Annotated in this window: 57 protein-coding genes and 3 pseudogenes (1 of these 60 running past the window's edge); 29 read left to right on the forward strand and 31 right to left on the reverse strand. The window is 63.6% G+C overall.

Annotation, left to right across the window (positions count from 1 at the left end; all coding sequences use genetic code 11):
• Positions 1-322 precede the first annotated feature (322 nt).
• The 5 genes and pseudogenes from MESS4_RS10435 to MESS4_RS10455 form a co-directional block, all read right to left on the reverse strand.
• The gene (locus MESS4_RS10435; protein WP_036241041.1) at positions 323-784 is read right to left on the reverse strand and encodes a MaoC/PaaZ C-terminal domain-containing protein; all 462 of its coding nucleotides are present in this window, start codon (positions 782-784) and stop codon (positions 323-325) included.
• A complete protein-coding gene (locus tag MESS4_RS10440; RefSeq protein WP_006329756.1) occupies positions 781-1,857 on the reverse strand; it encodes a Gfo/Idh/MocA family oxidoreductase in 1,077 nt (358 codons plus the stop codon). Before MESS4_RS10440 ends, MESS4_RS10435 begins: the two co-directional genes overlap by 4 nt.
• Positions 1,850-2,179 (reverse strand): L-rhamnose mutarotase, encoded by a 330-nt coding sequence (locus MESS4_RS10445; protein WP_036241014.1) that lies wholly within the window; start codon positions 2,177-2,179, stop codon positions 1,850-1,852. Before MESS4_RS10445 ends, MESS4_RS10440 begins: the two co-directional genes overlap by 8 nt.
• Positions 2,180-2,189: 10 nt before the next feature.
• On the reverse strand, positions 2,190-3,302 hold the full coding sequence (locus MESS4_RS10450) for a mandelate racemase/muconate lactonizing enzyme family protein (protein ID WP_006329758.1): 1,113 nt from the start codon (positions 3,300-3,302) through the stop codon (positions 2,190-2,192).
• A gap of 21 nt (positions 3,303-3,323) precedes the next feature.
• A pseudogene (locus MESS4_RS10455) lies at positions 3,324-3,560 on the reverse strand (TOBE domain-containing protein); the annotation flags it as partial.
• A gap of 102 nt (positions 3,561-3,662) precedes the next feature.
• Between MESS4_RS10455 and MESS4_RS10460 the strand changes: the two are divergent.
• A complete protein-coding gene (locus MESS4_RS10460) occupies positions 3,663-4,448 on the forward strand; it encodes an IclR family transcriptional regulator (RefSeq protein WP_006329761.1) in 786 nt (261 codons plus the stop codon).
• A 63-nt stretch (positions 4,449-4,511) separates the two neighbouring features.
• Positions 4,512-5,351 carry an amidohydrolase gene (locus tag MESS4_RS10465; protein WP_006329762.1) on the forward strand — a complete coding sequence of 280 codons (840 nt, stop codon included), beginning with the start codon at positions 4,512-4,514 and terminating at the stop codon, positions 5,349-5,351.
• 22 nt (positions 5,352-5,373) lie between these two features.
• On the opposite strand, the gene MESS4_RS10470 is transcribed toward MESS4_RS10465, so the two are convergent.
• The 9 genes and pseudogenes from MESS4_RS10470 to MESS4_RS10505 form a co-directional block, all read right to left on the reverse strand.
• On the reverse strand, positions 5,374-6,102 hold the full coding sequence (locus MESS4_RS10470) for an ABC transporter permease (RefSeq protein ID WP_006329763.1): 729 nt from the start codon (positions 6,100-6,102) through the stop codon (positions 5,374-5,376).
• Positions 6,015-6,344 (reverse strand): hypothetical protein, encoded by a 330-nt coding sequence (locus MESS4_RS34480; RefSeq protein WP_006329769.1) that lies wholly within the window; start codon positions 6,342-6,344, stop codon positions 6,015-6,017. The genes MESS4_RS10470 and MESS4_RS34480 overlap by 88 nt, the downstream gene beginning before the upstream one ends.
• Positions 6,341-7,294, reverse strand: coding sequence for an ABC transporter permease (locus MESS4_RS10475; protein WP_006329770.1), 954 nt, complete (start codon positions 7,292-7,294; stop codon positions 6,341-6,343). Before MESS4_RS10475 ends, MESS4_RS34480 begins: the two co-directional genes overlap by 4 nt.
• A complete protein-coding gene (locus MESS4_RS10480) occupies positions 7,291-8,049 on the reverse strand; it encodes an ATP-binding cassette domain-containing protein (protein WP_006329771.1) in 759 nt (252 codons plus the stop codon). Before MESS4_RS10480 ends, MESS4_RS10475 begins: the two co-directional genes overlap by 4 nt.
• Positions 8,042-8,779: an ATP-binding cassette domain-containing protein gene (locus MESS4_RS10485; protein ID WP_006329772.1), complete on the reverse strand. Its 738-nt coding sequence runs from the start codon at positions 8,777-8,779 to the stop codon at positions 8,042-8,044. Before MESS4_RS10485 ends, MESS4_RS10480 begins: the two co-directional genes overlap by 8 nt.
• 72 nt (positions 8,780-8,851) lie before the next feature.
• On the reverse strand, positions 8,852-10,039 hold the full coding sequence (locus tag MESS4_RS10490) for an ABC transporter substrate-binding protein (RefSeq protein ID WP_006329773.1): 1,188 nt from the start codon (positions 10,037-10,039) through the stop codon (positions 8,852-8,854).
• A gap of 25 nt (positions 10,040-10,064) precedes the next feature.
• Complete coding sequence (locus MESS4_RS10495; protein ID WP_006329774.1) at positions 10,065-11,234, reverse strand: extracellular solute-binding protein; 1,170 nt, start codon at positions 11,232-11,234, stop codon at positions 10,065-10,067.
• Positions 11,231-12,391, reverse strand: coding sequence for a CaiB/BaiF CoA-transferase family protein (locus MESS4_RS10500; RefSeq protein ID WP_006329775.1), 1,161 nt, complete (start codon positions 12,389-12,391; stop codon positions 11,231-11,233). The genes MESS4_RS10495 and MESS4_RS10500 overlap by 4 nt, the downstream gene beginning before the upstream one ends.
• Positions 12,392-12,393: 2 nt before the next feature.
• Positions 12,394-12,944, reverse strand: a pseudogene (locus MESS4_RS10505) (MaoC family dehydratase).
• Positions 12,945-13,143: 199 nt separating this feature from the next.
• On the opposite strand from MESS4_RS10505, the gene MESS4_RS10510 reads away from it, so the two are divergent.
• Positions 13,144-14,241 carry a lactonase family protein gene (locus tag MESS4_RS10510; protein WP_006329778.1) on the forward strand — a complete coding sequence of 366 codons (1,098 nt, stop codon included), beginning with the start codon at positions 13,144-13,146 and terminating at the stop codon, positions 14,239-14,241.
• Positions 14,242-14,368: 127 nt separating this feature from the next.
• Here MESS4_RS10510 and MESS4_RS10515 read toward each other — a convergent pair whose 3' ends face one another.
• On the reverse strand, positions 14,369-15,049 hold the full coding sequence (locus tag MESS4_RS10515; RefSeq protein ID WP_006329779.1) for a GntR family transcriptional regulator: 681 nt from the start codon (positions 15,047-15,049) through the stop codon (positions 14,369-14,371).
• A gap of 221 nt (positions 15,050-15,270) precedes the next feature.
• Between MESS4_RS10515 and MESS4_RS10520 the strand changes: the two genes are divergently transcribed.
• The 17 genes and pseudogenes from MESS4_RS10520 (at position 15,271) to MESS4_RS31155 (ending at position 31,901) form a co-directional block, all read left to right on the forward strand.
• A complete protein-coding gene (locus tag MESS4_RS10520) occupies positions 15,271-16,398 on the forward strand; it encodes a sugar ABC transporter substrate-binding protein (protein ID WP_006329780.1) in 1,128 nt (375 codons plus the stop codon).
• Positions 16,399-16,479: 81 nt separating this feature from the next.
• Positions 16,480-18,012, forward strand: a complete 1,533-nt coding sequence (locus MESS4_RS10525) for a sugar ABC transporter ATP-binding protein (RefSeq protein WP_006329782.1) — start codon at positions 16,480-16,482, stop codon at positions 18,010-18,012.
• Entirely contained in the window at positions 18,009-20,090 is a 2,082-nt protein-coding gene (locus MESS4_RS10530; RefSeq protein WP_006329783.1) for an ABC transporter permease, read from the forward strand. Before MESS4_RS10525 ends, MESS4_RS10530 begins: the two co-directional genes overlap by 4 nt.
• A 13-nt stretch (positions 20,091-20,103) precedes the next feature.
• Entirely contained in the window at positions 20,104-20,910 is an 807-nt protein-coding gene (locus tag MESS4_RS10535; RefSeq protein ID WP_081609689.1) for an SDR family oxidoreductase, read from the forward strand.
• Positions 20,911-20,921: 11 nt separating this feature from the next.
• Entirely contained in the window at positions 20,922-21,869 is a 948-nt protein-coding gene (locus tag MESS4_RS10540; RefSeq protein WP_006329785.1) for a 3-hydroxyacyl-CoA dehydrogenase, read from the forward strand.
• Positions 21,866-22,828, forward strand: coding sequence for a 3-keto-5-aminohexanoate cleavage protein (locus tag MESS4_RS10545; RefSeq protein WP_006329786.1), 963 nt, complete (start codon positions 21,866-21,868; stop codon positions 22,826-22,828). Before MESS4_RS10540 ends, MESS4_RS10545 begins: the two co-directional genes overlap by 4 nt.
• 35 nt (positions 22,829-22,863) lie before the next feature.
• The gene (locus MESS4_RS10550; RefSeq protein ID WP_006329787.1) at positions 22,864-23,742 is read left to right on the forward strand and encodes an SMP-30/gluconolactonase/LRE family protein; all 879 of its coding nucleotides are present in this window, start codon (positions 22,864-22,866) and stop codon (positions 23,740-23,742) included.
• Between the two features lie 325 nt (positions 23,743-24,067).
• The gene (locus tag MESS4_RS10555; RefSeq protein WP_006329788.1) at positions 24,068-24,460 is read left to right on the forward strand and encodes a VOC family protein; all 393 of its coding nucleotides are present in this window, start codon (positions 24,068-24,070) and stop codon (positions 24,458-24,460) included.
• A 21-nt stretch (positions 24,461-24,481) separates the two neighbouring features.
• Complete coding sequence (locus MESS4_RS10560) at positions 24,482-24,805, forward strand: metalloregulator ArsR/SmtB family transcription factor (RefSeq protein ID WP_006329789.1); 324 nt, start codon at positions 24,482-24,484, stop codon at positions 24,803-24,805.
• On the forward strand, positions 24,802-25,215 hold the full coding sequence (locus tag MESS4_RS10565; protein ID WP_006329790.1) for an SRPBCC domain-containing protein: 414 nt from the start codon (positions 24,802-24,804) through the stop codon (positions 25,213-25,215). The genes MESS4_RS10560 and MESS4_RS10565 overlap by 4 nt, the downstream gene beginning before the upstream one ends.
• A gap of 68 nt (positions 25,216-25,283) precedes the next feature.
• Positions 25,284-25,511 (forward strand): annotated as a pseudogene (locus tag MESS4_RS10570) (hypothetical protein).
• Positions 25,512-25,548: 37 nt separating this feature from the next.
• On the forward strand, positions 25,549-26,016 hold the full coding sequence (locus MESS4_RS10575) for a DUF1801 domain-containing protein (RefSeq protein WP_006329793.1): 468 nt from the start codon (positions 25,549-25,551) through the stop codon (positions 26,014-26,016).
• Between the two features lie 21 nt (positions 26,017-26,037).
• Positions 26,038-26,493: a DUF1801 domain-containing protein gene (locus MESS4_RS10580; protein WP_036241016.1), complete on the forward strand. Its 456-nt coding sequence runs from the start codon at positions 26,038-26,040 to the stop codon at positions 26,491-26,493.
• 125 nt (positions 26,494-26,618) lie between these two features.
• Entirely contained in the window at positions 26,619-27,521 is a 903-nt protein-coding gene (locus MESS4_RS10585) for a sugar phosphate isomerase/epimerase family protein (protein ID WP_006329796.1), read from the forward strand.
• Positions 27,522-27,578: 57 nt separating this feature from the next.
• Complete coding sequence (locus MESS4_RS10590) at positions 27,579-28,061, forward strand: nucleoside deaminase (protein ID WP_006329797.1); 483 nt, start codon at positions 27,579-27,581, stop codon at positions 28,059-28,061.
• A gap of 260 nt (positions 28,062-28,321) precedes the next feature.
• Positions 28,322-31,000, forward strand: a complete 2,679-nt coding sequence (locus tag MESS4_RS10595) for a LuxR family transcriptional regulator (RefSeq protein ID WP_006329798.1) — start codon at positions 28,322-28,324, stop codon at positions 30,998-31,000.
• A gap of 331 nt (positions 31,001-31,331) precedes the next feature.
• Positions 31,332-31,901, forward strand: coding sequence for a LysE family transporter (locus MESS4_RS31155; protein WP_244441111.1), 570 nt, complete (start codon positions 31,332-31,334; stop codon positions 31,899-31,901).
• A gap of 141 nt (positions 31,902-32,042) precedes the next feature.
• On the opposite strand, the gene MESS4_RS10605 is transcribed toward MESS4_RS31155, so the two are convergent.
• The 6 genes from MESS4_RS10605 to MESS4_RS10630 all read right to left on the reverse strand — a co-directional run bounded on the left by MESS4_RS10605 (position 32,043) and on the right by MESS4_RS10630 (position 38,662).
• On the reverse strand, positions 32,043-32,975 hold the full coding sequence (locus MESS4_RS10605; protein ID WP_081609685.1) for a nucleoside hydrolase: 933 nt from the start codon (positions 32,973-32,975) through the stop codon (positions 32,043-32,045).
• 11 nt (positions 32,976-32,986) lie between these two features.
• Complete coding sequence (locus MESS4_RS10610) at positions 32,987-34,000, reverse strand: nucleoside hydrolase (RefSeq protein WP_081609690.1); 1,014 nt, start codon at positions 33,998-34,000, stop codon at positions 32,987-32,989.
• Positions 34,001-34,011: 11 nt separating this feature from the next.
• Positions 34,012-34,998, reverse strand: coding sequence for an ABC transporter permease (locus tag MESS4_RS10615; protein ID WP_006329803.1), 987 nt, complete (start codon positions 34,996-34,998; stop codon positions 34,012-34,014).
• Positions 34,986-36,029: an ABC transporter permease gene (locus MESS4_RS10620; RefSeq protein ID WP_006329805.1), complete on the reverse strand. Its 1,044-nt coding sequence runs from the start codon at positions 36,027-36,029 to the stop codon at positions 34,986-34,988. The genes MESS4_RS10615 and MESS4_RS10620 overlap by 13 nt, the downstream gene beginning before the upstream one ends.
• The gene (locus tag MESS4_RS10625; protein ID WP_006329807.1) at positions 36,026-37,597 is read right to left on the reverse strand and encodes an ABC transporter ATP-binding protein; all 1,572 of its coding nucleotides are present in this window, start codon (positions 37,595-37,597) and stop codon (positions 36,026-36,028) included. The genes MESS4_RS10620 and MESS4_RS10625 overlap by 4 nt, the downstream gene beginning before the upstream one ends.
• A gap of 87 nt (positions 37,598-37,684) precedes the next feature.
• Positions 37,685-38,662 (reverse strand): BMP family ABC transporter substrate-binding protein, encoded by a 978-nt coding sequence (locus MESS4_RS10630; RefSeq protein WP_006329809.1) that lies wholly within the window; start codon positions 38,660-38,662, stop codon positions 37,685-37,687.
• A gap of 280 nt (positions 38,663-38,942) precedes the next feature.
• Between MESS4_RS10630 and MESS4_RS10635 the strand changes: the two genes are divergently transcribed.
• Both MESS4_RS10635 and MESS4_RS10640 read left to right on the forward strand, forming a co-directional pair.
• Complete coding sequence (locus tag MESS4_RS10635) at positions 38,943-39,527, forward strand: amino acid synthesis family protein (RefSeq protein ID WP_006329811.1); 585 nt, start codon at positions 38,943-38,945, stop codon at positions 39,525-39,527.
• Complete coding sequence (locus MESS4_RS10640) at positions 39,524-40,108, forward strand: amino acid synthesis family protein (RefSeq protein WP_006329812.1); 585 nt, start codon at positions 39,524-39,526, stop codon at positions 40,106-40,108. Before MESS4_RS10635 ends, MESS4_RS10640 begins: the two co-directional genes overlap by 4 nt.
• A 23-nt stretch (positions 40,109-40,131) precedes the next feature.
• Here the strand turns inward: MESS4_RS10640 and MESS4_RS10645 are convergent, their stop codons facing one another.
• From MESS4_RS10645 to MESS4_RS10655, 3 genes are read right to left on the reverse strand one after another with little or no spacing between them, the layout of a single operon-like run.
• Positions 40,132-41,319, reverse strand: coding sequence for an amidohydrolase family protein (locus tag MESS4_RS10645; protein ID WP_006329813.1), 1,188 nt, complete (start codon positions 41,317-41,319; stop codon positions 40,132-40,134).
• A gap of 42 nt (positions 41,320-41,361) precedes the next feature.
• On the reverse strand, positions 41,362-41,919 hold the full coding sequence (locus MESS4_RS10650) for a MarR family winged helix-turn-helix transcriptional regulator (protein ID WP_006329814.1): 558 nt from the start codon (positions 41,917-41,919) through the stop codon (positions 41,362-41,364).
• Between the two features lie 49 nt (positions 41,920-41,968).
• Positions 41,969-42,814, reverse strand: coding sequence for an isochorismatase family cysteine hydrolase (locus tag MESS4_RS10655; protein WP_244441112.1), 846 nt, complete (start codon positions 42,812-42,814; stop codon positions 41,969-41,971).
• A 31-nt stretch (positions 42,815-42,845) separates the two neighbouring features.
• Between MESS4_RS10655 and MESS4_RS10660 the strand changes: the two genes are divergently transcribed.
• Complete coding sequence (locus tag MESS4_RS10660; RefSeq protein ID WP_006329816.1) at positions 42,846-43,700, forward strand: NAD(P)-dependent oxidoreductase; 855 nt, start codon at positions 42,846-42,848, stop codon at positions 43,698-43,700.
• Positions 43,697-44,503: an SDR family NAD(P)-dependent oxidoreductase gene (locus tag MESS4_RS10665; protein WP_006329817.1), complete on the forward strand. Its 807-nt coding sequence runs from the start codon at positions 43,697-43,699 to the stop codon at positions 44,501-44,503. The genes MESS4_RS10660 and MESS4_RS10665 overlap by 4 nt, the downstream gene beginning before the upstream one ends.
• A gap of 32 nt (positions 44,504-44,535) precedes the next feature.
• On the opposite strand, the gene MESS4_RS10670 is transcribed toward MESS4_RS10665, so the two are convergent.
• The 7 genes from MESS4_RS10670 to MESS4_RS10700 all read right to left on the reverse strand — a co-directional run bounded on the left by MESS4_RS10670 (position 44,536) and on the right by MESS4_RS10700 (position 50,782).
• The gene (locus MESS4_RS10670; protein ID WP_006329818.1) at positions 44,536-45,606 is read right to left on the reverse strand and encodes a Gfo/Idh/MocA family oxidoreductase; all 1,071 of its coding nucleotides are present in this window, start codon (positions 45,604-45,606) and stop codon (positions 44,536-44,538) included.
• A gap of 1 nt (position 45,607) precedes the next feature.
• The gene (locus MESS4_RS10675; protein WP_006329819.1) at positions 45,608-46,501 is read right to left on the reverse strand and encodes a carbohydrate ABC transporter permease; all 894 of its coding nucleotides are present in this window, start codon (positions 46,499-46,501) and stop codon (positions 45,608-45,610) included.
• Positions 46,501-47,430 carry a sugar ABC transporter permease gene (locus MESS4_RS10680; RefSeq protein WP_006329820.1) on the reverse strand — a complete coding sequence of 310 codons (930 nt, stop codon included), beginning with the start codon at positions 47,428-47,430 and terminating at the stop codon, positions 46,501-46,503. The genes MESS4_RS10675 and MESS4_RS10680 overlap by 1 nt, the downstream gene beginning before the upstream one ends.
• On the reverse strand, positions 47,427-48,371 hold the full coding sequence (locus MESS4_RS10685) for a sugar phosphate isomerase/epimerase (protein WP_006329821.1): 945 nt from the start codon (positions 48,369-48,371) through the stop codon (positions 47,427-47,429). The genes MESS4_RS10680 and MESS4_RS10685 overlap by 4 nt, the downstream gene beginning before the upstream one ends.
• 103 nt (positions 48,372-48,474) lie before the next feature.
• Positions 48,475-49,821 carry an extracellular solute-binding protein gene (locus tag MESS4_RS10690; RefSeq protein ID WP_006329822.1) on the reverse strand — a complete coding sequence of 449 codons (1,347 nt, stop codon included), beginning with the start codon at positions 49,819-49,821 and terminating at the stop codon, positions 48,475-48,477.
• Between the two features lie 333 nt (positions 49,822-50,154).
• Positions 50,155-50,562 (reverse strand): PIN domain-containing protein, encoded by a 408-nt coding sequence (locus MESS4_RS10695; RefSeq protein ID WP_036241021.1) that lies wholly within the window; start codon positions 50,560-50,562, stop codon positions 50,155-50,157.
• Positions 50,552-50,782 (reverse strand): AbrB/MazE/SpoVT family DNA-binding domain-containing protein, encoded by a 231-nt coding sequence (locus tag MESS4_RS10700; RefSeq protein ID WP_006329824.1) that lies wholly within the window; start codon positions 50,780-50,782, stop codon positions 50,552-50,554. Before MESS4_RS10700 ends, MESS4_RS10695 begins: the two co-directional genes overlap by 11 nt.
• Positions 50,783-51,020: 238 nt before the next feature.
• Here MESS4_RS10700 and MESS4_RS10705 point away from each other — a divergent pair, with 238 nt between their 5' ends.
• From MESS4_RS10705 to MESS4_RS10725, 5 genes are all read left to right on the forward strand, one after another.
• Positions 51,021-52,049: a proline racemase family protein gene (locus MESS4_RS10705; protein ID WP_006329825.1), complete on the forward strand. Its 1,029-nt coding sequence runs from the start codon at positions 51,021-51,023 to the stop codon at positions 52,047-52,049.
• A 94-nt stretch (positions 52,050-52,143) separates the two neighbouring features.
• The gene (locus MESS4_RS10710) at positions 52,144-52,725 is read left to right on the forward strand and encodes a DUF1349 domain-containing protein (protein WP_006329832.1); all 582 of its coding nucleotides are present in this window, start codon (positions 52,144-52,146) and stop codon (positions 52,723-52,725) included.
• Entirely contained in the window at positions 52,718-53,800 is a 1,083-nt protein-coding gene (locus MESS4_RS10715; protein ID WP_006329834.1) for a Gfo/Idh/MocA family oxidoreductase, read from the forward strand. Before MESS4_RS10710 ends, MESS4_RS10715 begins: the two co-directional genes overlap by 8 nt.
• Positions 53,801-53,909: 109 nt before the next feature.
• Positions 53,910-54,821, forward strand: a complete 912-nt coding sequence (locus MESS4_RS10720) for a dihydrodipicolinate synthase family protein (RefSeq protein ID WP_006329836.1) — start codon at positions 53,910-53,912, stop codon at positions 54,819-54,821.
• 94 nt (positions 54,822-54,915) lie between these two features.
• Positions 54,916-55,102 carry the beginning of an aldehyde dehydrogenase family protein gene (locus MESS4_RS10725; protein WP_006329838.1) on the forward strand. Its footprint extends 1,313 nt past the window's final position, so only the first 187 of its 1,500 coding nucleotides appear in the window; the start codon lies at positions 54,916-54,918; its stop codon lies beyond the right edge, outside the window.

A 55,102-nucleotide genomic window follows, 5' to 3' on the forward strand; every position in this document is an offset into this window, starting at 1 on the left:
CCAAAACCGCTGCTCACTTTTGGGCGACATGCATTGGGTCGCACGGGTTGCGCAACGCGCTCATCAGCTGACAAGCAAAGATAAACAAGCAAACGCCGCAACAGCGGACGGGCGCGACCAAGAGTGTATCCGCAAGGCCGTGTCATAGGCCGGCCAATCAAGGGGAAATCATAGTGAACTTCGGATTCGTCATCGCCACTCTATAAGGTACCAAAGTTCACACCGCGGCTTGCATGACCGGCTGCATATCGCGTAGCCGGATCGAACCTGTCCCGCGTAGCGGCTTACCATTCCCGACTGAAGCATGCATGGAGCAGCGCATTCAAGTCTGCTTCGACTTGTCACGACGTTCGACGACGTAGATATGGTCAGCCGCCAGGACGACATCGCCATGCTGGTTGATCACCTCGCAGCGCTCGATCACCCGTCCTGAACCTGGTCGCCTCGGGTCGTCCTCCTTCGCCGAGATAGTGGTGCGCGTGCGGATCGTGTCGCCGATGAACACCGGCTTGATGAAGCGCAGCCGGTCGTAGCCATAGGAAAAGGCGACCGGGTTGACGACGCTTGCCGTCAGTCCGACGCCGACCGAGAACACCAGCGTGCCGTGGGCGATGCGCTGGCCGAACGGCGTCGTCTTCATGAACTCGGCGTCCATGTGGTGCGGGAAGAAATCGCCTGTGTGGCCGGCATGGACGACGAAGTCCGTCTCGGTAATGGTGCGGCCGCTGGTCAGGCGCGACGAACCGATCTCATAGTCCTCGAAATACCGGATCTGTTCCATCAGGGTCTTTCCGCGATAGGCGTCGCCGGCGCCGCGCTCGACTGATAGGCCGCCTCGACCAGCGCCATAGTGCTCCAGGCATCCTCGACCGAACTGATCAGCGTTGCCTCTTCTCCGGTCGCAAAACGCTGGACATTGGCCATGCGGCCGACGAAGGCGTCGGGAAACCACTCGCCGGCCAATGGCACGGCGACCCAGTCCGTCCCGCCTTTCGGATGGATCTCCAGCACATCCGGCTCGCCGCGCGGATAGTCGAGATTGAGGCCGAGCTTGAGATAGGCAGCGCCCTCGGTGCCGCAGATGCGGAACTCGCAGGCCTGGTGCCGGCGGCCGAACTTGTGGTCGTGATTGATCGACAGGGCGCAACGCACGGTGTCGCCATAGTCGAGAATGGCGCTGGTGCGTGTCTGCGCCACCGCATGGTTGGGATGGCCAAGCGTCTTGGCGTGGACGCCTCTTGGGTCGCCAAGCAATTGCCGGATCAGATCGAGATAGTGGATCGAATGCATGGCGATCTCGACCCGCGGCGCCTTGAGCAGGAACTCCCAAAGCTGCCACGGCGTCGCCAGCGCCAGCCAGGCGTCGAAATCGACGATCTCGCCGAGCCAGCCCTTGGCGATGGCATCCTTGAGCGCCAGCATCATCGGGGCGAAGCGGAGTTGGAAGTTCACTGCCGCCTGAAGCCTCTTGGCGCGGCAGATCCCCAGGATTGCGCTCGCCTCGGCGAGGTCGCCGCCCATCGGCTTCTGGATCAACGCCACCGCGCCGTCAGGCAATGCCTTCAGCACATCGGCATGGTGCGACGGCGGCGTGGCGAGGTCGAAGATCGCGCTGTCGACAGCGGCGGCTTCCGCCACCGAGCGAAAGGCCGTCACGCCCCATTGGTCCGCCAGCCGCGTCGCCCTGGCATGATCTGGGTCGTAGAGGCCGGCGACCGGAAAGCCGGCCTTTCTGTAGGCCGGGAAATGCGCGTCGCCGACGATCGACCCGGCGCCGAAGGTGACGATCGGACGGGGCGCCGAGGGTTTGGGCCAGGATTGGACGAGTGAGGCAGGGTCGAAACCGCCTTCAGTCATGATGGAAGACCTCGTCCATCGTTGCCCACCATTCGCCTTCCTTGCGCGTCGCCAGGGGCTCCTGGCAAGGCATGCAGACGGCCCACCATTCCTGGGTTTTCGGGTCGGCCGCCATTTTGGCCATGTCGGCCGCATAGTCGGTGCCATGGTATTCGAAATAGCTGAACAGCAGGTTCTCCGGCCGCTTCAGGTAGATCGAGTAGTTCTTGATGTTGCAGACCGAAATCATGGTCAGCACATCAGGCCAGACGGCGGCGTGAAGGCGGACATATTCCTCGACCTTTTCGGGCTTCAGCCCCAGCACCATCCCCATCCGCTGCATGCCCGTCTCCCTATCTGGTGATCGCCGTGGTGAATTCGGCGATGCTCATGGCCTTCACCGCATCCCAGTCCCAGTCGATGCCGATACCCGGTTCGTCGGGCGCCAGCGCCTGGCCATCCTCGATGCGCATATGCTTGCCGGTCAACTGGTCGAGTTGCGGAATGTACTCGACATATCTGCCGTTCTGAACAGCGCAGGTCAGGCTGACATGCAGCTCCATCAGGAAATGCGGGCAGACGGGAATGTCGAAGGCCTCCGCCGCATGGGCGATCTTGAGCCAGGGCGTGATGCCGCCGATGCGGCCGACATCGACCTGCACGATCGAGCAGGCGCCTTTCTGCATGTATTCGCGGAAATGGCGGATGGAGTAGAGCGACTCGCCGATGGCGATCGGCGTCGGCGTCGAGTTCGACAGCCGCACATGCCCGTCAATATCGTCGGCCGGCAGCGGCTCCTCGATCCAGGCGAGATCGAGCTCGCGCAGCCTGGCCGCGCGCCGGATCGCCTCATCGACCGAAAAGCCCTGATTGGCGTCGGTCATGATCTCGTAGCCGTCGCCAACCGCCTTGCGCACCGCCGACAGGCGCGCCAGATCCTCCGCGCCATGCGGCTTGCCGATCTTCACCTTCGAGCCACGAAAGCCTTTGGCCTTGGCGGCCAGCGCGTCGTCGACCAGCGCCTGCGTCTCGATGTGCAGCCAGCCGCCTTCGGTGGTGTAGAGCGGGCAGCGATCCTTGGCGCCGCCGGCCAGTTTCCACAATGGCAGGTTCTGCTTCTTCGCCCGCAGATCCCAAAGTGCTGTGTCGATCGCCGCGATCGCTATGGCCGTGATCGCACCGATGGTGGTGGCATGCGTGGCAAATTCGAGGTCGTGCCAGATCGCCTCGATCATGTCGGGGTCGCGGCCGATCAGGCGCGGCGCCAAATGGTCGGACAGGAGCCGCATCACCGACGAGCCGCCGGTGCCGATCGTGTAGCTGTAGCCGGTGCCGACCGCGCCGTCGGAATCGGTAATCGTCACAACAGGCGTTTCCTGGCTGACGAAACTCTGGATGGCGTCGGTGCGCTTGACCTTGGGCACAAGGTCCACCATCCGCAGTTCGACTTTCTCGATCTTGGCCATGTCTTCAACTCCGCAATGCCTTCAGCTCCGCAATGTCTTTCCGGTCTCGGCGGCGAACAGATGCGCCTGCGACATGTCGAGGCTCATGGCGACCCGCTCGCCCGGCCTCAGCGGTCTGGGGTTCAGCATGCGCGACACCCAGTCGCCGCCGTTGAATTCGACGAACACCAGCGTCTCGTTGCCGAGCGGTTCGGTGACCGTTATCGGCAATTCGATCTGATGGACATCGGCAGCACCGCCGGAACTGATGCCGTGGCCGGAACTCATTGAGCGACAAGAAGGGTACGTCAAGGCGAAATTTGTTTCTGCCGGCCGCGTTCCTGCGTATATGAAGAATCGAATTCACTGGAGGGATGGGCTATGGATGACAGCGAAGACGAGCGTTATCGCGCCCCGGCACTGGACAAGGGGCTGGACATCCTGGAATTGCTGGCGGGCGTGGACGGAGGTCTCACCCAGGCCGAAATCGCCAAGAAACTCGACCGCAGCCCCAACGAGTTCTACCGCATGCTCGACCGGCTGGTGCGCCGCGGCTACGTCACCAGGCTGGACGGAGACCGTTATTCGCTGACGCTGAAGCTGTTCGGCCTAGCGCAATTGCACGCCCCGGTGCGGCGGCTGGTTTCCTACGCGACGCCGGTGATGCGCGAACTTGCCGAAACCTCGCAGCAGGCAAACCAACTTGTTGTTTTTGATCGCGGTTCCGCTGTCGTCATCGCCCAGCAGGAGGCTCCGAACTATTGGGGCATCTCGATCCGGGTCGGCTCCCATATCAGCCTGTTCGACACTGGTTCGGGACATGTTCTGCTGGCCTTCCGTTCACAGGAAGAACGGCGGATGATGATTTCCGAGCATGTCCGCAGCACCGACAAGACGGCGCAGCCGGCCGAGTTCTTTGCCCGGCTCGACCAGATCCGCGACCGTGGTTACGAGATGATGGCTTCGATGCAGACCGCGGGCGTCTACAACCTGTCGGCACCGGTGCGCAGTTCCGACGGCAAGGCCATCGCCGCATTGTCGATCCCCTACATCACCGTCGTCAATGCGCCCTCGGCTCCCGACATCACCAGGACGATCGAACTTTTGCTGGCGATGGCCGAAAAGCTGTCGCATCTGGCCGGATCGGCGGTCGGCTCATCGGCGTAAATTCTTATTTGAATGAAGAATTCCTCCGTGAGATGATTTGGACAGCCAAGAGGAGGAGCGGCCATGATCATCGATACCCATCTGCATCTCATAGATCGTTCGGTGCTGCGCTATCCCTGGCTCGCCGGCGTGCCGGCCCTCGACCGCGATTTTTCCTACGAGGAGTACGCCTTGGAGGCTCACCGTGTCGGCGTCGAGCGCGTGCTGCACATGGAAGTGGATGTCGATCCGGCCGACATCGAGGCCGAAACCGGTCGTGTCGAAGGGCTGTCACGGCAGCCCGGCAGCCTGCTGGTCGGGGCGATCGCCTCCTGCCGGCCGGAGGAGAAGGATTTTCCGGCCTATCTCGAACGCCAGCAGGCAAATCCCTTCGTCAAGGGGTTCCGCCGCGTTCTCCATGTCATGCCCGACGAGCTATCGGAAGGCGCGCTGTTCCGTGACAACGTCAAGCGGCTCGGCGGCACCGGCCTGACCTTCGATCTCGTCGTGCTGCCGCATCAGATTCCGAAGGCGATCGCCCTTGCCGACCTTGCGACCGACGTGCAGTTCGTCCTCGACCATTGCGGCGTGCCCGACATCAAGGGCAAGGGTGAGCATCCATGGCGTGAACATATGAGCGAGATCGCGCGACGCCCGAATGTCATGGCCAAGATTTCCGGTGTCGTTGCCTATGCCGATCCCGGCAGCTGGACGGCCGAGACATTGCGGCCTTTTGTCGAACACACGATCGGTGAATTCGGCTGGGACCGCGTCGTCTGGGGCAGCGATTGGCCTGTCTGCACGCTTGGCGGCGGCTTGTCGACCTGGGTGGCGGCGACCCATGCGCTGCTTTCGGGCTGTAGCGTCGCGGAGCGCGACAGGCTCTTGTCCGCGAATGCCCGGAAGCTCTGGCGGCTGGCATAGCCGTGTTTGTCTCGGCGTCACCTCAGATCGTTGCGGATACGTGCCGTTCGCGGCCGTAGAGTGAGACAAGCGCCACGATGATGAAGCCAAGCGCGGCCTGAACCGCCGAAGGCTGGAAGCCGAGGCCGATCAGCAGCGTGTTGATCTCGGTCAGCACCAGCACGCCGGCGATGGTGCCGAGATAGCTGCCGCGTCCACCGACCAGCGCCGCGCCGCCGACGACCACAGCCGCGATGGTTTGGAACAGATAGGGCTGGCCGACATCGCCATAGGCCGAGCCGGTGAAGCCGAGCAAAAGCACCCCCGCTACGGCGGCGAAGAAGGCGCTTGCCGCATAAGTGATGACCCACATGCGAACCGGGTCGATCAGCGCCAGCGGTGCGGCCCCCGGATTGCTGCCCAGCGCATAGAGCCGGCGTCCGTAGGGCGTTCGTTCCAGCACCAGAACGACGAATGCCGTCAACACGACGAGGCTGGGCACCAGCCACGGCACCGGCAATGGACCGGCCGAGCCGCCGATCGACACGAAACTGGAAACGGCTTGCGGCGCGGAGCCTGAAGGGAAGCCGGCTGTCCACAGCAACACCAGCCCTTGCACGACCATGCCGATGCCGAGCGTGACGATGAGCGGCTGGATGTCGAGGCTGCGCGAGATCAGACCGTTCAGCCCGCCGATAGTGATCGCCAGCACGCCGACGAGGCCGCACACGAGAAAAAAGTTCCAGCCGTCGCCATAGAGCTGCGCCGCCACGACATTGGCGAAGCCGATGACGAAGGAATGGACAGGTCGATGCCGCCCATGATCACGACCAGCGTCTGCCCGATCGAGGCGACGGCAAGCAGCGAGGCGAGCACCAGCATGGCGCGTACGGCAAACGGCGTCGAGTAGCCCGGAATGAGCGCGGTGCCGACAGCGTGCAGAAGAGCGGCGACGCAGAAAGCACCGATGACGCGGGCGTTGGTCGTCGCAAACAGGTTTCGGCCGAATCTCATGTCAGCCTCCTGGTGGCTAGACGCTCCTGCAGCGCTGTCAGCATCACGGCCAGCACCAGTATCGCGCCATAGGCGATCTGCAGGACGAAGGTCGAGACATTGAATGTCGTCAGCACGCTTTGCAGGAGGAAGATGTCGATGGCGCCGATGGCCGCGCCCGCCACACCACCACGGCCGCCGGCCAGGCTGACGCCACCGAGAGCGACGGCGGCAATCGCGATCAGCGTGTAGGTTGGTCCGATATTGGGATCGGCGGAGCCGATCAGCGCGGTCAGCATCAGCCCGGCGCATCCGCTGAGAAGACCGGTCGTGACATAGGCGATGAAGCGCACGCGCGTGACGTCGACACCGGCGGTGTAAGCGGCGCGATCGTCGCTGCCGACCGCCATAAGTTGATCGTAGTATGGGGTTCGTCGAACCAGCCACCAGCCAATGAACATTGCCGCCAGCGGCAGCATCGACAACGGGCCGGACAAGGCCTTGAGCCAGGCTGGCGCGGGACCGATCGGCGCCGGCAGGATCGTCAGCGTGACGCCGGTAAGGATCAGATAGGTGCCGAGCGTGGCGACGATCGGCTGGATGCGCACGATCGTTGCCAGAAAGCCGTTCGCCGCGCCGACCAGCGCGCCGACCAGCAGCGCGGCGGGTACGAGGATCAGAGGCGAAGAGATGCCGGCTCCAAGGAAAAGCACTTGGATCACCACGGCGTTGACGAAACCCATCAGCGGCCCAACCGAGATGTCGATGCCGCCACGGCCGGCCAGGATCACGGGCGTCGAGGCGATGGCCGCGCCGATCAAGGGCGCGGCCAGTCCGATCAGTGCGCCCCAGGACCCCGGCTGGAACCGTGCCGGATTGAGGGCGAGATTGACCGCAAGCAGGACGACCAGCAGCACCGCCGCGAAGCCGACGTTTCGCCAGAGAACTGGAAAGCGTTTGGTCGGGCTCATGCCGCGCGTCCGAACATGGCTGATATCACGGTGTCGGTGGTCAGCGCCTGGCCGGCGATCTCAGCCGCAACCTCGTTTTCCCTGAACACCAGCACGCGATGGCACAAGAGCAGGATCTCCTCGATCTCGCTGGAGAGGATGACAAGTCCCATGCCGTCGGACGCTAGGCCGCGAAAGACGTCGTAGAGCACATGCCGTGTTGCGACATCGACGCCACGCGTCGGGTCGTTGAGCAGCAGGATCGCCGGTTCCAGAGCCAGAGCTCGTGCCAGCAGCACTTTCTGCTGATTGCCGCCCGACAGTGTGGTGATCGGCGCATCGGGCCGGGGCGCGACGATCGACAGTTTTTCGCGATAGATATCGTAGCGCGCCTTGCGCGCTGCTGGACTGATCAGGCCGAGGCGCGTATCGCGAGACAGTGTCGATACGGCAAAATTGTCGAGCACCGACTGGGTCGGGAAAATGCCGTTCGCCCGCCTGTCGCGCGGCAGGTAGGCGATGCCGCTGGAGACCGCCTTGCGGAACCCCGTGATCTTGCCGCCTCCGCTGGGCAGGTCGAGCACGATCGAGCCACCAAGCGGTGGCGCAAGGCCGGCGAGCATCTTGAGGAACAGCTCCTGGCCGTGACCGTCGAGGCCGGCAAGGCCGACGATCTCGCCGGGAGCAATCGCCTGCGTGATCGGACTGGCGCCGGGCGCGATGACGAGGTCGCGGATGGCGAGGCCACGAAAGTCAGGGACGTGGCGATCAGCCATGCGCCAGCTCCGCCGCGGTGCGTGGCGCCATTGCCTTGAGAAGTTCAGCCGTTGTCGAGGCGCCACGCTCTTCGGTGCGTACAACGCTGCCCCCGCGCAGGATCGAAATACGATCCGAAAGCGACATCACTTCATCCATGCGATGCGTGATGAACAGGATGAGGCAACCTTCACTGGCAAGGGCGCGCATCAATGAAAAGACAGACTCGCGGTCGGCGAAGTCGAGCGCGGCGGTGACCTCGTCGAGAATGAGGATCCTTGGGTTGCGCACGATCGCACGGGCGAGAACGACCAATTGCTGTGCGGCAAGCGGCAACAGGCCGGCGGGTACGTCAAGGGGAACGTCGGTGACCGCGAAGCGCTTCAGCGCCAGCGCCGCCCTGTCGCGGCGCTGGTTGCGGGGAACGGAGCGCCGGACCAGCCCGTCGAGGCCAAGCAGGATGTTGTCCGTCACGCTGCGATCCGGTGCGATCAGCACCTCCTGGAAGACCGTGGCGAAACCTTGCGCCTGGAAGGCAGATGGGCGCGCACCCGAAAACGGTTTGCCCTGCAGCAGGATCGCGCCACTGTCCGGCTGGACGATGCCGGACAGGAGCTTGACCATCGTGCTCTTGCCCGAACCGTTCTCACCCAGAATGGTATGTATGGTCCCCGCCCGGAACGCGATCGAGGCGTCGGCAAGAGCGACCGTCTCGCCATAGCGTTTGGATATGTTCTGGATTTCAAGCATGTCGTGTTTCGATGCTGGCTGGCCGGCTCCCGGAAAGGAACCGACCAGCCGTGACCTTATTTGGCGCAGGCGTCACTTTGCACAGGCATCTGGCACCTTCGAATAATCCCAGCCCTTTGTCGGCGCCGGGTTCGAGAAATAGGCATCGAGCCATTCTTCCGGCATCGGGTCCGTTGGCGGCACCGGGAAGATCGACACCGCATCCGTCGTCATGCAGTCCTTGTACCACGCGCCGAGATCGGCGCTGTGAACCGGCGGGATCGGGATGAGCAGCGTGTTCAGCTTCGGCTTCTGGCCGTCGAGCATGCGTTCGCCGACGCGGAACAGCGTCTCGGCGGTCCAGTGCGGCAGCACGGCATGGCCTTCGAAGCGGTACTTGTCGGGATTGGCCTTCCAATAACCCAGCGCATCGCCGGTGATCGAGCCGGTGATCAGCGGCGCCGGCCGTCCGGCCTCGGCGAAGGCTTCGGCAACGACGCGGCTTTCGCTGCCTGTCGTCCACACCGCATCGATCGGCGCCGGATTGGTGGCGATCGCCTGCAGCACCACGGTCTTGGTGACGTTGGCCGTCCAGTTGCCGTTGACGTTGCGCGAGATCTTGAGCTTCGGATTTTCGGCCAGAGCCTTGTCCGCGCCCTGGCGCTCCTGAACCACGATCGGGTGGCCGGCGATGCCTTCGACCAGCAGGATGCTGGCTCCGTCCGGCTGGGCCTTGCCGATCGCCGTCATCATGTCATAGCCCCAGCGCGCATAGTTGGAATCGACATTGATCGCGTTCGGGCTGGTCACCGAACCGGCCGCCGTGATGAACGGGATGCCGGCCTTGGCGGCCGCGTCGATGGCATCGTCGAGCGCCGTCGCCGAACCCGGTATCGACGTGATGATCGAGCACTTCTTGTCGATGAAAGCACGGATCTGGTTGATCTGCTGGCTGGCGTCGTTGTTGGAATCGGAAACTTCGAAGCTGGAGACGGTGCCGTCTGCGACCAGCCCTTCGACAAGACGCTTCAACTCCTTGGTCACCGTGACCCGCCACGGGTTGCCTTGGTAGGACTCCGAGTGGCACCATTTCCACGGCTTCGGCGGCGGCGTGAAATCGTCCCAGGCCGAGGGCAGCACCTTCTGCGGCGCGCCGTCATATTGCGCCTTGAGTTCCGTCGGCAGCCCGCCGATGACGCCTTGCACGTCCTGCGCCAGGGCAGTCGTTGCAATCGAGGCAAGGGCGGTTGCGGCCAGCAGGCCGCGGATCATTCCTGTCATCTCGTTCTCCTCCATTCGGTTTCGCTCAGGCTCCTCCACCGGCAGCGCCGGACACCTGCGCCGGGACGCTTCCCCGAAACAGGCGATTGAGATCGGCAACGACCCGGGCGGCTTGGCGCCCGGAGGTCATGCCGGAAATGATGCAGTCGGATGCCGCCTGCTGGAACGCCATATAGCCGTCATGGCGCGGCCGCACCCACGCGCCTTCCAGCGTCGCGCTCGTATCCCTGTAGAAATTGCCGGTCGCGGCATTGACGGTCTGGTCCTCCCACGCCGCCGCATGGCCCGGCTGGCCGCCCGAGGCGGCATAGGTGCCGCGCTGGACCTCGCCGCTGGCGACCCAATAGGCGAAGTCAGTCGCGGCAGCCTTCGCCCTGGAGAAGGCAGAGACCGCTATGCCCGTGCCGCCAAGCGCCGAACCGATCGGGCCGCCTGAGCCGACCAGCGGAATGTCGGCAAAGGCCAACCGGTTCGCGCGAAAACCAGTCGCCACATAGGAGACATAACCATAGATCAGCGGCGCGCAGACGAACCGGGAACCGGCTTCCGCCATGCGTTCCGAAACGGCAATCGGATCCATCTCGATGCAGGCCGGGTCGGCCAGTGCCGCGATCTCGCGCATCATTTCGAAGACGTTGCTGCCGGCCTCGATATCGATGAGATCATGGGAGGGATTGGTCGCGCTGGGATGGCCGAGATTGCCGGCAAGCGTGTAGAACACCATCAGGCAATGGGGCGGGCGCAGCGGCAGCAGCACGCGGCCTTGCCGGGCGAGATCGAGCACCTCGCTCCAGCGCGCGGGCGGGGCGTCAAGCGCGTCCGGCCGCCAGGCCTGGACTTGGCTTGCCGCATCGATCGGAAATGCCCATTGCCGTCCCTGCCAGTTGTAGCTCGGATAGGATTGGCCGACGCTGCCTGAGGCCAAGGCCGCAAGCTCCGCCTCGCGGCCGGCGACATCCAGCGGCTCGAGGCAGCGTTCCGCGGTTATCTGGCCGACATGCGGATGGTCGATGACGATCAGGTCATAGGCCCGCGCCAGTTCCTCGACCGGGAAGGACTCGAAATCCTGCAGCGAGCGCTTGTCCCATTCGATGGCTACGCCGGTTTTCTGCTCCCAGAGGGAAGAGCAGGCGACCATTGGATCGTAGCCGCGCGGATGGCTCCAGGTCATACCCTTGAGCGTGTGCGTGCTCACAGGCCGAACTCCTCGCGGATTTTGGCGCTGTGCTCGCCGATGCGGGGTGCTGCCCGATCGACCTTGGCTCTGATACCATCGACCCTGAGCGGCGAACTGGTGGTGAGGATCGAGACTTCGTCCTCGCGCGTCACGGTTTGCAACATGTCGAGCGACTGGAACCCCTCGCTTGCCAGCATTTCCGGCCAGGTCAGCACCTTGGCGCACCAGATGTCGGCCGGCTCCAGAATGGCCAGCCATTCGTCGATCGTCTTGGTGGCGATCCTTTGCGCGATGATCGCCTTGATGTCGTCGCGCGCGGTGAACCACGATGCCGGTCTGTCGCGATAGGGCGCCAATTCGCTGAGCGACAGAAGATCGGCCAGCTTGGGGATCGGCGTCATGGCGACGGCGAGGTAGCCGTCCTTGGCGGGATACACGCCATAGGGCGCCGACAGATAGGCATGCGCGCTGCGAAAGCTGGAGCGCCTTGGCAAGCGGCGGCCGTCATTGAGATGCGTGGTCAGCACCTCGAACTGGAAGTCGATCAGCGCTTCCAGCAGGCTGGTTTCGATATGGCTTCCCCGGCCGGTGATGCCGCGCCGCACAAGTGCCGCCAGTATGCCTTGCGCGCAGGCAGCACCCGCCAGCATGTCGCCGATGGCGAGGCCGAACGGCACCGGTCCCTGGTCCTCGTCGCCGTTCAGCCACATCACGCCGGACCGCGACTGCGCCAGCAGATCCTGACCGGGCCGTTTGACCCATGGGCCCTCCTCGCCATAGCCGCTGATCGAGGCATAGACCAGGCGCGGGTTGATCTTGCGGACGGACTTATAGCCGAAGCCGAGCCGTTCGATGACGCCCGGCCGGAAATTCTGGATCAGCACATCGGCCTTGGCCAGAAGCCCGCGCAGCGCCTCGAGATCGGCCTCGTTCTTGAGGTCGATGGCGAGGCTTTCCTTGGCCCGGTTGATGGCATGGAAGATCGTTGAATCGCCACCGATCTCGGTGTCGCTGAGGTAAAGCCGGCGCGACAGGTCGCCGCCATCCGGCCGCTCGATCTTGATGACGCGGGCGCCAAGATCGAGCAGCCGGAGCGAGCAATAGGGACCGGACAGGAACTGGCTCATGTCGACGACGGTAAGACCGGCAAGCGGCAATTCGGCTGCTGCCGGCATCGTTATTTCTCCGTCTTGCCGACGAAATCGGCAGGGTTGCGGTACTTCACCGTCTGCAGGTGCTCGCAATAGAGAACCATCTCGCCTTCGCCCTTGAATACTTCATAGCGGGCGCGGATCAGCCCCATCTCCTTGTAGCGAGGCTTCTTGTCGAGGTTGGAGCGGATCGAATAGATCGTGTCGCCGATGAAGACAGGCTTTATGAAACGCAGCCTGTCATAGCCGTAGGAAAAGGCATTGATGCAATGGTGGCGACCAGCCCCAGCCCCGCCGAGAAGACAAAGGCGCCGGCGATCAGCCGCTTGCCGAAAATGCCTTCGGTCTCGGCAAACATCTGGTCCTGCACATAAGGGTGGATATCGAGCACCAGCGCGTTGAAAAGGTGGCTGTCGCCTTCCGCCATCGTGCGGCGCAACGACCGTATTTTCTGGTCGACCGGCCAGTCTTCGTAAAACCAGTTCTCCGCATTCCACACCGGCAGCGCCGCGTGATCCCTGGGCATGTTGGCAGGATGCGTCGAGGCGACGCCGACAGTTGGCGCAAAGTCATTCATGACCGGTTCCGCCAGCCCTGGGCGCGGAACCGCACGACCGCTTGAACATGCAGCAAAGCGTCGAAAAGCACGCCATTCCCTCCCATCAATCTTCTTTTGTAAATAGTATTTTCACATATGGGGTTGTGTTGCAAGCGTGAACAGGCGAAATTTTGGTGGTTCCCGCGCGCCGAAGCGCTGGCGGGCAGGGGAGGAAATCATGCGGAATGCCTGTCTGGTCTTCATCGGCAGTCTGAACCGCGAGGCGCCGTATTTTCAGGGCGCGCGCGGTGTCGGCCTCAGCGTCTACGACTTCGACGAAGAGACGCTGGAGACGCGAAAACTGGCCGAGACCGATGACATCGACAATCCGACATTCCTGTCGGTGACCCCGGACGGCGCACGCATCTACGCTAACTCGGAAGTCTTCACCTGGCGGGAAGGAACTGTCTCCGCCTACAGCTTTGACCGCGCGACGGCCACGCTAGGCTATCTGAACAAGCAGCCTTCGCTGGGCAGCATCACCGCGCACAACACCATCACCCGTGACGGAACGAAGCTTTTGGTGGCGAATTACGGCATGGGCGAGGGTGGACCGGACCGGGCGGTGGCGGTCTATGGTTTTGAGGAGAATGGCGCATTGTCGGCGCCGCTGGCCAGCGTATCGCATACCGGCACGGGTCCGAATGCGGCGCGGCAGGAGCGGTCTCATGCCCACAGCGTGACCGAAACCATTGGCGGTGGAACGGCGGTCGTCGCGGACCTCGGCACCGACCGGCTGGTCTCCTATCGGATCGAGCCGGATGGGAACCTGAGCAGGTTCGCCGAATCCGCTCTGCCGCCGGGCGCCGGCCCACGCCATCTTGCCTTGCACCCCAACGGGCGCTTCGTCTTCGTCATGAACGAACTGGATTCGTCCATCGTTTCGATGGCGCTGGACGAAGCTGGCGGCAAGCTCTCGGTCATCGACGCCAAGCCGGCGGTGCCGGCCGAGGCGCGCGACAGCAATCATTGCGCCGATATCCAGATCGCGCCGGACGGCCGTTTTGTCTATGGTTCCAACCGTGGTCACGACAGCATCGTCATCATGGCGGTCGACCAGCAGACGGGGGCATTGAGCCTGGTCGACTACACCCCTTGTGGTGGTTCGACGCCGCGCAATCTCGCGCTGACGCCGTCCGGCGGCCATCTCTTTTCAGCCAATCAGAATGCCGACCGCATCTCCATTTTTGCCCGCGATGCCTTGACCGGACTGCTCACCGACACCGGTAAATCCATCGATATCGGTACGCCAATGTGTGTAAGGATCGTGCGTTGATCGCTTGCAGACGCCAAGGCATAACTTGCGGTTGCGTTGAGTGCCGGGCGACACCGCGCAATCCGATCTAGAGGCGGAATCCCTTTCGGGCTACTCGAACGGTCGGGCCGCCGCGGGATCCAAATCCTTATTCCAGCAAACCGACCAGCACGTCGAAGGCCGCATCGATGTCGGCGCGGACCGCGGCCCGAACCGCCTCCGCATCCCGGTCGCGCAAGGCCGCAAACATCTCCTTATGATGCTCGTTGGCGGTCGAATAGTTCCCGGAATCGTGCAGCATGTTGAAATAGGGGCTGATCTGCAGCCACAGGTTCTCGATGATGTTGAGCATGTTCTCGGAACCGGCCGCCCGATAGATCGAGAAATGAAAGGCATAGTTGGCCCTGAGATAGGATTTGACGTCGCCGGCGGCATTGGCCTGTTCGAGCGCATCGAGATGTTGGCGCAGCAGCGCCACGCCCTGATCGTCCATGCGCTCCGCGGCCCATGCGGCGGCGATGGCTTCGATCTCGTACCGGACATTCCTGAGGTCGATCAAGCGCGCGCGACTTAGCGCCGGAATGCCGATCGATCGGCCCGAAACCACCATGAGCGCATTGGCGGCTGTCAGCCGCCGCAACGCCTCCCTGACCGGCATCGGGCTGACGCCGAAGGCATCGGCGAGGCTCTGAACCGTCACCATCTCGCCCGGTACGATGCTGCCGTCGAGGATCAGTTCGGTGACCTGACTATAGACCTTGTCCTGCAGGGTTTCCCTGGACAGGGGGGTGATCTCGACCCCCGGCTTCCTATACGCCGATCCAGCCATCTCCCGTCAACCTTCCCGCCCGAGGGCGACGCTATCGCCTGTTTCCGGAATGCAAGGTTCGGATTGCCGCGTCAAGCGCCCGCGACCGCCGGTTTTGATATTAAGCTATTTCATCATTGATCTTTGATCAAATCGTGTTACGGTCGCCCAGATCGAATGACAAGGGTTACGCTTCGTGCCCTTGGGAGGCATTCGGTCGTTCGGATTGGGAGGAGTTTCACATGGGTATCGGATTGAAAGTCCGGCGGCTCGCGCTGCTGGCCGGCATGGCTGCATGCGCTTTTGGCCTGTCCGCCGCGCAGGCGGCTGAAAAGCACAAGATATTTCTCAGCATGAGCTTCATCGGCAATGACTGGCAGGCCGAGGCGGCGAACATGGTCAAGGCAATGGCCTCGCACAAGAGCCTGGCCGACAAGGTCGATTTGCAGGTTCAGGTCGCCGGGCCGAATGCGCAGCGCCAGATACAGCAGATCAACGCGATGGTGCAGGCGGGCGCCGAGGCCATCGTGATCTTCCCGATCTCGCCGACCGCGCTGAATCAAGTGGTCAAGAATGCTTGCGACAAGGGCGTGAAGGTATTTGCCTATGACGCCGAAATCACCGAGCCTTGTGCCTATAACGTCCATATCGACCAGTTGGAAGCGGGCAGGGTGACCGCCGAATGGCTCGCAAAAAAGCTCAATGGCAAAGGTAACATCATCGCCATCACCGGTGTTCCGGGAACATCCGTCGACGATCAACGGACAAAGGCCGCCAAGGAAGTCTTCGCCAAATATCCCGACATCAAGATCGTCGGCGAGGCTGTCGGCATGTGGAGCCAGGCGGTTGCCCGCACCGAGCTTTCGAAAATCCTGGCCACCCGCAACTGGGACGACATCAACGGTCTGTGGATGCAGGTCGGCTGCTTCACCGCCAACTCGATGCAGCTCGAGGCCGGCAAAAAGACCAGCGAACTCCTGCCTTGCGCCGGCGAAGGCTCCAATGGCGGCCGCGTCCAGATGCTGCCGGAGGGTACCGAGGTCGAGGGTGCGGCGTCTCCTTATGCGCCGCTCGGCGCACCGCGCATTTCCTATGCCTCGCCACCATATTCCGGCGCGCTTGCGCTGAAACTCGCCGTTGAGGCAATCGAAGGCAAGGATGTGCCGAAGACCACCATCTTGCCGCTGCCGGTCGTCACCAATGAGACGATCAAGCTATGCGACGAAGGCACTTGGGCGGAGATGAAAGCCGGCTGCAACGCCTTCAAGCCGTCGCTCGTCTCCAATCCCGGCTGGTTCGCCTCGATCTTCTCCGACCAGACCCCCGAGATCGGCCTCGCCGCCGCACTTGTCGGCCAGCCCGAAGAGTAAGCCTGCCCAAGGCACTCGTGACGATGCACGGACATCTGGTCCGTGCATCGTCGATCTGCGCCAAGCCGGCGAGCGAGGACAATGACAGAACCCCCCGAGCTTCCCGCCGTCGAGATCGACGGCATCAGCAAGGCCTTCGGCCCGACCGTCGCGCTCGACGGCGTATCGTTCAGGATTGCGCCCGGCAGCGTCCATGCGCTGCTGGGGGAAAATGGAGCCGGCAAGTCGACACTGGTGAAGCTGCTGTCGGGACTGGTGCGGCCGAGCGAAGGCCATGTCCGCGTCTTCGGCAAGGAGGTCGGCTACGGCGCGCCGCGCGCCGCGCATGCGCTGGGCGTGCAGACCGCGTTCCAGGAGATGACCCTGGTGCGCGATCTCACCGTCCTCGACAACATGCTGCTGCCTTACGCTCCCGTCGGCGTCTCCGGCCTGATCCGCCGCGCCGCCGCGCGCAAGGCGGTCCGCCGCCACATCGACGATCTCGGCTTTTCCGTCGATCTCGATGCCGAGGTGGGCGAGCTCGAGCTTTCGGTGCGCCAGAAGATCGAGATCGCGCGCGCCGTCTATCGCAAACCGCGCATCCTGCTGCTCGACGAGCCGACCTCGACGCTCGCCGGCCGCGACGTCGACTGGCTGGGCGACATCATCGCCAGGCTGAGAGCGGCAGGCACGACCATCGTCTTCATAACCCATCGCATGCGCGAGGTCCGCGCCTTCTGCGAGACGCTGACGATCCTCAGGAACGGCCGCCATATCGTCACCGCCCCGGTCGCCGATGTCTCGGACGCGGACGTGATCGAAAAGATCATCGGCCGCAGCATCGAGCAGACCTTTCCGCCCAAGCCCGACGGTGCCCAGGCTTTCGGGCCGCCGGTTCTGGGCGTGCGCGACCTGAAGGTCGGAAGCAAGCTCGACGGTGTCGGCTTCGATCTGCGCAAGGGCGAGATCCTCGGCGTCGCGGGATTGCAGGGCATGGGCCAGCAGGACCTGTTCCTGGCCTGCTTCGGCATGGCCGAAATCACCCGCGGCGACATCCTGGTCGATGGCCGCAAGGTATGGCTTGGTTCACCCGCCGATGCTTTGCGGCCCAACATGGCGATCGGCCTGGTGCCTGAGGACCGCAAGTCCGAAGGCCTGTTCCTGAAATTGTCGGGCAGTGAGAACGCCACGCTGCCCGTGGTGTCGCGCTTCACGCGCTTCGGCCTCGTCGATGCTGGGGCCGAGATGCGCTCCGTCGAGGAGGCGTTCGCCACCGTTGAAGTCGACCGTCGCGCACTGTGGACGCGGGCCGGCGCGTTTTCCGGCGGCAATCAGCAGAAGATCGCCATTGCCAAATGGCTGGTGGCGCAGAGCCGCATCCTGCTTCTGTTCGATCCCACCCGCGGCATCGATGTCGGCACCAAGCACGAACTCTATGTGATGATGCGAAACTATGTGGCCGCCGGCGGCTCGATCCTGCTGCACTCGACCGAGATTCCCGAACTGGTCCATCAATGCGACCGGGTGCTGGTTCTCTATGACGGGCGCGTCGCGGCCGAGCTCGAAGGTGACGCCATTACCGAACCGGCCATCATGCGCCCGGCGCTCGGGCATGCCGGGGACGTCGCCGCATGAGCAGCGCAGCACTGTCATCCCCTGTCTCCAGCAGCGTCGGGCTGCGCCGCGCGCTGGTGCGAAATCGTGGCGCGCTGATCGCCGCGGCCGTCCTTGCGATCCTGCTTTTCATCGTCGACTGGGTCAGCGCCGGGCCGCTCACCTATTTCGACGTGTCCTTCCTGTCGAGTGGTGGCGCGACCTCGGCGCTCGCGGCGATCGGCCAGACCATTGTGATCCTGGCGGGCGGCTTCGACCTGTCCGCCGGCGCGGTGATATCGCTGGTCAATGTCGTGCTGGCATCGAGCATGGACCCGATGGCGCCTGGCGCCAGCATCATCCTGTGGACGGCGGTCGGCATCGGCGTCGGCATGGCGGTGGGCGCCTTCAACGGCTTCTTCATCGCGGTGCTGCGCATGCAGCCGATCGTGGTGACGCTGTCCACCATGTTCATCCTGCAAGGCGTGACGCTGCTGGTGATGGACAAGCCCGGTGGTTTCGTCTCGCCCGATCTCGGCACCTTCTATCTCGGCGACGCGATCACCGGCTGGCTGCCGATGCCGCTGGTGGTGATAGGTATAGTCCTCCTCGCCTGGTTCTGGCTGAAGGGAACCCGCTTCGGCACGGCGCTCTATGCCGTCGGCAGCGACGCGGATTCGGCCGCGGCGGTCGGCATCGATGTCGTGCTGGTGCGCTTTGCCGTCTATGTGATCGCCGGCGGCTGCTATGGTCTTGCCGGCGTGTTCATCAGCGCCCAGACCGGCAGCGGCGATCCGCTGGTCGGCAATCCGCTGCTGCTGTCGATGTTCGCGGCGGTTGTCGTCGGTGGCACGCGTCTCGGCGGCGGGCAGGGCGGCCCGGTGGGCACCGTCTTCGGCGCCTATATCCTGATGATCGTGGTGAACATCCTGCTGGTGCTCAATGTGTCGGCCTACTATTCCACCATCGCCGAAGGCACCATTCTCGTGCTGGCGGCTCTTGCCGGCTCGATCTCGCACACATCGGTGCTTGCGGTGCAACTGCGTGCCGCGCGAGCCAGGCTTGCCGCCTGGCGCGCCGGCATATTGCCCTCGCAGCTTGAGCGCGTCGACCGGCGTCTCAAGATCGCCCGGCCATCGCATGACCGGCGCAGCCAGGCATCGCCGCGCCCGGCTTTCCATCTGCGCAACGCCGAGACGCTGCGCTATGCACTGCCTGCCTATGTCTGCCTCATCATCATCGTGGTCGTCACGCAGATATGGCTCGGCCGCACCATCCTCAATCCGGGTTATTGGAACTCGCTGCTCGTGCTGTCGTCCTTCCTCGCCGTCCTGGCGCTGGGACAAGGCACCGTCATCCTGACCGGAGGCCTCGACCTCTCCGTGCCGTGGACGATCGGCATTTCCGGCATCGTCCTGGCCGGCATGGTCAACGGCTCCGACGCGGCGCTCGTCTACGCCTTGCCGACTGTGCTCCTGATCGCTTGCGCGATCGGCTTCGCCAATGGTTTCGGCATCGTCTATCTCGGTATCTCGCCGATCGTCATGACGCTTGCCACCAACGGTATTCTGCAAGGTTGCGCGCTGCTCTATTCGCAGGGAACGCCAGCCGGCTTTTCCTCGCCGATGCTGCGCTGGTTCATGACGGCCAGGCTCGGTCTCGTGACACCGATCGTTCTGCTGATGGTTGTCTTCGTTGTGGCGGCGGTGCTGCTGCTTGGGCGCACCCCGTTCGGACGCCGGGTCTACGGCATCGGCAACGGACTGCGCGCGGCGCGATTGTCGGGGATCGGCGTCGAGCGCGCGCTGATCCTGGTCTACATGCTTTCGGCCGTCTGCGCGGCGCTCGTCGGCATCATGCTGACCGGCTTTTCGGGCCAGGCGAGCCTTGGCATGGGCGACGACTATCTGTTGCCGTCGATCGCCGTGGTGGTGGTCGGTGGCGCGCTGATCACTGGTGGGCGCGGCCACTATCTCGGCATGCTCGGCGGCGTGCTGTTGCTGACGGCGTTGCAGATGCTGTTGGCCGGCACCACGCTTCCCTACGCCACAAGGGCAATTCTTTACGGGCTGGTCGTTCTGGGCGCCGTCATGGCGCTGCGCGAACGGCGACTGCAATGAGAAGGACAGGATGATGAGCGCAAAGGCGCCTGAAACGGCGGACGAGTTTCTGGGTGGATTGAAAGGACAGCGCGTGCTGGTGACGGCGGGCGCCGGCGGCATCGGCCTGGCCATCGCCGACACACTGTCGCGGCTCGGCGCGCGCATCATGGTGTGCGACGTTTCCGACGAAGCGCTGGCCGCTGCCCCCGGCAAGATCGCGCTCGTCGATGCGGTCAAGGCCGATGTCTCGCGTGAGGCGGATGTCGACCGGCTGTTCGAGACGGTCAAGGAAAAGCTCGGTGGACTCGACGCGCTGATCAACAATGCCGGCATCGCCGGGCCGACCGGCGGCGTCGACGAGATCGATCCGGCGGACTGGCGGCGCTGCATCGACATCTGCCTGACCGGCCAGTTCCTCTGCGCCCGGCGCGCCGTGCCGCTGATCAAGGCGGCGGGCGGCGGTTCGATCGTATCGATGTCATCGGCGGCGGGCCGCCATGGCTACGCGTTCCGTACGCCCTATTCGGCGGCCAAGTTCGGCGTCGTCGGCTTCACGCAGAGCCTCGCCAAGGAACTCGGGCCGCACGGCATCAGGGTCAACGCCATCCTGCCCGGCATCATCGAGGGCCCGCGCATCGAAAGCGTCATTGCGGCACGCGCCAGGCAGGTCGGCATCAGCCACGAGGAGATGACGGGGCGCTATCTCCAGAGCATCTCGCTGCGCCGCATGACCAGCCCCTACGACGTCGCCGCGATGATCGCCTTCCTGCTGTCCGATGCGGGCGTCAACATTTCCGGCCAGTCGCTCGGCGTCGACGGCAATGTCGAAACACTCTGAGGAGCCGATCGATGGCAAAGGTGGCGATTGTCGGCAGTGGCTTCATCGGGCGGGCCTGGGCGATCAGTTTCGCGCGCGCCGGCCATGATGTGCGGATGTGGGACCAGTGGCCTGCCGCGACAGGCGGCGCCCGCGACTACATCAGCGGTGTGCTGGGTGACCTCGCAGCGAACGATCTGCTGCGCGGGCAGGCGGTCGACGCCGTGCTTGGCCGCATCGCCGTCGTCGCGGAGCTCGATGAGGCGCTGGCCGAGGCCGTCCATATCCAGGAGAACACGCCGGAAAACCTCGACGTGAAGCGTGAGGTGTTTTCCCTGATCGATGCGCTTGCCGGTCCGCAAGCGGTAATCGCCAGTTCGACCTCCGCGCTGTTACCGTCAAGATTCACCGACCATCTGCAAGGGCGGCATCGCTGCCTGGTCGTGCATCCGATCAATCCGCCCTATCTCATCCCGGCGGCCGAGGTCGTGCCGGCGCCATGGACCTCCACTGAGACGGTCGAAAGGACCAGCACCTTCCTCATCGAGGCCGGCCATGCGCCGCTGGTGATGCAGCGCGAACTCGACGGCTTCATCATGAACCGCCTGCAGGGCGCGCTGCTGGAAGAGGCCTTCCGGCTCGTCGCCGACGGCTATGCCAGCGTCGAGGATGTCGATATCGGCATTCGCGACGGGCTGGCGCTGCGCTGGTCGTTCATGGGGCCGTTCGAGACGATCGATCTCAATGCGCCCGGCGGCGTGCGCGACTATGTCGAGCGCTACCAGTCGATCTATTCGAACATCTTCCCGCAGATGCTGCACCGCGTCGACTGGGCCGGCGAGGTGATGGCGACGGTGGAAGCCGGCCGGCGCAAGCGCCTGCCGCGGGAGAGCCTTGGCGAGCGGCAGGTGTGGCGCGACCGCCGGCTGATGGCACTGGCGGCGCACAAGAAAAAATCGGATCGGGAGTTTGGAAAATGACGCAAACAAGCCGCAAGCCCGGCGCCATGCAGACCAGCGGCAAGGTCATCATCACCTGCGCTGTGACGGGGGCGATCCATACGCCGACCATGTCGCCCTATCTGCCGATCACGCCGGACCAGATCGCCTCCGAGGCGATCGCCGCCGCTGAAGCCGGCGCCGCGATCCTGCACCTGCATGCGCGCGACCCTGAGACCGGCAAGCCCGACCAGACGCCCGAGGCCTTTGGCCGTTTCCTGCCGCGCATCAAGCAAGGCACCAACGCCGCCATCAATATCACCACCGGCGGCAGCCCCTATATGAAGGTCGAGGAGCGCGTGCGGCCCGCCGCTCAGTTCAAACCCGAGGTGGCATCACTCAATATGGGTTCGATCAATTTCGGGCTCTATCACCTCGCCGACAAATACCAGACCTTCAAGTTCGACTGGGAAAAGCCACATCTGGAAGCGACGCGCGACCTCGTCTTCCGCAACTCGTTTAGGGATATCGAGTACATTCTGGCGACCTGTTACGACAATGGCACGCGCTTCGAGTTCGAGTGCTACGATATCGCCCATCTCTACAACCTCTCCCACTTCGCCGACCGCGGGCTGGTGAAGCCGCCGTTCTTTGTGCAGTCGGTGTTCGGGCTGCTCGGCGGCATCGGCACGCATCCCGAAGACGTTGCCCATATGAAGCGCACCGCCGACCGGCTGTTCGGCGACCAGTTCCGCTGGTCGGTGCTGGGCGCTGGCGCCAGCCAGCTTCGCATAGCCGCGCAATCGGCGGCCCTTGGTGGCAACATCCGCGTTGGGCTGGAGGACAGTCTCTGGGCGGGCAAGGGCAGACTGGCCAAGTCGAATGCCGAACAGGTGCTGCTTGCCCGCAAGATCATCGAGGGGCTCGGCATGGAGGTGGCGACGCCCGACGAGGCGCGCGCGATCCTGTCACTGAAGGGCGGCGACAAGGTCGCTTTCTAGCCAATCGCAGCGCGGGCCCAACAAAGGAGAAAGGCATGAAGATCGAAGTGGTTGTGGACGTGAAGACCACGCTGGGCGAGGGACCCCTGTGGGACGTCGAGCAGCAGCGTCTCTACTGGATCGACAGTTTCGACGGGCGGGTGTTCCGCGCCACCGCCGATGGACGCGAGATCCGCTCATGGGACGTGCCGATGAAGATCGGCTCGATGGCACTGCGCAAGGATGGCAGTGGCGCCGTGGTCTCGCTTCAACGCGGCTTCCATCTGCTCGATTTCGCCTCTGGCGATGTGACTTTGATCCACGACCCGGAGCCGGACAAACCGATGAACCGGCTCAACGACGGCAAGGTCGACCGGCGCGGCCGTTTCTTTGCCGGCTCCATGGATACGATGGAAGAGGGGCCATCGGGCGGTCTCTACAGGCTCGATCCGGATTTTTCCGTCACCAGGATCGATTCCGGCATCATCTGCTCGAACGGCCCGTGCTGGAGCCCCGACGACCGCACCTTCTATTTCGCCGACACCTGGACTGGCGAGATCTGGGCCTATGACTACGACATTGCCACTGGCGCGGCGACGAACCGGCGCACCTTCACCCGTGTCGACACCAGCCGCGGCGGAGCAGCCGACGGATCGACGGTCGACGCGGAAGGCTTCCTCTGGAATGCGCTGGTCTATGACGGTCGGCTGGTGCGCTATGCGCCCGACGGCAGCATCGATCGCATCATCGACATGCCGGTGAAGAAAATCACCAGCGTCATGTTCGGCGGGCCGAAGCTGGACATCCTCTACGTCACCTCGATGGCCAAGCCGCCGCTGCCGCGTTTTCCCGGCGACGGCGTCTTGCGCGGCAGCCTTTTCGCGATCACCGGCCTTGGCGTGACCGGAACACCGGAACCGAGATTTGGCGGCTGAAACGACCCGCCGATATTTGCACAAGGCTCCTCGTAGCACCGGCAGCGCACTTTTGCGCGACATGCATTAGTTTCCGTCCTCTGCTACAGGGCGGTATGGGTGACGGCTCTCGGCTCAGCCCGGCAGAGGACAGGATCACGGACGCCTGATCAAGGCCATCGTCGGCGCATTCGAGGACGCTGTGCGTCAAGCCTGAAGGCACACTCCACCTTCCCGCTTGACGAACGCATATCTCCGTGGTTATACGTCAATCAATAGCCATTTGGTTATTGATTATGGAATGACGCGGCGCGCACCGCGAACGTGACGAACGGAGAAAGTGCAAATGAAGCTCAAATTGACCAGCGTGTATGTGGACAACCAGGAAAAGGCTCTGCGCGTCTACACCGAGGTGCTCGGCCTTGCGAAGAAGACCGATTTCAGCAACGGGCCGTATCGCTGGCTGACCGTGGCCTCACCCGACGAGCCGGATGGAACCGAGCTGCAACTCGCGCTCAACGACAACCCGGCGGCCAAGGCCTACCAGCAAGCCATATTCCAGCAAGGCCAGCCCGCGGTCATGTTCTTCACCGACGACGTCAAGGGCGACTACGAGCGCATCAAGGCGCGCGGCGCCGAGTTCACCATGCCACCGACCGAGGTGACCGGCTCGACCATCGCCCAGCTGAACGACACTTGCGGCAACCTTGTTCAAATTACCCAGCTGGCGCGCTGGTAAGGCGAGAACTATCGATCCCAAATGACGAACGCTCACGATGTGCTCTTCAGGACGCTCGCCGACCCGACGCGGCGAGCGATCTTCGAACGGCTGTGCCGCCAAGGAGAGCAGACCGTGGGGGCCCTGACGGCTCAGGCCGGGGTCTCGCAACCGGCCGTCTCGAAGCATCTCGGCCTTCTGCGGCAGGCCGGCCTCGTGCGCGACCGCCATGAAGGACGACAGACCCACTATAGCGCGCAGCTCGGCGCGCTTGCCCCCTTGATGGACTGGACAAGCGAGATGGCCGGGTTTTGGGAAGCCCGGTTCGACCACCTCGAAGACTTGCTGAAAAGGATGGACCAATGAATGAAACAACGACCGAAACGCGTTCCGTCGTTGTCGAGCGTGAGATCCCTTATCCGCCGGAAAAGATCTGGCGCGCGCTCACGCAATCACACCTGATCGAGGAGTGGCTGATGATGAAGAACGATTTCAAGCCGGACAAGGGCCGCCATTTCAATCTTAGCGCGGACTGGGGCGCTGTGGACTGTCAAGTCCAGGCAGTCGAGCCGACCAAAACGCTGTCTTACACCTGGGACACCAAGGATCTCAGGAGTGTCGTCACCTGGACGCTCACCCCTACGAGCACGGGAACCCATCTGCGCATGGAGCAGTCGGGCTTCCGGGCGGATCAGCGGCCCTATTATCAGGGCGCAACGGTCGGGTGGCGGAAATTCTTTGCGAACCTGGAACAAGTCTTGGCGCGGTTGGATTGAAGTCCGCCAGGTTGCAAGGAGGGCCGGCCGCCAGCGGGCACTTCGGTTCGTCTTCAGAGGAGGTGCAATTGAATTGGAACAATTGGATCAGGCGGATCCACCGCTGGCTGTCGATTGCCTTTACGCTGACCGTCATCGCCAACTTCGTCGCCATGGGACTGTGAGAACCTCCTCTCTGCGTGGTCTACTCGCCACTCCTGCCGCTCGCCTTGCTGCTGTTCACTGGCCTGTACATGTTCGTGCTGCCCTATGCCACCAAGTGGCGCAGCGGGCGAGGCGCTAGCGTACTGGAGTAAACAGCGTACTGGAGTGAACAATTTGCTGGAGTGAACAATGGCCAAGACGTCCAGGAAGCCGGCGAAGATCGCAAAGGAGACCGCCGTCCAAGAGGCCGCTGCGAAGCCGGCCCTCCTGTCAGGCGGCAACCCCCAGATCGCGAAAGCCTATGGGGATGCCCCCGTGCAGGCCTACATCGCGGCCATGCCGGGCTGGAAAAGCGATGTCGGCCGTCGCCTCGACGCGCTCATCGCGCGCGCTGTCCCCGGCGTGTACAAGGCAGTCAAATGGAACTCGCCCCTCTATGGCATCGAGGGACAGGGCTGGTTCCTCGGCATCCATTGCTTCACGAGATACGTCAAAGTGGCTTTCTTCCGCGGCACGTCGCTGCTGCCTGCTCCGCCCGGCCAGTCCAAGCAAAAGGAAGTGCGCTATCTCGACATCCATGAGGACGACCAGCTCGACGAAGCCCAGTTCGCCGCCTGGGTGAAGCAAGCCAGCCAATTGCCCGGCGAACGGATGTGAGCGGGGAGAGCGACACCAACCATGAAGACAGCGAGAACAGCCATGAAGAAGAGCGGCTCGAAGGAAGGAGAAGGTTCTCCTTACCAGTTGATAGATGCGAGAATCAGGGAGTTGGGTGATTGGCGGGGCGAGACCCTCGCCCGGGTTCGACTTCTCATCAAGGAGGCCGATCCCGAAGCGGTCGAGGAGTGGAAGTGGAGAGGGGTTCCGGTGTGGTCGCACGCCGGAATCATCTGCACCGGGGAGACCTACAAGAATGTCGTGAAGATGACCTTTGCCAAGGGCGCCTCTTTGGAGGATCCTTCGGGCCTCTTCAACTCCAGCCTCGAAGGCAATACCAGGCGCGCCATCGATATTCATGAAGCCGACACGATCGATGAAGAGGCATTGAAGGTGCTCATCCGCGCCGCCGTGGCACTGAACATGTCGGCGCGAGCTCGCCCCACCCGCTCTCGGAAGACGCCAAGGAGCGCCTGATGCATGTCGCGAAAAAGTGCGCAGCGGTTTTTCGATAACGACGGATCGCAGATCGTCGATGATATCGTTACCACCATACTCGCGCCCTGACGGGCCAGGAGTTTTACAGCCATGGGAGCACCTTCGTGACCAAGATAACCGCCTCAAATCCACTGGGTGTTCATGCTCTGGTGTGGGCTGGCGACACATCGCGTCAGTCGATCGAAATCGCTGTCGCTCGCACCTCGCAGTCGGGTTTCGACCTTCTCGAACTTTCGCTGCACGATCTCGACCGGCTGGACGTCGCTCATGCAAAGGGCTTGCTGGATAATGCAGGGCTCCAGGTCGCCTGCTCGCGCGGCCTCGCCTTTGATGCGGACGTGTCCAACGAGGACACCACGGTGGTGGAACGCGGCGCGCAATTGCTCAAGGCATCGCTCGATGCGACGGCGGGCCTCGGCGGCCGCGTGCTCACCGGCGCTCTCTACAGCGCCCTCGGCAAATATGGCTATCCGGTAAGCGCCCGCGGTCGTGCCAATGCGGTATCCGTGCTCCGCGACCTTGCCAAGGCTGCCTCGGCGGTCGATGTCGTGCTTGGCCTGGAGGTCTGCAATCGCTACGAGACAAACGTCGTCAATACGGCAAGACAGGCCCTCGAATTGGCCGACGACATCGGCGCCGACAACATCATGATCCACCTCGACACCTATCACATGAACATCGAGGAGGACGACCTGGTGCGCCCGCTGCATTTGGTCGGCGACCGGCTCGGCTATGTGCATATCGGCGAGAATCATCGCGGTCTGCTAGGCTCCGGCCATATCGATTTCACCGGCTTCTTCCATGCGCTCGACGACATCCGCTACCACGGGCCGATAACGTTCGAATCCTTCTCGTCGGCGGTGGTGGCGCCGGGACTCTCGCACGATCTGGCGATCTGGCGGGACCTGTGGACCGATGGCGGAGCGATCGCCTTGCACGCCCGCCAGTTCGCCGCATCCCAGATCGAGGCGGCGAGGGCCAGGCCGAGTTCGGGCCGCCGACATTAGACGGATTTTGTGGTACTCGAGCATTGGCGATGTACCAGGAAGAAAGGGGCCTTTCTCTTGACAGTCGACCACGAATACTACCTGCGCCAGGCATTCAAGGTCGCGATCCGGGCTCAGGAAACTGGCAATCATCCTTTCGGCGCGATCCTGGTTGGACCGGACGGCAGCGTGCTCATGGAGCAGGAGAATGCTTTCAATCCGACCCGCGACATGACCGGTCATGCCGAGCGCGTGCTGATGACCCGGGCCTCGCAGCGCTACGAGCCTTCCTTCCTGGGCCAATGCACCATGTACACGTCAGCCGAACCCTGTGCGATGTGCGCGGGCGCCGCCTATTGGGCAGGCATTGGCCGGGTCGTCTATGGGCTCGGCGAAAGCGAGTTGAAGGCGATCACCGGCAATCATCCGGAAAACCCGACCCTCGACCTGCCCTGCCGGGTTGTCTTCGAAGCCGGTCAGCGCACCGTCGAGGTCATCGGGCCGATGCTGGCCGAAGAAGCCGCGAAATTGCACGAGGGCATCTGGCAGGGCTCAGCTTAATGCCGGAGCAGGTCGAACATCAGTTTGAAGAAACGGTCCGCTCGTTTGCGACGCGCGCGGTGGCGAGAGCCTCTTAGCTCACATCCAGCTTGAGCCTGAAACCGACGGGATATTCCTCGACGCCGTACCACTGTCCGAGCGCAGTTGACGGCCAGTGATATGCATGATGCGATCGTTAGTCCGATCACACACGTGAAATGACGTTGTTGCACTCAAGGCTTACTGCTGTACCTTCAAGGGTTGTGGAGGTGTGAGCTCTTATGCTGCTTGAGCGAGAGGGGCCCCTTGGAACGTTGTTGGCCAGGGCCGAGAGAGCCGCGGCCGGACACGGCGGGACGGTGCTGGTGGACGGCGAAGCGGGCGTCGGCAAGACGTCCCTCCTGCGCGAATTCGCGGAGGACGCCGGCCGGAATTACCGGGTGCTGTGGGGCGGGTGCGAGGCGCTCTTTACACCACGCCCGCTCGGTCCTCTTCAGGACATGGCGCACCTGCTAGACCCGCGCGTGGCGGCGCTGCTCGAGGAGACCGCGGCGCCGGAGCGGCTTTTTCCGGCGTTGTTGAATGCGCTTCAGCACACCAAGGGCACGACCGTGCTTATCTTCGAGGATATGCATTGGGCTGATAATGCGACACTTGACCTGGTAAGATACCTCGGTCGCCGCGTCTCCCTGCTTCGCACGATGCTGGTGCTCAGCATGCGCAGGGACGAGATAAGTGCCGATCATCCTCTGACCCATGTACTCGGCGACCTTCCGTCAGCCTCGGTGCGCCGCCTGACGCTGGAACCGCTGTCTTCCCAGGCGGTGACAGTGCTGGCCGAGCAGGCCGGCCGCTCCGCCGAGGAGCTTTATCGCATTACCGAGGGCAATCCCTTCTTCGTCACCGAGCTTCTGTCCAGCAGTGAGGCCGAACCGGGGCGCGTGCCCGATTCCATACGCGATGCGGTCTGGTCGCGCCTGTCACGCCTGACCCCAGGAGAGCGCGAGGTGCTGGAGGTCATGAGCATTATGCCGGGCAGCGTTGAGCCATGGCTGATCCGGTCACTTCTCGGAGACGAGACCGAAGCTCTCGTGGACCGGTGCGTGGGGCGTGGATTGCTGCGGCGGGACGGTCAGGGCGCGCTGACGTTTCGCCACGAGCTTGCCAGGGAAGCCACCCTCGACCGCCTCGCTCCGTCTCTCCAACGGTCGCTTCATGCGAAAGTCGAAGCAGCACTCTCCGAGCTTCCGGCGGCGCAAGCAAGCGCTCTGCTTTGGCGGCGGGTGCACCATGCCGGGGGCGCCGACAACGGCGAACGCGTCCTGGAGCTTGCGCCGCGGGCCGCCCAGCAGGCCGCGCGTCTGGGCGCGCATCGAGAGGCGGCTTCACATCTGGCGACCGCACTCAGATACGTTTCAGAGGCTCCGTCGGCGCAGGCAGCCCAGCTCTGTGAAGACTGGGCCTACGAGGCGGGTCTGTCACTGTTCGTCTATGATGAAATCATCGCGGCGCGGCATCGCGCCATTGCGATCTGGCGGGAGCTTGGGCGCATCGACAAGGTCGGGGCCAATCTGCGTTGGCTGTCGCGTCTCCACTGGCGCCGCGGAGAGGGTCAGGAGGCTGAAGACCACGCGGATCAGGCGGTGCGCGAAGTGGAGAATCTGCCGCCTGGGCCAGAACTGGCGATGGCCTACAGCACGCGCTCGCAGCTCCACATGCTGCATTATCGCTTTGATGAAGCAATCGATTGGGGCTCGCGCGCGATCGCGCTGGCCGATCAATTGGGCGAAGTCGAAACACGCGTCCACGCTTTGAACAATGTCGGCACCTCTCTCTTGTTCGCTGACCGTCCAGGCGGTCGCGAACGGCTGGAGGAGAGCCTCGCGCTGGCACTCGAACACGGGTTTCACGACCACGCGTCGCGAGCCTATACGAACTTCGCCGAAGGCGCGGTGGTGTCCAAGGATTTTGCCTTGGCCGAACGGCTGCTCGCGGAAGGGATTGCGTATTGCGCCAGGCACGACCTCGATTCGGCGGCGCAATACCTGCTCGGCCGGCAGGCGCAGCTTCGTAACGAGCAGGGCCGCTTTCGCGAGGCCGAGACGATTGCCCAGGGCGTCATGAATCTGGAGCGCCTGCCGATGGTGATGCATCTGCCGGCTCTGACGGAACTCGGCAGGGCGCGGGTCCGGCTGGGTGAACCCGGTGGCGTAGCCCTCCTGGAGCAGGCACTCCAGGAGGGTCTGTCGACCGGCGAGGCTCAACGCGTCATACCGGTTCGGTTGGCGCTGGCCGAGGCCGCCTGGCTTGCCGAGGAGCCCGGCGCCGGCCGCGAGCAGCTGACGGCCCTCGCCGAAATGGACCTCGACAATTTCCGTCCCTGGGATGTCGGCGAACTGGCAGTCTGGTGGCAGCGCTGCGGAATGGTGGGATCGCTGCCGGTGCCGGCCGCCCGCATTCCCTTGCCGCGGGCACTGGAACTTCGCGGCGACCCGACGGCGGCCTCGGCTGAATGGTCCCGCCTGGGTCTTCCCTATGAGTCGGCGCTCGCTCTTATGCAGGTCCGCGGAAGCGATGCTGGCGCCGCGCTGGGTCGCGCCGTGACGACATTCGAGGGCCTCGAAGCGCGCCCCGCGGCAACGCTGGCGCGAAAGCTGGCGCAGCGCATCGGAGCCGCCGGTCAGCTGCCGAAGCAGCGCCGGGGGCCGTACACCGTGGCCAGGCAGCATCCGCTAGGCCTGACGAGGCAAGAACAACAGGTGCTCACAATGATTGCTCAAGGTTTGGGCAACAAGGAGGCGGCACGGCGCCTGTCGCGCTCACCGCGGACAATCGAGCACCAGGTTTCCGCCGTGCTCGGCAAATTCAGTGCGGCAAACCGGATGGAAATCCTGCTCCGCCTTCGCGGCGAGCCCTGGCTTTTGCCGCCGGCAGACGCACTGCAGGCCCGTGAAAGCTAGGCAAGCTCGCGAAAACTGGGAAACCGGCCGCCTAAAAATGGGTAATGGCACCGATTTGCGTACCCGCCGGCACGCATAGAGTTGGGCTCGCAGCGTGGAAGACTTTCCCAAGATCGTCCACGCCTTCCTGATCCGAAGGAACAGGGGCAGTGGGGTGAGGCGCAGGAAGCCGCCGACGGCGTCGAAATCGCACGCCGTCGGCGGGTGCGCGCACCGATCCTTCAAGTCGGGAAGGCCGCCCCTCTGCGATCCACGCAATGATCAGGAGGGTGCCGTGTCAAGCTCGCTTCTTTTGTCGACGGCAATGTTTCAATTCCTGGCGGCCTACACGGTGATCACGATCACGCCCGGGCCTATCGGGCTCGCGACCGGCAGCCTTGCCTCCCTGCACGGCTTCGGCAGGACGATCCCGCTCTTGGCGGGCATCGGCGTCGGAACAGCCGTTCTGGCGACCTTGGTGGCGTTCGGCACGATTCACCTCGCCCAGTCCCTGTCGATGCCGGCGGTCAAGATCGCGGGGGCGACGGTCCTTGGCGGGATGGCACTGCGCATCGCCAGAACGGCGCCACCTGCCACGGGTGAAGCGCCTCACAAACGGCAGACGGAATTGTTTGCCGGAGGGTTTCTCATCAGCTTTCTTTCGCCTGAAGCTGCTACCTTCTTCGCCGTCGCCTTCCTGGGGCTGATGCTGCCGATCCAGAATTCGAGCGAGGTGCTCATGGTGGCCGCCGTCGTCGCGATCTTCGATATAGGCTGGTATGGGTTTCTAGCTATTGTCCTTTCGCGTCCGGTCGTGCGCGCTGCCGCGATGCGGCGTCACCGCGCCATCTCCCGGGCGGCTGGGGCGGTGCTCGCAATCCTGGCCCTCGTCTGGGCCCTATCCGCCTTTCCATCCACCTGAGGAGCAACCTATGTCCTGCATTCAGGTGGCCGACGACCTCTGGGTGCCGGCCCTGTGCCACAGGACAGGCATCCGCCCGGATCGACGTCCGATCCCCGTTGAAGGGCATTCAAACCATGGCGATCACGGTTCGAATTCGGCTTAATCCCGCAGCAGGTCGAACATCAGTTTGAAGAAACGGTCCGCATCGACCTCATGCGCGATGCGGGCATTGTTCTTCTGGCCGCGCTCGCCCCAGAAATCGGCGACGGTCGCGCCGAATGCGTAGCTGCCGGACAGGTCGACGCCGATATGGGCGGGACGCGCGCGCACCAGCGTCGGATCGATCGCCAGCGCCAGCACGAGAGGATCGTGCATCGCCCCGCCGACGCCCATCGAGTTGCGGTGCAGCTTCTCGTAGAACAGCAGCCAGTCGTTGACGAGCCGGCCGAGCGGCGTGTCGATGGTCGCCAGCTCGGCATATTGCGGTGCCTCGATCAGCACCTGCATGGTGACATCGAGGCCGACCATCAGGATCGGCACGCCGCTGTCCAGCACGATCTTCAGCGCTTCCGGGTCGCAGAAGGCATTGAACTCGGTCGGCGTGATGATCTCGCTCCTGCGGTAGAACACGCCGCCCATCCAGATCAGTTCCTTGATCTTGGGCAGCACGTCGCGATGCTTGAGGATCAGAAGGCCGATATTGGTCAGCGGTCCGGTGGCGACCACCAGGATCGGCTCGGGCGAGGCGCGCAGCGCATCGGCGAGGAAATCGACCGCATGCTGTTTGACCGGCTTGATCGTGGCCTGCGGCAGATAGGGCGAGCCTTCGAGACCGCTCGGCCCGTCGGCGGTACCGAGCACCAGGGGCCGTGCCAGCGGACGGTGGCAGCCCTGCGCCACCGGCACGTCGCCGGCGCCGATGAATTCGAGGATGCGCAGCGCATTGGTCGTCGTCTTCTCGACCTCGGCGTTGCCGCAGGTCGTGGTGACGCCGAGCAGCTTGATGGCCGGCGAGCGATGCGCCATGACCAGCGCAATGGCATCGTCGTGGCCGGGGTCGCAATCGAACAGGATGGGAGTTGCAATGGTCATAGTATCGTCCCTCACGCCGCCCGCTCGTACTGCGCGACAGTATGCTTGAACATGTTGAGGAAGCGCCGGCCGTCGAGGTCGGTGCAGATGCGCGTGGTCTTCGGTCCGCCGCCAGGCAGCAATTGCCGGCCGCGATGGGCGACGGTCTGTCCGCGCGCAATGCGCCCATCCAGCACGACATCGACGAACAGCGGCTCGGTCATGGTGGCAAGGCCAGGATCGAAAGCCAGCGCCACGGTGATCACATCGTCCATCGGGAAGCCGACCAGATCGAAGAATTCGCGCCAGATGTCGATATAGATCGGAAAGCTGTCGGCGATCATCTCGAAGACCGGATTGTCCCTGGCGAGCGCCTGCATGTCGGCGATGTCGTCGCGCGTCAGCATCGAGGCGGCGACGCGGTTGTCCTCGCAGATGTCGAGCGGCACGAGGATCTTGTCGACGTCGGCGTTCAGCACGATGCGGGAGGCCTCGGGGTCGGCCCAGATGTTGTATTCCGACAGCGGCGTCATGTTGCCGGGCGTCTGGAAATTGCCGCCGAGCACCAGCAAACGCTTCAGCGCACCCGTAAGCCGGGGTTCCTGCAGCAGCACCATTGCAGCGTTGGTCAGCGGGCCTGTCGTTACCAGCGTGATCTCGCCGGGATTGGCCATCACCGTTTCGATGATGAAGTCGACGGCGTGCCCCGGCGTTGCCTGACGGGACGGGGTTGGCGCCGGCGGATTGAATTTCTTCAGGCGGTCGCCGAAACGGGCGACGAGCCGTTTTTCGAAATGGACCGGCGCCTCCATGTCGGCCTTGGCATTGCCGACGATCGGCCGCCACGCGCCGGCATGAACCGCGATGTCGTCGCGTCCGGCAAGCGCCAGCGTGTTGAGGACGACGTTGATGACCTGCTCGATTGGGCCGGCCGCGCCCGTCACGGTGGTCACGCCCTCGAGCTTCAGGTTTGGATTCGCCGCCGCAAACAGCACGGCGAGAATGTCGTCGCCGGCAGAATCCACGTCGAGGATTATACGTTCCATGGAAAATTCCTTCATGAGGGATGTTTGCCGTCAGGCCCGGTATTCTTGTCCGTCGACAACAATCTCTGCATCGAGGCCAACGTCTCGGCGATGATCTTCGGCCGCGCGCGATAGGAGAGCGCGAACAGCGCCGTGAGCGCCACGACATAGGGGACGGTGAGAACGAGATAAGACGGATAGCCGAATGTCTGCAGACGCAACGAGAAGGCATCGGCAAAGCCGAACAGCAGGCAGCCGGCCAGCACCTTCAGCGGATCGCCATTGGAGAAGATCAGGATGGCGACCGCCATGAAACCGCGGCCAGAAGACATGTTTTCGGTGAACATGGTGATGTAGCCGAGCGACAGATGCGCGCCGGCAAGGCCCGCCAGCAATCCGCACAGCAGCGAGGCGATGTAGCGGACGCGGGTGATCGAGATGCCGAGCGCCTCGGCGGCCTCGGGTTTTTCGCCGACGACGCGGATATAGAGCCCAAGACGGGTGCGGTTGTAGAACAGCACGAGCAGCGGCACCGCGATGAAGGCGACATAGACGATCGGCGTGAAGCCGGAGATCAGTGGCGCCCATGAGCCGAGAAGCTCTCGGGCGCCGGGCAACTGGACTTTCGGCAGGCCGACGATACCGTGACCGACGATCGAGCCGCGCGTGCCGAAGATCGCCTTCATCAGCGAGATCGTCATGCCGCCGGCAAGGATGTTGAGCGCCAGCCCGACCACCACTTCGTTGGCCCGGAAACTCACCACCAGGACGGCGAAGACCAGGGCGAAGGCGAGCGCCGCCGCGACGCCGCAGGCAACCCCCAGGAGCGCGGAACCCGTCCAGATCGAGCCGATGACGGCGAAGAAGGCGCCTGCCAGCATCTGGCCTTCGAGGCCGATGTTGAAGATGCCGGCCTTGGTGGTGAACGAGCCGCCGAGCGCCACCAGAAGAATGGGCGCCGTGGTCCGAAGCGTCGCCGCGATCAGCGCGACATTGACGAGCTTGTCTAGAATTTCCATCGCCGCTCCCCGGCCTGGCTGTCGCCGCGGCGCCTGACCAGAACCTGCGCCGACACGCTGAGGATGATCAGCGCCTGGATGACGGTGATGATCTCGCGCGACGCGCTGGTATCGACTTCGAGCAGCAGCGATCCGCTGCGCAGGGCGCCGAAGAACAGCGCGGTGAAGATGGTGGCGACCGGCGAGCCGTTGGCGAGCAGCGCGGCGATCAATCCATCGAAACCGAAACCGGGAGCGAAGCCCTCCATGAACCGGTGATGGACACCGAGCGTCTCGACGCCACCGGCCAGGCCGCCGACGGCGCCTGAAAGGAGCAGGACGACAAAACCCTGTCGTTTGACGTTGACGCCGCCATATTCGGCGAACTTCGGCGCCGAGCCGACCATCGTCACGCCGTAGCCCCAACTGGTGTAGCGAAAGATCAGGGCCGCGCCGAGCGCCAGCACCAGGCCGATCGCCAGGCCCCAGTTCAACCGCGAGAAAGCGAAAATCTCCGGCAAATAGGCCGTGGCCAGGATCGGCGGCGTCTCCGACCAGCCACCCGGCCGCTTGAACAGGAAGATGGTGAAATAGGAGGTGAGAAGCACCGCGACATAGTTCGACAGGATGGTCGAGACGACTTCGTTGGTGTTGTAGCGGGCGCGGAAATAAGCCGGAATGGCGACCCAGGCCGCACCTGCCGCCACCGCCAGCGCCAAGGCCGCCAGCATGTGAATGCCGGGAGGCAAGGGAAAGGCGAAGCCGACCCAAGCGGCAGCGAAGCCGCCGAGGAAAAGCTGGCCCTCGATACCGACATTGAACATGCCGCCGCGCAGTCCGATGCAAGCAGCTATGCCGCAGATCAGGATCGGAGTCGTCTGCAGCAAGGTGCCGGCGATCTTCTCCTGGTCGCCGAAGGCGCCGCGCAGGAGCGTCATCAAGACACGGACCGGGCTTTCACCGACCAGGAGAATGATGATCGCACCCAGGAGCAGCGCCACGGCGACGGCGATGATCTGGCCGGAAACGTCACGCAAGCGATCCCTGATCATGCCGGCTCCGCGGCGAGTTCGGGCGCGGCCACGCCCGCCATCATCATGCCGATACGATCTTCGTCCGCGCCATCGCCGGCGACCTCGCCCATGATCCGCCCGTTGAACATCACCAGGATACGGTCGGCAAGGGCGGCAAGTTCGTCGAGCTGCACGGATATCAAAAGGATGGCGCGACCGGCGGCGCGCTGGCGCATGATCTCGTCATGGATGGCCTCCTGCGCACCGATATCGACGCCGCGCGTCGGCTGATCGATCAGCAGGAAATCTGCGTCGTTGGTGAATTCGCGCGCCAGCACGACCTTCTGGATGTTACCGCCCGAAAGCCGCTTCACGGCATCGCCCGGTCCTTGCGCGCGAATGTCGAAATCCTTGATCAGCCTGGAGGCATTCTGGCTGATGACGGTCCAGTTGAGCACACCGCAGCTGCTCCATGGCGCGCGGTGCTGCCGGCCCATCAGCATGTTTGCCGCGATCGATGCGTTGCGGTCGACACCGCGCACCATCCGGTCGCCCGGAACATGGGCGAGACCGGCTCGGCGGATTTCCCTGGGAGAGAGCGCGGCGAGGTTCCGGCCCTTCAGCCGGGCTATGCCATGGCTTGCGGGCCGCAGGCCCGAAAGCACCTCCGCCAGTTCCGTCTGCCCGTTGCCGGCCACGCCGGCGATCCCCACGACCTCGCCGGAGCGTACCGTGAAGCTGACATTGCGCAGCGCCGGCAGCCGGCGGTCGTCACGCGCCCACAATTCCTCGACTTGGAGGACCACCTCGCCTCGCGACGGCGCGCGCGGCCGGCGGTCGAAGCTGACCTCGCGGCCGACCATCATGCGCACCAATTCGTCCTTGCTGAGCTCGGCCGTCGGGCGGGTCGCCACCTTCTTGCCGTTGCGCAGCACCGTCACCGTGTCGGAGACCTCCATCACCTCTTCCAGATGGTGCGAAATGAAGATCACGGTCATGCCTTCCGCCACGAAGCTGCGCAGCGTCTGGAACAGCTCGCGGCTCTCCTGTGGCGTCAGCACCGCGGTCGGCTCGTCGAGGATGATGGTGCGCGCGCCGCGCACCAGCACCTTCAGGATTTCGATGCGCTGCTCTATGCCGACCGAGAGCAGCCCGACGCGCTCGGTCGGATCGACCTGCAGCCCGAACCGCTTGGACAGTTCGCGCGTGCGCGCAATCTGCGCGGCGTGGTCGATCAGCCCATGGCGACGGATTTCCATGCCGAGAAAGACGTTGTCGGCGACCGAAAGCGAGGGAACCAGCTTGAAATGCTGATGCACCATGCCGAGGCCGGCCTTGATGGCGACGGCCGGGCCGGTGACCACCGTCTCCTCGCCGTTCAGCCGGATTGAGCCTTCGTCGGGCTGCAGCAGCCCGAACAGGATGTTCATCAGCGTCGTCTTGCCGGCGCCGTTCTCGCCGATGATGGCGTGGATTTCGCCCCTGCGCACGGCAAGGTCGATGCCGTCATTGGCGACGAACGCGCCGAAACGCTTGGTGATGCCCGTCAATGCGACGGCCATCTCGGCTTTCATGTGAAGGGTCGGCGACCCGGCGTTCGACACCATGGCTCTCGCGGATTGGACGCTGATCCGTCGCGGCAAGCCACGGCGGACCAGCGTAGCGCTTTCTTGGGAGGATGCGCTGTTGTTGTCTTACTTGGCCTTGGCGATCTCGATCTTGCCGTCGAGGATGCCCTTCTTGATCTCGTCCAGCTTGGTCGTCACGTCGGCCGGGATCGTCGGGGCGATGTCGTCGCAGACCTTGACTTCGACGCCGCCCGAGGCGAGATCGAAAGTGCGGGTACCGGCGGTGACCTTGCGGCCCTCGACCTCGTCCTTGATCAGCGTGTAGACGGCGATATCGCCGCGCTTCAGCATGCTTGCGAGCACGTTTCCAGGGGCCGAGCCGCACATGTCGATATCGACGCCGATCGAATATTTGTCGGCTGCCGCACTCGCCTGCATGACGCCTTCACCCGTCGGACCGGCAACGTTGTAGACGATGTCGGCGCCCTGGCCGTAAAGCGCCTGGGCAAGCTCGCTGCCCTTGGCCGGATCGTCGAAGGTTCCGGCGAAAACGGAGTTCACCTTCACGTCGGGCGCGGCATATTTGGCGCCTTGCTCGTAACCGCCGAGGAAGTTGCGGATCACGGGAATGTCGCGGCCGCCGACAAAGCCGATCGCCTTGCCGTCGCCGATCTTGGGAAACTCGCTGCCCTTGGCCTCGATCATGCTGGCCAGCGCGCCGGCGACGAAGGATCCCTGCTCCTCCGCGAAATTGGCATAGATCATGTTGGGATTGTCGAGCACGCCGTCGATGAACACGAAGCGCTGGTCGGGATATTCCTTGGCGACCTTCTGCAGCGAATCCACCAGTTCCCAGCCCATCACGAAGATGAGGTCGTACTGCCTGGCCTTGGCCAGGTTCTCGAACTGCTCTTCATAGTCGAGCGCGCGATTGCCGGTGTCGACCAGTTTGAGGTCGATGCCGAAATCGGTCTTGGCCTTGTTGAGACCGTTGACGATGGAAACACCGAAGCCCTGTGCGAAATATCCCGAGATGGCGGCGATGGACACCTTGTCCTGTGCCGCGGCGGATCCGAACGAGATGGCAAGCATTGTGCCGGCCATGAATAAACTCTTGAGCGCCCTTTTCATGTCATTCCCCTTCAGCTTTTTTCAGCTTTTCAAGCCACGCCTTGACCATCCGCGCATAGTGCCTAGACAGCGTCTATTTTCGTTGATGGTCATATGAGTTTATGAGCGGCCCCGCAGGCTGTCAATCGCCATGCGAGGCGGTTTCGTCGTGCCTTTTTTCGCTTGCCTGATGTCGAAGCTTGACAAATGGCGGCCGGGGATAATTGTTGATACTCTAACGAGTTAGGAAACGACGGGAAGAGAGAGCGAACAAATGCCGGCTGTGGTCGTCAGGAAATTTCTGGTTCAGGTCGAGGAGATATTTCACGAAGGCGGCCCCGTTGCGACGCACCCGCTCAAGCGCGGCGCGGTCGTCGCCGTCATCGCCAACCCCTTTGCCGGGCGCTATGTCGAAGAGATCACCGGCTTCATGGATGATCTGAAGCCGCTCGGCCTCGATATGGCTCGACGCCTGATCGATGCCATCGGCGACGGCGCCTCGGCTGTCGAAGGCTACGGCAAGGGCGCCATCGTGGGCGCCGCGGGTGAGCTTGAGCACGGCGCGCTCTGGCACAATCCAGGCGGCTATGCGATGCGCGAGCTGCTCGGAAACGCCAAGGCGATCGTGCCCTCGACCAAGAAAGTTGGCGGCCCCGGCACGCGGATCGACATTCCGATCACGCATATCAACGCCTCTTATGTGCGTAGCCATTTCGATGCGATCGAGGTCGGCATCACCGATGCGCCGCGCGCCGACGAGATGGCGGTCATCCTGGCGATGACGACCGGTGCGCGCGTTCATGCGCGGGTGGGTGGTCTTGCCGCCGCTGATATCAAGGGCGAGGACGGATTGAGATGAGCGCGGAAATCCGCCGGATCATCACCATCGTCGAGGAAACCCTGAGCGAGGGCGGCCGTCCCGTCGATCCGCCGACCCGCCGCGCGGCGGCCATCGCCGTGATCCGCAACCCTTATGCGGGCGACTATGTCGAAGATTTGTCGGCGTTGAGCGACATCGGTGAGGAACTGGGCGATATCTTGCCGAAGCGCGCGGTCGCGGCACTCGGCATTCCCGGCGACCGGGTAGAGAGCTTCGGCAAGGCGGCTGCTGTCGGCGCCGATGGTGAGCTGGAACATGCCGCGGCCATCCTTCACCCCAAGCTTGGCGCCCCGTTCCGCGATGTTTTAGGCAAAGGGGCCGCGCTCATTCCTTCGTCGAAGAAGCGGGGCGGCCTCGGCGTGCCGCTCGACATCCCGCTCGGCCACAAGGATGCGGCGCGGGTGCGCAGCCATTTCGACGGCATGGAGGTTCGCGTTCCCGACGCGCCGCGTGCCGACGAGATCGTCGTCGCCATCGCCGTGACCGATTCCGGCAGGCCGCACCCACGCGTCGGCGGGTTGACCAAGGACAAGATCGTCGGCAGGGACGGTGTCAGCTGAATCTCAGCACACCCTAAACGTCGTCAAACGGTGACGACTTCAGGCACCCGCATTGCAGGCGGGGTGTTGCGGCTCCGGCCGGTCCGCGCCACGCCGTCGATGACGACCATTCCAATACCCGGAAGATTGCCCTGCGCCACGCTGTCGAGCAGCCCGTCGCCGGCGCCGCCGATCGCCTGATCCATGAAGACCAGGTCGGCGGCGCGGCCGACCTCGATCATGCCGCGATCCTGCAGCCCGCGCACGCGCGCCGTGTTGCCGCTGGCAAAGCAGAACGCCACTTCCGGCGCGACGCCGCCCAGCGAGGCCAGCATGGTCAGGGTCCGCAATATGCCGAGCGGCTGCACGCCGGATCCGGCCGGGCTGTCGGTGCCAAGCACGATGCGCGAAAGTTCGCCGCGCTGCCTGGCAAGGTCGAGCACGAACAGGCCGGTGCGCAGATTGCCGTTGTGGACGATTTCCAGCGCGCGCGAACCCTTCTCGCAGATTTGCCGGATTTCCGCTTCGGGCAGGGCGGTTGGTCCGCCATTGACGTGGGCGACAATGTCGGCGTCGACCTCAAGCACGGTATCCGCGCCTATGCGGCCGGAACCGGGCAGTGACGGCCCGCCGGTATGGGTCATCGAGGTCATGCCGTATTTGCGTGCCCAGGCGATCATCTGCCGGCCGGTCGGCCCGTCCTTGACGCCACCGAGGCCGACCTCGCCGACAAGCGTCACTCCGGCCTCGGCCAAATAGCGGAAATCCTCTTCGGTCAGGCCGGGTTCCAGGATCGGCGCGCCGGCCAGGATCTTCATGCCGCTCGGGCGGAAGTTGGAGAAGGTCCGCTGCGCCGCGATGGCCAATGCCTTCAGCCCGACCAGATCGCGCGGGCGGCCCGGCGTGTGGACCTCTCCCGCAGAAACGATGGTGGTGACCCCGCCATGCACGGTCGAATCCATCCAGCCGATCTGGTTCTGCCGCGGCGTCCAGTCGCCGGCCACCGGATGGACGTGATTGTCGATCAGTCCGGGGACGACCGCCGAGCCCTGTGCGTCGATCACGGTGCCCGCAGCATCGATATCAAGCGCGCCGGCCTTGCCGATGGCGGTGATCTTGCCATCGACCGCGACGATCGTGTCGGCGTCGAGGATCGGCCGGCTGAGGTCGCCGGAAAGAATCAGGCCGATATTGCGCACGACAAGCGTGTTGGGTTTCGGGTCGGGTGACATCGGCACCTCGTCTGTTATTCCTGGAAGTCGTTGGGACGCGAATTATTTCCCGCCGTCGCCATTCGACGGATCGTCGTCATTGATGCGGTTGAGCAGGCGAAGCAGCGTCGCCTGCTCGGCTGGCGTAAGCGGCGACAGAAACCGCCGCCCGACGTCGACGCTGCGCTCAAGCCGGTCGAGCGTGTATTTGGTTCCCTTGTCGGTCAGCGCGATCATCGACAGGCGCTGGTCGGTATCGGAAGCGCTGCGGGTGATCAGCCCGTTCTTGAGAAGCTTGCGGACAACGATGCTGATGGTCGATGGGTCCATCGCGGTCAGCCGGCCAAGATGGTTCTGCGAGACCTCGCCATGTCTAAGGATCGTCGCAAGCGCCGCGAACTGGGTTGGCGAAAGGTCTTCGCCGGCCATCACCTGCTGGAAGCGCAGCGTCGCGCGCTGATGCGCCCTGCGGATCACGTGCGCCGGATGGCGGTCCAGTTCGTAGCCGGTCTTGGCGTATCGCTGCAGCACCTGCTCGCGGCTCAGCGGCTTGGCGTTGCCCCCCGATCCCTTGGGCGCCGCTGCGCCGCCTTCGGGTTGCGATTCGATTTCAGTTTTCACGCCGCACTCCTGTCGCCGCTGTCTCGGGTGCCGCAGTCTCGAAAGACGTTCAAGCCGCCACACTCGCCGGTTGAAGCGACGTTCCGTCGCGAAGGGCCGCGACGACGCTCGCCGAATCGCTGACCACGCCGAAATGCGTCGCTATGTCGTAGAGCGAACTCTCCTGCTCGCGCGGTCCGGTCGCCGCACAGCAATCGCTGGGCACCACCACTTCATAGCCCTGGAAAAAGGCGTCATGGACGGTCGAGCGCACGCAGATATTGGTGACCACGCCGAAGATCACCAGTTGATCGACCTGCATGTCTTTGAGCGTCAGGTCGAGGTCGGTTTGAAAAAACGCCGAGTAGCGCCGCTTGATCAGATGGATTTCATCGTCGCGGGCGCCGAGATCCTCGATGATTTCCGGCCCCCAGCTGCCCTCGAGGCAATGCGGAGTGCGCTTCACCCATTCGCGCTCGCGGCGCATGCCGGCTCGATGGGTGTCGTGAACCCAGATAATTGGCACACCGCCGGCGCGCGCCGCCTCGATGACGGCCAACTGCGGCGCGACCAGCGTCTCATAGCCCGGCAGCACCATCGCACCGCCGGGCTTGCAGAATTCATTGACCATGTCGATGACGATAATCGCCGCGCGTTGCGGATCAAGGCGCATCGCGTCATCGTGCCGATGTGAGGAAAAACTATCCACGGGCATGGCGAGCTCCTTTGGTCGATTGTTGATACTCATACAAAAAACCGTCGCGGATGCCAAGTCAATCCCGTTAACGCAAAGCCCGCTTGCCGAATCGGCGCAAGCCGCTCCGACAAGGGCTTGCGCCGTTTTCCGTTGCGAAAATGGCATTGACAAGGGGGTACAATGGCGTGTTCGATTTGTATGACCATCAATGATATTCAATTCTCCGACTTGCAGGGACCGAGGGCTGAGCATGAGGACAATCGTTACCGGTTCCAGCGGTCTGCTTGGCCGTCATGTCGCGACGGCGCTGGTCGCTGCCGGCCATGATGTGTTGGGCGTCGATGCCGTTGCGCCGAACGTCGCGCCGTGGCGGCATGCGACGGCGGACCTGACGGATCTGGGATCGACGCTGCAACTGGTGCGCGATTGCGACGCGGTGGTCCATGTCGCGGCCATTCCGCGCCCGACCGGACGGGCCGGCGGCGAGGTGTTCAAGACCAATGTCGCGACCGCCTACAATGTCGTCGAGGCGGCTGCCATGGCTGGCGCCAGGCGCTTTGTCTACGCCTCGTCCTTCAGTGTTTTCGGTTATCCTTTCTTCGAAAAGACCCTGCGCCCGCCCTATCTGCCGGTCGACATGAACCATCCCGTCGGCGCGCAGGATCCTTACGCGCTATCGAAATGGCTCGGCGAGGAAATCGTCGACGCGGCGGTGCGCCGCGGTGCTTTTTCGGCTGTCAGCGTCCGCATGCCCTGGATCCAGACCCCGGAGACTTTCTTTGCCGGCGTCGGCCCGCGCCGCGCCACCGCAGACGGCGCCCGCGACCTGTGGGCCTATCTCGACGCGCGCGACGCGGGGCAGGGCTTCCTGCAGGCGCTGCAATGGAAAGGCGAGGGCCATCTCCGCGTCCTGCTCAGCGCCGCCGACACTTTCATGGAAGAGGAGACCGAGCAGCTGGCGCGCCGGGTCTATCCGGATGTCCCGCTGTCGCGGCCGATCACCGGCCATGGCGCCGTGCTCGATACGGCCCATGCGCGCGAGACGATCGGCTTCGAGCCAAGCCATTCGTGGCGCTCCTACCCCAAGCCGGAGTCCGGAAAATGAAGCGATTCGGCGAAAAATGCGTGCTCGTCACCGGCGGCGCGGGCGCGATCGGCAGTGCGGCGGCAAGGCGTTTCCTCGATGAGGGTGCAAGGGTCGCGATTGTCGACCGCAACGCCGAGGCGGCGCAGCAACTGGCTCAGACTCTCGGCGAGCACGCAATCGCCATCGAAGCCGACGTCACCGACGAGGCAGACGTGCGGCGCGCCGTTGAAACGACGGTCGAGACCTTCGGCGGGCTCGATGCCGTGTTCAACAATGCCGGGATTTCCGGCATCGTCGCTCCGGTTCACGAACTGCCGGTCGAGGACTGGGACACCATTATCCGCATCAATCTGCGTGGGATATTCCTCGTCCTGCAAGCCTCGCTTCGGGCGATGATCGCGGCCGGCAATGGCGGCTCGATCGTCAATATGGGCTCGTCCATGGCCGGCTGGGACGTGCTCGCGGGCGGCGCCGGCTATGTCGCCTCAAAGCATGGCGTGGTTGGGCTGACGCGGGTCGCCGCGCTCGATGCCGCGCCCTACGGCATACGCGTCAACGCCATCTGCCCCGGTGTGATCGAGACAACGCTTGGCGTGCCGGCGAGCGGCGACGGCGATTTCAAGAGCAGTGTCCAGCATTTCGCCGACCGCATCCCGTTGCGCCGCATCGGCCAGCCGGACGATGTCGCCGCCGCCGTGGCCTTCCTCGCCTCCGACGAGGCCAGGCATGTCACCGGCGCCGATTGGCTGATCGATGGCGGCCAGACCTTGCAGAGCTGGGCCAACGCGCCCGCCGGCGGCGCGTTTCCGAAATTCAGATAGGTCACCATCACGTCGTTGGGACCTGACGCGTGTCAAAGCCTCTTCGGCGGCATTGCCTGGATGATCTGGACGGCGAGATCGAGGTCGGCGAGACCGCCCGAGAGCGGCGTGCGCGGCTTTGCGCCGGCCAGGATGCAGTCGGCGAAATGCAGCCATTCACGCCGGAACGCGGTGTCGGGAATGCCCGGTATCACGCGTTCGGATGCCGTCTCGCCGGCCGCTTCGCGCACCCGCACGATGGCCGAGGCATTGCGGAGATAGGGGTTCTGGAAATCGATCCGCACCTCCTCGCGCTCGCCATGCACGTGGATCCATTCGTCCCACCATTCATATTGGGCGAGCGCCATATCGAAGAGACAGGGAATGCCGTCATAGTCGAGCACGGCCAGAAGCTGGTTCGGGCCGGTCTGCTGCGCGTGCACGACGCGGCTGGGCTGGCCGAAGGCGCCGCGCATGACGGCGAGATCGTGGCTGCTCAGACCGAGCAGCAGCAGATAGAGGTCGCGGTAGCCGGCATGGTCCGGTCCCAGCGCCGCCTCGACGCGCCGGGCGACGGCATCTCGTCCTGCCGCGAGCAGATCGGCCGGCACATCGGCGATGCGGGTCTGCGTATAGAGCTTGCCGTAGCGGTCGAAGCGGCCGGCGAAATCATGGACATGGATCGACTTCGGCCGGCCGATGGCGGCGATGCGCTCGAGGCCGATCTCATAGCCTGGATCGTAGAACTTCATATAGCCGACCAGGGCGACGAGGCCGCTCCGTTCGGCCTGCTCGACCAGCGGGCGTGCCTCCTCAGGTGTGAAGGCAAGCGGCTTCTCGACAATCAGATGCTTGCCGGCGCGGATGGCATCGGCAACCATCTCGCCATGGTCGTAGGTGCAGATCACCACGGCGTCGACATCAGGATCGGCAAGCAGCGCGCGATGGTCGGTATAGCGGGCCGCGACACCATAATGCTCGCCGACCTTGTCGACCGTGCCGGGTGAGATGTCGCAGAGCGCGGCGATGCGAAACGCCGGCAATTCCTGAAGATAGGGCAAGTGCATCAGCTGGGCGATCTCGCCGCATCCGATAACGCCAACGCCAATGAAGCGATCCTGCATGTCAACCCTTAACGGCGCCGGCCGTCAGGCCGGCGATGAACTGCCGTTGCATGGCGATGAAGACGACGATCACCGGCAGTGTCGTGATCGTCAACGCGGCGAAATAGAGCGTCCAGAGCGAGTCATACTGCTGGAAGAAGCTGACGAGCCCGAGCGGAATGGTCTGCACGGACGGGTCGCGCAGCAAGAGAAAGGCCAGGAAGAAATCGTTCCAGATCTCGATGAAGCCGAAGATCAGGATCAGCGCCACGCCCGGCCGGATCAGCGGCAGCATGATGTGGATCAGGATCGCCAGCCGGCTGGCGCCATCGACACGCGCGGCGTCTTCCAGGTCGGCGGGAAGCGTGACGAAGAAGCTGCGCAGGATAAAGACCGAAAGCGGCAGTGACGTCGCGGCGTAGACGAAGGCGATGCCGAGCCGGTTGTTGATCAGGCCGAGATCGCGCGCGACCATGAACAGCGGAATGGCCATGACTTGCGGCGGCACCAGCATGGCCGCCACCGCCACCGCCAACACAAGCCCGCGTCCGGGAAAACGAAGACGCGCCAGCGCATAGGCGCAGGGCGTTGCGACGACGACGAGGATGATCAATGCCGAACCGGTGACGAAGATGCTGCTGACGATGCGCGATCCCATGCCGGCGATGCGCCAGGCATCGACATAGTTCTGGAACACGAGGCTCGATGGCGGCCCCCAGATGTTGCTCAGCATTTCCTGCTTGGTCTTGAGCGAGCCGAACAGCACCCAGAGCAGCGGGTAGATCGTTTCCATCAGCACAAGGACGAGCGCGGCATAGATGCCGGCAAGTTCGAGAATGCCGCGCGCGCCGAGGCGGCGGCGATGGCTGGCCATGCCATTGCCAAGGGAAAGAGAAGGGTTGGCCGCGGTACTCATCAGACGTCAAGCCTTTGCCGTCGCATCAGGGCGAGCAGCCCGACACTGGCGAGCCCGACGATCAGGAAGAGCACGTAGCCGATGGCCGCCGCATAGCTCATGGCGCCGTCCTGGAAGGCCTTGCTCATCATGTAGGTAAGCACGACCTCGGTGGCGTGGTTCGGGCCGCCCTTGGTCAGGACATAGACGATGTCGAAGTTGCGCACGAAGGCGCCGGAAAGGCCGAGAATGGTGTTGATGAAGACGATCGGCATCATCATCGGCAAGGTGACATGCCAGAAGCGCTGCACTGGTCCCGCGCCGTCCATCTTCGCCGATTCATAGAGTTCGGACGGGATCGTCTGCAGCCCTGCGAGGTAGATGACGGCGTGGAAGCCCAGCCACTTCCAGACATCGACGACGATGATCGAATAGAGCGCGATATCGGCGTCGCCAAGCCATGACTGTTTCAGTCCGCCGAGGCCGAAAAGATCGAGCGCGCCATTGAGCAGCCCGAAGACCGGATTGTAGATCCAGGACCAGAGCAGTCCGACGGCGACGAAGGACATCGTCACCGGGATGAAGGCGGCGGCGCGAAAGAAGGTGCGGCCGATGAGCGCCCGGTTGAGAAGCAGCGCCAGCCCGAGACCCAGCACGTTTTTGAGCACGACGACGGCGACGACGAAAATCAGATTGTTGCGCAGCGCGCCGAGGAAGATGCGGTCGTGCGTGAGGCGCTGATAGTTCGAGAAGCCAGCCCAGATCGGGTCGGAAAACCCGTCCCAATTGTGCAGGCTGAGCCAGAAGCCGTTGACGAAGGGCCAGAGGTAGAACAGACCGAAGAGGATCGCGGCAGGCAGGATCATGACGAAGGCGACCGCGCCATCGCCTGAAACGAAGCGCCCGAAACGGCTCGTGGAAGGAGCCGCCTCTTGCGGTCGCGTGCTCATGCGGCGGACTTCTTCGCGGTTTTCGGCGTCAGCACCAGCCCGAGCGTGTCGCTGATATAGGCGATGCTTTCCAGCGTGCTCTGCTCGGCCGTCTTCTTCGAAGCGTCCAGTTCGATGATGGCGAGGCCATCGTAGTTTGCGTCGAGCAGCACGTCGACGATGCCGGCAAGGTCGACGACGCCGGCCCCAAGTTCGCAAAAGGCACCGTAGCGGTCATAGCCTTTCAGCGCTGGATCGACCTTGGTGTCCTTGAAATGCATGTAGCGCACGGCCGAGATGTAGGTCCTGACCGCATCGACCGGATCGGAATTGGTATGGGCAAGATGCGCCGGATCGATGCAGAGGCCGGCGAGGTCTGTGTCGAGTTCATCCATCATCCGGTCGAGCTGGTCGCGGCGCTCGATGAAGGTGTCGAGATGCGGGTGGTAGACCGTCTCGATGCCGAGATCCTTGGTCCGCCTGCCTATATCCTCGAGCGCACGGCAAAAGCCGCGGTAGTCGTCGGCCGTGTGAGACCCGGCAATAGCTTCCGATGGACCGCCGCCCAGAACCAGCACCGGAGAACCGAAGCCCTTCAGCATCCTGGTCAGCGCGACAAGCACATCGCGCTCATGGGGCCAGGCGACAGGGTTGGTGAAGATCGCGTTCACATAGAAGGAGGAGAGTTTGATGCCATACTCGCTCTGGCCTTCCGAGAGCAGCGCGTAGCGCCGCAGAATGTCGGTGTCGGTGGTGACTCCCATCGGCGCCTGGTTGCCGAGCTGCATGTATTTGCGGGCGTACTGGTCCGAGAGGCTGGTGAAGGCGAGGATCTCAAACCAGCCGAAGCCTTGGTCGGCCAGGAATTTCATGGCCGGCCTGAGCGGAAGGCCGGTCAGGTCCCAGCTGTTCAGGTGATAACCGATCGAGAAGCGCTGCCGCTCGGCGCGATTTGTCGTCATGTGTCTGTCTCCGATGAATGAGGCAGCCCGAGACGGGCGGCCCCCTTGTTTAATGGTTGGGTTCCATGTCTGGCGCATCAGCTCAGCCGAGCGCGGCGCGGGTTTACTTGGGCGGCCAGTTGCCCTGCGCCCTAAGGTCGTCGAAGGTGGACTGGACCGAGGCGGCAGCCTCCTCGGGCGTCGTCGTGCCGCCAACGACACCGGCGATTGCGGAGGCGGTGGCTGTCGCGACTTCCGACGGCCAGATCCAGTCGAGGAACTTGATCGTGCTGGGGAAGGCTTCCTTGCGGAGTTCGACAGCATAGGCATCGTCGACCTGCGGCACGCCCTTGATCGAGGCTGCGATCGGCTGTTCCGGTGCAAGGTAGAGCGTCGCAACCTCGGGCCGGGTCAGATATTCGATGAACTTGATGGCCGCATCGAGCTTCTCGGGCGGGATCGACGAGGCGACGCAGATACCGTTGTCGGCGCCGCCGCCATGGCCTGGCGCGCCCGGCGTTCCGTCCATTTTCGGAAAGGCAAAGACGCCCCATTTGAAGTCCTTGACGCTCGTCTGGAGCGACGGGATTTCCCAGGTGCCGCCATAATACATGGCGCTCTTGCCGGCGGCGAAAGCCGCGCGCATTCCGTCCTGGTCGACGGAAAGCGAGTCCTTGGAAAGGATGCCGTCATCGACCCATTGCTTGATCAGCTTGAACCCCTCGACATCAGGCGCATCGGTGAATTTCGCCGTGCCTTCCAGGTTCTTCTGCGTCTTGCCGACGGGGTCGCCCGAGGTCTGCGAAAAGGTTTCGAAGAACCACATCGGCCACATGACGGTGTTCGAGCCCTGATGCAGGAGAGGGATCACGCCCGCGTCCTTGAACTTCGGCACGGCCGCCTTCAGGTCGCCATAGGTCGACGGCGTCGGGATACCGAGCTTCTGGAAGAGGTCGACATTGTAGAAGATCGTCGATGTCGACAGTGTGGAGATGGGGACACCATAGACCTGGCCGCTGATCGTGAAGGCGCCAAGTGCGGCGGCATCGATCCTGTCCTGGAACGGCTTGATCTTGTCGGTGATCGGCATCACCAGCTTGCGCCGGGCATAGGCGCCGTTGGTATAGAAGGCCGGGCAGGCGATCAGGTCCATTTCCTGGCCCGCCAGCTTGGCGGTCATCAAGCGCTGGATGGAATCGGTCTGGGGCCCCTGCGCGTCCCACTCGACCGCCGAGACGTCAGGGTTGGCCTTGAGGAAACCGTCAAGAACCTGCTGCTGGATCTTCTTCTGCTCGTCCGGCGGCTGACGCGGAGCGAGTTGGTCGAGGGCCGAACCACCGAAAACCTTGAGCGTGATCCCGTCGGCATGGCCGATGCCGGGTAGCGTGATCAGGCTCAGGCTGAGCAGTGCGGCAGCTAGCATGGCGGGGCTTTGTTTTGAACGATGGGTCACTCTCTGCTGAACGGGCATCTGGCTCTCCTTTACGCCAATGCCGAGGGGCAACCTCGGGACCAAGATCGTTGATGGTCATATGATCTTGGTCGCCTGTTTAGAATTTTGTCAATCGGAAGATGTGCCTCTTGTTTGATCAATCCCGAGGCTGGAGGTCGGTAGATACCCGCACAGATTGCCGCGCCGGCCGGGCCGGGTGCCCTCGTCCGGTTGCTGAACCTCGGCCTTGTTCAGTTGAGTGCTGCGACCTCGGCCGCCGCAGGGCTGGTGAGGTGACGCTCTATCGGCGCGGCGTTGGACGGTTGCAGGAACTGTTACTGACTGGCCAGCAAGAGATTCCGGGCAATTCTTTCAGGCACCTGGCAGAAATGGATTGGCGATACGCAGCCCTTCGTCGAGCGCCATTCCATGTTGCATATCCTCAGACCAAAGTGTGTCGCAGCCAGCGTGAAGCGCTGCGGCGGCAATCATGGCGTCGTATATGGAAAAACCGTAACGCTCGGCCAGTGCCAGCCCTGTCTCATGTGTCTCGATGGTGACGGGATGGACGCTCAGCAGGCCGCGTAGGGTGGACAGTAATGTGTGGGTCTCCATCCATGACAGCCGCATCTTGCGGCGGGCGACATTGGCGAGTTCGTTGAGAACCTGCACGCTGATTGCGCCGCCGGTGGCGATGGCCATCTCCGCCTGGTCGGCTTTTACGGAATCGCCCGACGCGATATAGACAAGGACATTGGTGTCGAAGAAGCTACCGGGCATTAGCCTCATCCCGGTCGAATTTGAAATCGGCGGGAAGGCGACCGCGGAAGGCACGAAGCCGTTTCAGCAATTCCTCGCGCCCAGGCTTGCGCGCGATGTCGAGCCGTCGGGCATCGGCGATGTGGACTTCAATCTCATCGCCTTCCCTGAGTTCGAGAGCCTCGACCACAACAGCGGGAAGACGGATGGCGAGGCTGTTGCCCCACTTGGCGACCTGCATCACACTCTCCTGTGGATATACGTTGGGCGATATGTATATCCATGAGAGGTTGGTATCAAGACCACTCGCTGCCAATTGCTGCTGCTTCCGTTCGGCAGTCGCCCGGTCAGCCGAAAACGCCCTTGGATGCATGTTGACAAAAAACCAGCGTGCCATTAATCCGTATATTGGATGCAATTTGTGATGCGATGGACCATATCCGCCGACAGCTGCGTCGTAAGTCTGAGGATACAAGCCAATGAACCTGGATCGCGTCATTACCGTCGTCGGAGCCCATGCCGAGGGCGAGGTGGGCCGGGTGATCACCGGCGGCGTCCTGCCGCCACCGGGTGCCACGATGTTCGAGCGCATGGAGAATCTGGAACGCGACAGCGCTTGGCTTCGCAACATGCTGCTGTTCGATCCGCGCGGCAGCGTCAACGCAGCCGTCAACCTGATCACGCCGCCCATACGCGCCGATGCCGATATCGGCATGATCGTCATGGAGTCGGACTACTTCGTGCCGATGTCGGGCTCGAACCTGATCTGCACGGTCACGGTCGCTCTCGAGGCCGGCATGATCCCGATGCGCGGCGCCGGGACCATCGTCAGGGTGGACACGCCGGCCGGCCTGGTCGAGGTCGAGGCGGATTGCAGCGGCGGCAAGTGCCGCCGCATCACATTCCGCAACATCCCTTCCTTCGTCATGCATCGCGACCGCATGGTCGACGTGCCCGGGCTGGGATCGCTGCGGGTCGATGTCGCCTATGGCGGCATGATCTACTGCGTCGTCGATGCCGAGGACGCCGGCGTGACGCTGGCCCGCGACGAGGCGCGCGACCTGATCGGGCTAGGCGAGCGCATCAAGGCCGCCGCCGCCGAACAGCTTCCCTCGATCCATCCGGAGAACCCGTCGATCAACACCATCAACCAGACGGAATTCGCCGGTCCGTTGCGGATCGTCGATGGCGTGAAGACCTCGAAGAACGCCGTGGTCGTTTCTCCCGGCCGGCTCGACCGCTGCCCCTGCGGCACGGGAACCTCCGCGCGGATGGCCTTGCTGCATGCGCGCGGCGATCTCGCTGTGGGCGAGAAGTTCCGGCATACCTCGATACTCGACACCGTCTTCGATTGCCGCATCGTTGAGACGGCCATGGCTGGCAATGTTCCCGCGGTGGTGACGGAGGTTTCCGGGCGCGCCTGGCTGACCGGGGTGAGCCACTACGGAGTGGATCCGGAGGATCCATTCCCCGAGGGCTACCGCCTGTCGGACACATGGTTCAGGTAGCGCCGGTGTTCAGGTAACCGCCAGAATATTTCGCCGGCTAATCAGACCGCGCAAGCTCGATCACGCAACACGAACCGGACAGGCAAGCAAGCCGATGACATCACAGAATACCGACCTGACTTGGCTCAACCCGCCGCCGCACCACGCCTTCGGCGACAACACCGTCCATGTACGCACCGGCAAGGAGACCGATTTCTGGCGCGAGACGTTCTACGACTTCTGGCGCGACAACGGTCACTTCCTCTATCGCCAGGTCGAGGGCGACTTCAGCGCCGAGGTCACGGTCAAGGGCGACTATAAGGTGCTCTACGACCAGGCCGGATTGATGGTCCGGTTGAGCGAGACGCACTGGGTCAAGGCCGGCATCGAGTATACCGACGGGCTGATGTATTTTTCCGTCGTCGTCACCAACGATGCGTCCGACTGGTCGCTGGTCAGCATTCCGGCAAGTCCGGACGGCGTCAGGATCCGCTTGACCCGCCACGCCGAGGCGATCCGCGTCCAGTATCTGGATGCGTTCGACGGCCACTGGAAGCCGGTGCGGCTTGCCTATTTCCCGCCCTCGAAAACAGTCGATGTCGGCATGATGTGCTGTTCGCCGCAACGCGAGGGCTTCGAGGTCACATTCAGCGATTTCTCTGTCGGCCCGGCGATTTCGAGGGAACTCCATGACTGAGGCGCGCCAAGCGATGCCGGCCGCGGGCCGCACGCGTCGAGATGCGGGCAAGGTCCGCTGGGCAATCGTGGGGGCGAGCCAGATCGCCCGCTCCTGGGTCGCCAAGGCGATCCAGTCCGTGCCGGATGCGGAACTGGTGGCGATCGTCAGCAGGAGTGCTGCTCGCGGCCGCGCATTCGCCGATGACCTCGGGATTCCGGTATCCGCGACAAGCCTCAAATCGCTTCTTGCCGAAACCGCGATCGACGCAGTCTACGTCTCGACCAACAATGACAGGCATCGCGACGACACGCTCGAGGCAGCGGCGGCGGGCCTGCACGTGCTTTGCGAAAAGCCGCTCGGGCTGACGCTGTATGATGCAGTCGAGATGGCCAGGACCTGCGATCGCGCCGGCGTCGTCCTGGCGACGAACCATCATATGCGTGGCGCGGCGACGCACAGGGCCATCCGCGACCTGGTGCTGACAGGCCAAATCGGCCGGCCGCTTGCCGCGCGTGTGATGTACTGTGAATACCTGCCCAAGGAACTGCAGACGTGGCGCACGAAGGACAAGACGCAGGGTGGGGTCATCTATGACCTGACCGTGCACAATGTCGACGTTCTGCGCTTCGTGCTTGCGGACGAACCGGTCGAGGTCATGTCGATGAAGGCAAGCAGCCTGATCGGCGAGAATGGCGTGGAGGACCAGGTGCAATCCATCGTCAACTTCGCTTCCGGGTTGATTGCCTACATGCATGAGGGCCAGGTCTTCGCCCATCACGAGACGGCGCTTGAGATCCATGGCACCGACGGGTCGATCTATGGCCGGGGCATTCTGGATGAGGCGCCGTCCGGTCGTGTCTATCTTCGCCGCGGCACCGAGATGACGGAAATCCCGGTCGAGCCCGCCAACCTTTACGCCACCACGATCGCCCAGTTCAATGCTGCCGTGCTTCATGGCGATCGTCCGGCGGCGACCGGTTGGGACGGGGTCGCATCGCTTGCCACGGCGCTGGCCGTCAGGCGCTCGGCACAAGAGGGGGTGCGTGTGTCCGTGCCGCGCTTCGAGGAAAATCCGCCCGTTCCGGCGGCGTGACAAGCCCGTATTGATGCTGCCGCATGTCGGATTTCACAGTGGACTTTCAGATAGAATATTGTAGATTGGATACATTATTGCGAAAGCGAGTCCAAGGAGAGACCAGACGATGACGCATTGGCAGGGGGTATTCCCGGCGGTTACGACCAAGCTCGACCAGGACGGTTCGATCAATCTCGAAGCGACACAGGCAAGCATCAACCGTCTGATCGATAGTGGCGTTTCGGGCATCATCGTCCTGCCGATGCTGGGCGAGAATGCCTCGCTGCTGCCACGGGAGAAGGAAGCCGTGATCCGGGCCGCCAGGGAGGTCGTCGCCGGACGCGTTCCGCTTCTCTCCGGCCTCGCCGAGATTTCGACCGCAGGCGCGATCGCTGGCGCGCGCGCGTTCCAGGATTACGGCGCCGAAGGCCTGATGGTATTCCCGAGCCTCGGCTACAAGACCGACCAGCGCGAGACGGCCGAATGGTACAAGGCGATCGCCGGCGCCAGCGACCTGCCGATCATGATCTACAACAACCCGATCGCCTATGGCGTCGACGTCGCGCCCGCCATCCTCAAGATGCTGGCCGATTGCCCGACCATCGTGGCGGTCAAGGAAGAGACCGGTGACGTACGCCGTGTCACCGACATGTTCATCGAGCTGGGCAATCGCTTCGAAATCTTCTGCGGCGTCGACGACCAGATCGTCGAAAGCATGTCGCTCGGCGCCACCGGCTGGGTTTCGGGCATGACAAATGCGTGGCCGAAGGAATGCGTCCAGCTCTTCAACCTGTGCGCGGCCGGCAATTTCGCCAAGGCGCGCGACCTCTACCGCATCCTGACGCCGTCCTTCCACCTCGATACGCATGTAAAGCTGGTTCAGTACATCAAGATGGCTGAGCACCTTGTCTACGGCGCGCCTGAATGGACCCGGTCGCCGCGATTGCCGCTGGCCGGTGAGGAGCGCGAGCGCGTCATCGCCACCATCAAGGCGACGATCGAAGAGCTCAGGCAGACGCAATCACGCCGGGCTGCCTGATCCGCGGGGATGTCCAGGTCACCACCGGAAAATCCGCATCGCCGGTTGCGCTTTCGAGAGGTCGCAGCCGGCGGATGCGCCAGGAATGGATTGCATGCATAAGATTCCCGTATTCGGCGCGCCCGACCTGAAGCAGATCCGCGAGACGGCGCGGCGGCTGGATTCGGCCTGGATCGGCGGCGGCTTTTCCCGCGACGGCGGCTCCGACGTCAGAAATATCATGTCCCCCTTCGACGGAGAGACGATCAGCGAAGTCGCCTTTGCCAGCGAGAGGCAAGTGG

This window comes from Mesorhizobium sp. STM 4661, from assembly GCF_000359125.1.
Classification (GTDB): Bacteria; Pseudomonadota; Alphaproteobacteria; order Rhizobiales; family Rhizobiaceae; genus Mesorhizobium.

What these genes read in the sequence shown, in the direction of transcription:
- MESS4_RS10440 (WP_006329756.1), bottom strand. Translation starts at nt 1,857, where the DNA reads ATGACTGAAGGCGGTTTCGACCCTGCCTCACTCGTCCAATCCTGGCCC.
- MESS4_RS10445 (WP_036241014.1), bottom strand. Translation starts at nt 2,179, where the DNA reads ATGCAGCGGATGGGGATGGTGCTGGGGCTGAAGCCCGAAAAGGTCGAG.
- MESS4_RS10450 (WP_006329758.1), bottom strand. Translation starts at nt 3,302, where the DNA reads ATGGCCAAGATCGAGAAAGTCGAACTGCGGATGGTGGACCTTGTGCCC.
- MESS4_RS10460 (WP_006329761.1), top strand. Translation starts at nt 3,663, where the DNA reads ATGGATGACAGCGAAGACGAGCGTTATCGCGCCCCGGCACTGGACAAG.
- MESS4_RS10465 (WP_006329762.1), top strand. Translation starts at nt 4,512, where the DNA reads ATGATCATCGATACCCATCTGCATCTCATAGATCGTTCGGTGCTGCGC.
- MESS4_RS34480 (WP_006329769.1), bottom strand. Translation starts at nt 6,344, where the DNA reads ATGAGATTCGGCCGAAACCTGTTTGCGACGACCAACGCCCGCGTCATC.
- MESS4_RS10475 (WP_006329770.1), bottom strand. Translation starts at nt 7,294, where the DNA reads ATGAGCCCGACCAAACGCTTTCCAGTTCTCTGGCGAAACGTCGGCTTC.
- MESS4_RS10480 (WP_006329771.1), bottom strand. Translation starts at nt 8,049, where the DNA reads ATGGCTGATCGCCACGTCCCTGACTTTCGTGGCCTCGCCATCCGCGAC.
- MESS4_RS10485 (WP_006329772.1), bottom strand. Translation starts at nt 8,779, where the DNA reads ATGCTTGAAATCCAGAACATATCCAAACGCTATGGCGAGACGGTCGCT.
- MESS4_RS10490 (WP_006329773.1), bottom strand. Translation starts at nt 10,039, where the DNA reads ATGACAGGAATGATCCGCGGCCTGCTGGCCGCAACCGCCCTTGCCTCG.
- MESS4_RS10500 (WP_006329775.1), bottom strand. Translation starts at nt 12,391, where the DNA reads ATGCCGGCAGCAGCCGAATTGCCGCTTGCCGGTCTTACCGTCGTCGAC.
- MESS4_RS10510 (WP_006329778.1), top strand. Translation starts at nt 13,144, where the DNA reads ATGCGGAATGCCTGTCTGGTCTTCATCGGCAGTCTGAACCGCGAGGCG.
- MESS4_RS10515 (WP_006329779.1), bottom strand. Translation starts at nt 15,049, where the DNA reads ATGGCTGGATCGGCGTATAGGAAGCCGGGGGTCGAGATCACCCCCCTG.
- MESS4_RS10520 (WP_006329780.1), top strand. Translation starts at nt 15,271, where the DNA reads ATGGGTATCGGATTGAAAGTCCGGCGGCTCGCGCTGCTGGCCGGCATG.
- MESS4_RS10525 (WP_006329782.1), top strand. Translation starts at nt 16,480, where the DNA reads ATGACAGAACCCCCCGAGCTTCCCGCCGTCGAGATCGACGGCATCAGC.
- MESS4_RS10530 (WP_006329783.1), top strand. Translation starts at nt 18,009, where the DNA reads ATGAGCAGCGCAGCACTGTCATCCCCTGTCTCCAGCAGCGTCGGGCTG.
- MESS4_RS10535 (WP_081609689.1), top strand. Translation starts at nt 20,104, where the DNA reads ATGAGCGCAAAGGCGCCTGAAACGGCGGACGAGTTTCTGGGTGGATTG.
- MESS4_RS10540 (WP_006329785.1), top strand. Translation starts at nt 20,922, where the DNA reads ATGGCAAAGGTGGCGATTGTCGGCAGTGGCTTCATCGGGCGGGCCTGG.
- MESS4_RS10545 (WP_006329786.1), top strand. Translation starts at nt 21,866, where the DNA reads ATGACGCAAACAAGCCGCAAGCCCGGCGCCATGCAGACCAGCGGCAAG.
- MESS4_RS10550 (WP_006329787.1), top strand. Translation starts at nt 22,864, where the DNA reads ATGAAGATCGAAGTGGTTGTGGACGTGAAGACCACGCTGGGCGAGGGA.
- MESS4_RS10555 (WP_006329788.1), top strand. Translation starts at nt 24,068, where the DNA reads ATGAAGCTCAAATTGACCAGCGTGTATGTGGACAACCAGGAAAAGGCT.
- MESS4_RS10560 (WP_006329789.1), top strand. Translation starts at nt 24,482, where the DNA reads ATGACGAACGCTCACGATGTGCTCTTCAGGACGCTCGCCGACCCGACG.
- MESS4_RS10565 (WP_006329790.1), top strand. Translation starts at nt 24,802, where the DNA reads ATGAATGAAACAACGACCGAAACGCGTTCCGTCGTTGTCGAGCGTGAG.
- MESS4_RS10575 (WP_006329793.1), top strand. Translation starts at nt 25,549, where the DNA reads ATGGCCAAGACGTCCAGGAAGCCGGCGAAGATCGCAAAGGAGACCGCC.
- MESS4_RS10580 (WP_036241016.1), top strand. Translation starts at nt 26,038, where the DNA reads ATGAAGACAGCGAGAACAGCCATGAAGAAGAGCGGCTCGAAGGAAGGA.
- MESS4_RS10595 (WP_006329798.1), top strand. Translation starts at nt 28,322, where the DNA reads ATGCTGCTTGAGCGAGAGGGGCCCCTTGGAACGTTGTTGGCCAGGGCC.
- MESS4_RS10605 (WP_081609685.1), bottom strand. Translation starts at nt 32,975, where the DNA reads ATGACCATTGCAACTCCCATCCTGTTCGATTGCGACCCCGGCCACGAC.
- MESS4_RS10610 (WP_081609690.1), bottom strand. Translation starts at nt 34,000, where the DNA reads ATGGAACGTATAATCCTCGACGTGGATTCTGCCGGCGACGACATTCTC.
- MESS4_RS10615 (WP_006329803.1), bottom strand. Translation starts at nt 34,998, where the DNA reads ATGGAAATTCTAGACAAGCTCGTCAATGTCGCGCTGATCGCGGCGACG.
- MESS4_RS10620 (WP_006329805.1), bottom strand. Translation starts at nt 36,029, where the DNA reads ATGATCAGGGATCGCTTGCGTGACGTTTCCGGCCAGATCATCGCCGTC.
- MESS4_RS10625 (WP_006329807.1), bottom strand. Translation starts at nt 37,597, where the DNA reads ATGGTGTCGAACGCCGGGTCGCCGACCCTTCACATGAAAGCCGAGATG.
- MESS4_RS10630 (WP_006329809.1), bottom strand. Translation starts at nt 38,662, where the DNA reads ATGGCCGGCACAATGCTTGCCATCTCGTTCGGATCCGCCGCGGCACAG.
- MESS4_RS10635 (WP_006329811.1), top strand. Translation starts at nt 38,943, where the DNA reads ATGCCGGCTGTGGTCGTCAGGAAATTTCTGGTTCAGGTCGAGGAGATA.
- MESS4_RS10640 (WP_006329812.1), top strand. Translation starts at nt 39,524, where the DNA reads ATGAGCGCGGAAATCCGCCGGATCATCACCATCGTCGAGGAAACCCTG.
- MESS4_RS10645 (WP_006329813.1), bottom strand. Translation starts at nt 41,319, where the DNA reads ATGTCACCCGACCCGAAACCCAACACGCTTGTCGTGCGCAATATCGGC.
- MESS4_RS10660 (WP_006329816.1), top strand. Translation starts at nt 42,846, where the DNA reads ATGAGGACAATCGTTACCGGTTCCAGCGGTCTGCTTGGCCGTCATGTC.
- MESS4_RS10665 (WP_006329817.1), top strand. Translation starts at nt 43,697, where the DNA reads ATGAAGCGATTCGGCGAAAAATGCGTGCTCGTCACCGGCGGCGCGGGC.
- MESS4_RS10670 (WP_006329818.1), bottom strand. Translation starts at nt 45,606, where the DNA reads ATGCAGGATCGCTTCATTGGCGTTGGCGTTATCGGATGCGGCGAGATC.
- MESS4_RS10675 (WP_006329819.1), bottom strand. Translation starts at nt 46,501, where the DNA reads ATGAGTACCGCGGCCAACCCTTCTCTTTCCCTTGGCAATGGCATGGCC.
- MESS4_RS10680 (WP_006329820.1), bottom strand. Translation starts at nt 47,430, where the DNA reads ATGAGCACGCGACCGCAAGAGGCGGCTCCTTCCACGAGCCGTTTCGGG.
- MESS4_RS10685 (WP_006329821.1), bottom strand. Translation starts at nt 48,371, where the DNA reads ATGACGACAAATCGCGCCGAGCGGCAGCGCTTCTCGATCGGTTATCAC.
- MESS4_RS10690 (WP_006329822.1), bottom strand. Translation starts at nt 49,821, where the DNA reads ATGCCCGTTCAGCAGAGAGTGACCCATCGTTCAAAACAAAGCCCCGCC.
- MESS4_RS10695 (WP_036241021.1), bottom strand. Translation starts at nt 50,562, where the DNA reads ATGCCCGGTAGCTTCTTCGACACCAATGTCCTTGTCTATATCGCGTCG.
- MESS4_RS10700 (WP_006329824.1), bottom strand. Translation starts at nt 50,782, where the DNA reads ATGCAGGTCGCCAAGTGGGGCAACAGCCTCGCCATCCGTCTTCCCGCT.
- MESS4_RS10705 (WP_006329825.1), top strand. Translation starts at nt 51,021, where the DNA reads ATGAACCTGGATCGCGTCATTACCGTCGTCGGAGCCCATGCCGAGGGC.
- MESS4_RS10710 (WP_006329832.1), top strand. Translation starts at nt 52,144, where the DNA reads ATGACATCACAGAATACCGACCTGACTTGGCTCAACCCGCCGCCGCAC.
- MESS4_RS10715 (WP_006329834.1), top strand. Translation starts at nt 52,718, where the DNA reads ATGACTGAGGCGCGCCAAGCGATGCCGGCCGCGGGCCGCACGCGTCGA.
- MESS4_RS10720 (WP_006329836.1), top strand. Translation starts at nt 53,910, where the DNA reads ATGACGCATTGGCAGGGGGTATTCCCGGCGGTTACGACCAAGCTCGAC.